This window comes from Terriglobales bacterium (assembly GCA_035691485.1).
GTDB lineage: Bacteria > Acidobacteriota > Terriglobia > Terriglobales > Acidobacteriaceae > JAIQGF01.
Genome location: DASSIZ010000082.1, coordinates 1 through 55,276, shown reverse-complemented (window position 1 = coordinate 55,276; position 55,276 = coordinate 1). Strand labels below are relative to the sequence as shown.

Genomic DNA, 55,276 nt, shown 5'->3' with positions numbered 1-55,276 from the left:
GTGGAGGAGAGTTTCGCGCGTCTGCTGAAGACGTTGGCGGCTCTGCGGAACGGAAAGGAATGGCAAGATCCGGTCGAAGAGCTCAAGAAGGGCATGCGGGCCTATGTGGAGTTCGGACTGCGCAACCCCAATGACTACCGTTTTGCCTTCATGCTGAGGCCGCCTATGGAGAAGCGTCCTTACAAAGTGCATGGGGCGTTTGAGTCGCTCCGCTATATGGTGGGGCGTTGCGTGGGAGAGAAGCGTTTTCGGGCGGTGGATGTGGAAACCACAAGCCAGGCACTATGGGCATCCGTTCACGGGATCACGTCATTGCTGATACAGAGACCGGCATTCCCTTGGGTACCGAAGAAGGAGTTGATCGCCCAAATCATCGACACCGCTGTCGATAGCCTGCTCGCAGGAGTGCGTGCAACGGCGGACGCAGGAGAGCATCATGCACACGTCAGTCGACTATGAAAATCCGCACCTGAAAAAGTTGCCGCGCCAAGGCGGACCGGCCGCTCTGGCGGGGCCACGCTCCTGGCTCTGGTTGGCGACAGCGGCTGCACTGCTGCTGTTTTCCAATGGTGCGAATTCCCTTCCCCTCGCCGCGTGGCTGGCGCCGGTGTTTATGCTGCGATTTGTGCGTGGGCAAATTCTCAAGGTTGGGCTGCCTGTCGCTTACCTCCTGCTGGTCGCCGCGTTTACTTTTCAGTTCCGTGGAATGGTGCCAATCCCGGGAGTTGGGTACTACATCTTCCTCGTTGTGTCGGGCATCCCGCTAGTTTTGCCCTACATCATTGATCGGCTGCTGGCGCACAGGCTCCGTGGCCTCACGGCTTCACTTGTGTTTCCGACCGCATGGGCCGCGACCGAGTACGTCTGGTCGCGGGGGCCCTATGGGACGTGGGGATCGGTTGCATATTCGCAGTACGGCAACTTGGCGTTGCTCCAGATCCTCTCTGTAACCGGTTTGTGGGGCATAACATTCCTGATGGGTTGGTTTGCGGCGGTGTGCAACTGGCTATGGGAAGAAGGACTCGATTCCAAGCGAGCGCGTGCAGGTGCATGGCTTTGCGCCGGAGCGATTGCCTCAGTGATGCTGCTGGGCGGCGCCCGCATGGCACTGTTTCCACCGTCTTCTCCGACCGTGCGAGTGGCATCGATTTCCAACAGGAAAATAGAGCCGGAGCTCAGCAATGCAGTTTCAAAGCGATTGTTTGCAGGCCAAGCGACAAGCGACGATATGGACTCGATCCAGCGTTGGGCTACGGCCATGGACAACGACCTACTGTCGCGAGCGGAACGGGAGATGCAAGCGGGTTCCAGGATTGTATTCTGGGGCGAAGCCAACGCGCCGGTATTGAAGGAAGATGAAACGGCCTTTGTCGCACGCGGCAGAGACATGGCAACCAAGTACCATGTTTATTTTGGCATGTCACTCGGCGTTCTGAACCGCGGAAGGGCGCCGTCGCTAGGGAACAAGCTGGTTTTGATCCAGCCCAGCGGGCAGGTGGCTTGGGAGTACAACAAGGCGCGCCCAGTACCGGGCCCGGAGGCTGCACTCCAAGTGCGGGGGGATGGCAAGCTTCGAGCTTTGGATACGCCCTACGGACGGGTGAGTTCGATCATCTGCTTCGACGGGGATTTTCCGCAATTGCTGGCCCAGGCGGGAGCTTTGCGGACCGACGTGATGCTCGATCCCTCGAATGATTGGCGGGCAATTGACCCGTGGCACACACAGATGGCGAGCTTCCGCGCCATCGAACAAGGCTTCAACCTGATTCGGCAGACGAGCCAGGGACTCTCGGCCGCATTCGACTATCAGGGTCGACGGTTAGCCGCGATGGATCACTACCAGACTACAGACTACGCGATGGTTTCACAGGTTCCGACGAGAGGCGTACGGACGATCTACACGCGGCTTGGAGACTGGTTTGCCTGGCTCTGCCTGGTAGGATTGGCTTGCCTGACGGTCCTGTCGTTGCGCAAGAAGCGTGCCTGACCTGAGACGCGAGCGACACCGGCCCTTTTGCCATGTATTTAGCCTACACGGTTGCCCGCAAGTGGACGTGGCCGCCAGGAACTCTGAGATCCAAGAGGAAATCGCTGCGCGGTTAGAAGCTTGATGGCTGTGTACGCACGACCGAAATCGGCCGTATCTAAATGAAAAGAAATGGTCGGCCCTAGCAGACGATTTTCGAACCGTCATGCTGGGCGAGAGCAGTTTCGAACCAGCGATTTCAGCGGTTTAAGACTGAATTAAATCCAATGGTCACACTGGAGTAGACGATTTTCGAACTGGGCAAGATGCTTGACTTCCGGTTTGGCGATTCGGGAGCCAGCCCCAATCCGACGGCCAGGCATGAAGGTGAAGTCGCGCCGATCGCGGCGGAAGCACCGGCTGAGCTCGATTGCCTACGGAGCGCTATGCCCCGTACACTGCAGCACGCCCAGATAGGCGCTCCACGGACCGACTGCGCCACGATACTGGTGGGCCATCACGCGGGAGAGTTGATGCACATGAGTGAGGTCGTGAACGGCCCAGGTCGCCAGAAGTTCCGATAGCGTCACCACTCCCAGCGCTGGATGCCTTCCTCGCCGGGGCAAGTCTTCCTGCTGTAAATTCAGTGCCTGCAGCGCAGCTAGATTCTCCCTTCGCAGGAAGGCGAAATCGTCCAAGAGCTGCTCCAGTGACTTGTCTTGATTCTCTTTCAACTGCGCAAAGCGGTCGAAGGGATCAAATGGCCGCGCTTCGCCGTTCTCCAGAATGATCCGCACGCGCGGCATCCAGTCGGTGCGCTCCCCGAAAATCAGGTGGCCCACGATGTCAAACGCGCTCCAGGTATCTTTTCCTTCGTTGCAGCGCACCCAGATGTTGGGCAGGCCGCGCAACAGCGCATTTAGGGTTGTGGGAGTGCGGCTGAGAACTGCGATGGCCTCGGCCAGGCTGAATTCTGTCAAGCTTGCCATGCCTACGTAGATGCATGCCCGTTTTCATGGCTTCATCCTTTCATCTCTGGGAATGGGTGTGCTCGTAGGCTGCTGAAGCTGAAGGCCAAAAAAGATGGTCGGGGAGAGAGGATTTGAACCTCCGACCCCCTGGTCCCGAACCAGGTGCTCTACCAGGCTGAGCCACTCCCCGACGTGCGCGATCGCTGCGGTGTCCAATCGGCGCGGGCGCGCTATCACCGCAGTCGCATTATAGCAAACGATGACATCAAATCGGTCGGGGGATTTGGCGGGTCGAACCTGCACCGCGCGCCCTGTGCCGAGTCATTGCGGACCTTATATCGCTCGAACCGCTGGCGCCGCGCCACCTCGCGCAACCCGATTCGATTCTCCTCGCGCTGTGCTCTTCGTGAATCTCGGTTTGCATGAACCTGCCAGGTCAATTCCGGACGCCGTCGGCCTTTCCTTGCCGGTCGCGCCGCATCCAGTGCAGCACGTTCTCGGCTGACTTGTCAGGCGGAAAAACCGGGTAGAACACCTTTACGATCTTCCCGTGGTCGAGCACCATCACCAGCCGCTTCAGTAAAACCTGGTTTGCAACTTCGAACATGGGCAGGCCGAGCGCGTACGCCAGCCGCAGTTCGGAATCGCTGAGCACCGGAAACAGCACGCCCAGCCGGCGCGTCATTTCTTTCTGATACTCCGTCGTCTGCGTGCTCAAGCCATAGATACGGCAATGCAGCGCCGCGAATTCCGCGTGCAGGTCGCGAAATCCGCAGGTTTGCGGCGTACACCCGCGCGCCCCAGGAATGTTGTCCCAGTCCTCCACCAGCGGAGCTTCGCCCGGACGCCCGGTGCGCGGATACACAAACACGACCGCGCGTCCCGGCACTCTCGATAAATCCACGTTACCGCCCGTCGTTGCCGGCAGCGCAATCGATGGAAACGCCATGCCCACCAGGTGATCGCATGCGCCGTCGTCTTCCGGCTTCGGCAACCCGTCCGGCAAGCCCATGAAATCCTGCTCTCCCACTACTTGATCACTCCGCGTTCCGACGCTTCGATGAACCGGAGCAGCATCTCGACATCTTCTCCCACATCACCTTCGCCGCGCAGCCGCTCGATCGCCTGCGACGTGTTCAGCTTTGACGCCAGCAGCACTTTGTATGCGTGATGCAGTTTGCGCAAGCGATCGTCGCTGAAGCCTCGCCGTTTCAGTCCGACGGAATTGAGCCCATACGCCCGGTTGTCTCGCGCCGCGCTGGTCTTGGAAAACGGCAGCACGTCCTGCGTGATGGTGGTTCCGCCGCCGATGTAGCTGTGCGCCCCTATCCTCACGAACTGATGCACCGGGCAGAGCGCTCCCACCACCGCCCACGGCTCCACGATCACGTGGCCCGCCAGCGTCGCCGCGTTCACCAGCATGGCATGATCGCCGATCACGCAATCGTGGCCGATATGCGTGTACGCCATAATAAGGATGCCGTTGCCGATTCGCGTCACCCCGCCGCCTTTTGCGGTCCCCCGGTTGATGGTCACGCACTCGCGAATGGTGTTGTCGTCGCCCATCTCCAGCCAGGTCGGCTCGCCTTTGTACGTCAGGTCCTGCGGATCGATGCCGACCGCCGCGAACGGAAAAATACGATTGTTGCGTCCCATGCGCGTCGGCCCATGCAGCACCACGTGCGCGATCAACTCGCAGCTCTCTCCCATCTCCACCTGCGGCCCGACAATGCAATAAGGACCGATGCGGCAGGATTCGGGAATCCTCGCGCTGGAATCGACAATGGCAGTGGAGTGGATCAAGGAAGTTAGGTTCGAGCTTTCAATTGATGCCGCGCGCGATTCGCGATCACGCGGGATCCTCGCCCTCCGCCGGCTCGATGCTGCCGGCTCGCGGTACCAGCCGGCAGCTCACGATGGCCTCGCAGACACGCTTGTCGCCCACGAAGATGTTCCCTTCCATGCGCACCGCATTGCGCCGCCACGCCAGCACGGTTACCTCGATCCGCAACTGGTCTCCCGGCACCACCGGACGCCGGAAGCGCGCCCGCTCGATCCCGGAAAACACCATCAGGCTCTGCTCCCGGTCCGCGATCTCGGTCAGCAGCAGCGCGCCGCCCGCCTGCGCGATTGCCTCCACCATCAGCACTCCCGGCATAATTGGATAGCCGGGGAAATGTCCCTGGAAGAAGGGCTCGTTGATGGTTACGTTCTTGAGCGCGACAATGCGCTCCTTGCGCGTCAAATCCACTACCCGATCGATCAGCAGAAACGGGTAGCGATGCGGCAAAATGCGCTGGATTTCTTCGATGCCCAGCGTCGTTTTTGGTTCCCTCGTTGCTTCTGTGTCCATGATTGCACGGTGAATCAGGCATTATAGCGAAAGCATGACTGCCGCCAAGAAACTTCCACTGCTTGCAGCGCTCGAACGCCGTCGTGGCGAAATGGTGCGGACCATCCGCCACCTGGTCGAGCAGGAATCTCCCAGCTTCAACAAACCCGCGGTGGACCTGTTTGCGCAATCTCTGGCAAAGACATTTGCCGGCATTGGCGCGCGTGTCCGACTCCACCCCACGCGGGAATTTGGAGAACACCTGCAGGCCGACTTTGCCGCCGACAGCCGTGCCCAGCCCGTCCTTCTCCTCGGGCACATGGACACCGTCTGGGACGTCGGCACGCTCAAGATGATGCCGGCGCGCGAACGCAATGGCCGCCTCTACGGTCCCGGCGTTTACGACATGAAGGCCGGCATCGCGCAAATGATCTTCGCCGTGGACGCCCTCCAGCAGCTTCTCGGCGCCCTTCCCCGTCCCGTGACTGTCCTCCTGGTCAGCGACGAAGAAGTGAAGTCCGCCTCATCGCGCGCTCTGCTTACCAGGCTGGCCAAGCAATCGGCCGCCGTTTTCGTGCTTGAGCCGTCTGCGGGAGTGAAAGGCTCGCTCAAGACCGCGCGCAAGGGCGTCGGCGAATACCAGGTCAAGGTGACTGGAATCTCGTCGCACGCCGGCCTCGACCCCCAGAACGGCCACAGCGCGATCATCGAGCTTGCGCGTCAGATCGAGCGCATCGCCGCCTTCACCGACATGAAACGTGGAATCACCGTGAATCCCGGCATCATCCGCGGTGGCACGCGCACCAACGTGGTCGCCGCCCAAGCCGAGGTTGAAGTGGACGCGCGCATTGCCCGCCTGGCAGACGCGCAGCGCCTCGAGCGCAAGTTCCGCGGCTTGCGCCCATTCGACAAGGCCTGTCGCTTGCAAGTCACTGGCGGCATCAACCGGCCGCCGCTGGAACGCACGCCGAAGGTGGTCGCTCTGTTTCGCCACGCACAGGCTGCCGCCCGCGAACTCGGCTTTGAAGTTGGCGAAGCTTCCGTAGGCGGCGGTTCCGACGGCAATTTCACCGCCGCGCTCGGCATCCCCACGCTCGATGGACTCGGCGCGGTCGGCGAAGGCGCCCACGCCATCAATGAGTCCATCGTGATCTCCGAACTTCCGCGCCGGACCGCGCTGCTGGCGCGGCTCATCGAGATTGTGTGAGGCCTGGGATTTCGGAACGCGGAATTTATTCCGCCGGCCGCGGCCCGGTTCGCCGCATCTTCCACAGCATCTGTCGCAGCATCCCCAGCCACACCTCGGCATCGTCTGCTTCAATCCGCAAACGGCGAACCAGGCGCCGTATTTTTTCTTCCGTCGCCAAAGACGCTCGTGGTTTCAGGTAGCCGCTGGCACGCAGCGACTCCAGCAGCAATTCCGTGATCCGCTCCACCTCACCTGCGGCCGCAGTTTCCGGCTTGCTGGTGTCCCGCGCGGTCGTCTTTTCGCGCGCAAGTTCGTAGAGACAGACGGCGACCGCCTGTCCCAGGTTCATCGAGGGCTGCCTCTCGCCTGTCGGAATCCGCAGCATCCAGTGGCAGTGGCTGAGGTCCGATGTTGAGAGTCCAACCTTCTCCGAGCCAAACAGGATCGCCACCGGGCCTGATGAGAGTTGCTTTTTGATCAGGCGCGCTCCGGCGTCCAGGCGCCTGAGGGGGTGCTGTGCTTCGCGGCTGCGCATCGCGCTCGTGCCCACTACCAACGCACAATCGGCCACCGCGTCCGCCACGCTCTCAAATCGTTCCGCCTTCGCCAGGATCTCGCCGGCGCCCACCGCCGAGCGCGCTTCGCGAAAGGACGGCTCGTAGGGATTCACCACTCTCAGTCGATGAAAGCCAAAATTAGCCATGGCCCGCGCCGCCGCCCCAATGTTCAGAGGATTGCGAGTTGCGATCAGCACGACGCACACACGCTCGAGTTCTGCGGACCTGGCCAAGGCTGCCATTCTATGACCTGAATGCCGCCGCTGGTGCTCCACATTTGCGCTTGGCAAATGTGGGTCTGCGGAACACTAACGGCGCGCCACTCCAGCCCGGGCGTAGCGGAGCCGGCACAATTCCAGCCCACGGCGTGAGCCGTGGGTCAGCTTCCCCAAAAATTCCCCAGACCCTTCCGGCGGCACGCTGTTCCGCGAGGGCGTGAGCCCGAGCTGCGCACCCGCCGAAACCAGCCTCCATGGCTGCTTTCGGCCGATACCTGCAGCAACTCGCGGCGGCTTCTCCGGAATCTAAGCGAGAATGACCGCCTCCCTCGAGCTCGGTCGGACTCTGAAGCGCAAGAACGCCCTCACCGCCATTGCATGCGGCGCGCTTCCCGGATTGATTGCCAGCGCTTTCATTCGTATGTCAACTCGGGGATGGCTGCTGGGCATTCTCATCGGCCTTCTTTGGTCGAATGCCTTCGAGTACTTCTATCATCGCTACCTTTTGCATTGGCCGAACACCTCCTTCGGCAAAGGCCATCTCATGCACCACCTCACTGTCGGCACGCCGCAGGAACCCGAGCACGTCACCTTCGGCAGTTCGCCGCTATTGGTCGCCGCGCTTTTTGCCATCAACGGGGTATTTGCGTTGCTATTCGATTGGCGATGGAAGCTCGGGTTCGCGCCGGGAATACTTGTCGGCTTCAGCCTGTACATGGTCCTGGTCGAGGAGATCCATTGGCGCGTGCACCTGGGCGGGAAGCTGCCGGGATTGTGGTGGGTTCGCGAGTATCACATGGCCCACCACGATATTCCCAGCGGACGCTACAACGTTTTCTTTCCCGTCTTTGATTTCCTTTTCGGCAACATACGTCCGGCGGCGGAGTCCACGCACGCGGCGGCCATGGCGCGATCGATTACACTCGCCGCCGGCCAGTCCGAAAGCAACTTCTTCACCACGACGCAATTTATTCTCTGGCTTTGGCTGCTTGCCATGAGTATCTGCGCGCGCTACTTCTGGACCGGCAGGCTCAAGGCCTGAGACCGCCCGCGCGCGTGCTCAAACGGCGCCGCAACAATGCGAGCGCGCTTGCCCCTAAGCGCGAGCGCTGCGACAACACTAACGCTCGTACACCACGACTTCGTACCCGTCCGCCTCGGAGCGCATCGCCTCACCCCAGCCGCTTACGTCGACATCCCGCGCTGCCGGCGCGCCGAACCCGGCGAGCACCATGACGCGAGCCTTTTCCCGCGGCACCTGCAGAACCAGGCTGCCGTCGCGCCACTGCGCCGCGCAGGTGCGCTCACCCGCAATGATGAGGCGCTTGCGCAACTCGATCAGGCGCCGATACCACTCCAGCATCTCGGCACATTCGCCTCGGCGATCGGAACCGCCATCGACCTTCCACTTCAACTTCGATCGCTCCAGTGTCTGAGGATCCTGCGGATCCGGTACGTCGATCCAATCGAACTCCACGAATTCCTTCCGCCGGCCCTCGCGTACCGCCTGCTGTAGCGCCGGGTCTCCATAGTCACTGAAGAATTGGAACGGCGCATCCTCGTCATATTCCTGGCCCATGAACAGCAGGGGCGTATGCGGCGCAAGCAGAAGCAGTGCGGCGGCGAGCTTGCGCGCGCCGCGCGGCGCCAGCGAAGTCAGGCGTTCGCCACGGGCGCGGTTTCCGATCTGGTCGTGGTTCTGCGTCGCGATCACGTGCCGGTACAACGGCAACCCTTGCGCGCTGGTTCCTCGCGGTCTGCCGCCCCAGAAATTGAACGGCTCGCCCTGGAAACCGAAGCCTTCTTCCAGCGCGCGGGCCAATTGATCACCTCGTCCGAAGTCCTGGTAATATCCCTCGCGCTCAGGAGTGAGCAGTGTGTGCAGCGCGTGATGGAAATCGTCACTCCAGACAGCGTCTACGCCGAATCCCTGCGGCGGAGGCAGCAGGTAGCGCGCGTCATTCTCGTCTGTCTCGCAGATGACGCACACCCGGCGTCCCAACTCGCGTCCGAGCGCATGCACGCTCTCGGCGATTTCCTGCACAATGTGTTTCGCTGATTCGTCGCGAATCGTTTGCGTCGCGTCCAGCCGCAGGCCGTCGAGGTGGTACTCGCGCACCCAATACAGCGCGTTATCGACGAAGTACTGCCGCACCGGCGCCGCGTCTGCGTCGTCATAATTGATGGCGTCGCCCCACGGCGTGTGATGACGCGCGGTGTAGTACGGCCCGAACTGCGCAAGGTAATTTCCCTCCGGACCCAGGTGGTTGTAAACCACGTCGAGCATGACTGCCATCCCGGCGCGGTGCGCCGCATCCACCAGCCGCTTCAGGCCTTCGGGCCCGCCGTAGCTGGCTTGCACGGCGTAGGGCGACGCGCCGTCGTACCCCCAATTGCGCGTGCCCGGAAACGCCGCCACCGGCATGATTTCCAGCACCGAAACGCCCAGCGACGCCAGGTAATCCAGCCGCCCAATGACGCCGTCGAACGTGCCGGATGGAGTGAAAGCGCCGACGTGCAGCTCATAGATGATGGAATCGCGCAGCTCGAGGCCGCGCCAGTGATCGTCGGTCCAGCGAAAAGCATCGGCGTCGACAATTTCAGTGGGGCCGTGCACGCCTTCCGGCAGGAGGCGCGAGACCGGGTCTGGCAGCGGCTTCCCGCCATCCACGATGTAGAAATAGCGGTCGCCGGCGCGTGCCGGGATGGTGGCGTTGAAGACGCCACTGTCTTCGCGCTGCATGGTGTAGTCACCGCCGCCGACCAGCCGCAGCGTGACTTGGCGGGCGCGCGGCGCCCACACGCGGAACTGACAGGCGTCGCCGCGGAGGGTGGCGCCCTGCCTCATTTGTGGTGCGAACACCGGGAGCACGCTCGTTACAGACGTACCGAAACGGATTAAGGATGCATTTCAATGTGAGATGTTGGCGGAGTTTGGCACGGACGTTCTACGTAGAACATTGTGGAAAACGTGTTTATTTGCGAGGCGGCATTCCACAATGGGAAGCAACTCGCGTGGGAGAACAGGGCTTTGCAATTTCGCGAGGGCTCAAGTACAACTCGGCCATGCTTGTGCTGGCGTCATCTTCGCCGCGAAGGCAGCAATTGCTGCGCAATGCCGGCATCGCGTGCACGGTGCAGCCGTCGGATGTGCCGGAGGTGCTGAGGCAGGGCGAGCCGCCGCGGGAGTATTCACAGCGCCTGGCACGCGACAAGGCACGTGCCGTGTGGGAACACACGAGCCACCAGCCGGCGACACCGGGACGATTGGTGTTGGGCGCGGACACTATCGTGGTGGTGGACGAGCAGATCCTGGAAAAACCGGCGGATGCGGCGGATGCGACGCGCATGTTGCGGCTGCTGTCGGGACGTACCCACCAGGTGGTCACGGGAGTGTGCCTGATCGGGGAAGGTTTTGAGGATGTGCGCACAGAGACAACCGACGTGACCTTCTCACAATTGACGGAGGAGGAGATTGCGATGTACGTGGCGCACGGCGAACCGATGGGAAAGGCGGGTGCGTACGCCATCCAGGGGATTTCGTCGCGATGGATCTGCCGGCTGGAGGGATGTTATTTCAACGTGGTGGGGCTGCCGGTGCCGCTGGTGTATCGCATGTTGAAAAGCTGTGGCCAGTGGTCAGAGATCAGCGGCCAGTAGTGCGCGCGCTCCTTCTCCCATCGCTTGCGCGCCGGCATCGGTCGCGCCCGGCGTTCCGCAGATGCCAACCCCGGGCTCACGCCCGGGGCTGCCCATGATGCCGCCGCTGTGCGGCTGAGCGTCGCGCCGTCGGCGTTGGGCCCGACGTGAATGCAAAAATGAAAAGCACAGGCAAACGTGCCTGTGCTGAACCAGCCCTGCGAAAGATCTCAGAGGGTCACTTCTTTTCCGTGGGCTGGTCGCCCTCTTTGACGGAAGACCTAAAGTTGCGAATCCCTTCGCCGAGTCCCTTGCCGAGTTCCGACAGCCGCCCAGGCCCAAAGATAAGCAGGGCGATAGCCAAAATGACGAGGATTTCCGGCAACCCTAATTTGCCGATCATACAAGTGACCTCCTGCGCCGAGGCGGTCGCCCGGGATCACGGTAAGGGCGGCTCCAAGGTACGTGAAACTGACCCGATTCTAGGCCAGTGCGGTGGGATAGTCAAAAATCAACGACAGTCCCGGGGCTGCCCATTATGCCGCCGCGGCGCGGCTGGATCTTGAGTGTTAATAGAAGGGCGGTTCGGGCTGCCGGCCTCACGAACGGCGTGTCGGCCTCGCATTCGCTCGGGCTGCGCTTGCTTTTGGCGATCCTACCCAACGCTAACGCGTTGGGCTGGCAATGCATACCGGGCTCGCTGCGCTCGCGCTGAAGTTTCGCGCAGGGAAGGAAGGAGCACGCATATACGACTTCGGACGAAGTACCTCAGCGGCTAAAGCCGGCTCAAATTACGTTCTAAGATCGCAGGCCTGAAGGCCTGCACCACCCGGTTCTCCGCAGCGAGTCTGCCTTATTTAGTTCGCAGGCCTGAAGGCCTGCGCCACCCGGTTCCCCGCAGCGAGCCTGCCTTATGACGGCAGGAAGTGCCAAGTTTCAGTTCCCGGCACTGACCCTTCGGCTTCGCCGGAGCAGAGAAAAGCCCACATCTGCGAGGATGCGCAGAGGTGGGCCTGGTAGCGGTGCAGAACTAGCGGGCGAAATTTACTTGCACTTCAGCGGTGCTGTTGGTGGGTTGGCCGTTCAGCGTGGCGGGCCGGTAACGCCACTGCCTCACAGCTTCGACGGCGGCTGACCGCAGCTGCATGGGACCGCTGATTACCTTCACCGCGCCGACACGGCCGGTTTCCGATACTTCAACGCTCATAATAACTGCGCCAAAGATGTGCATTTGCCGGGCGACGGAGGGGTAGGTGGGGGCGACGCGGGAGACCACGCTGGCTTGCACCAGTTCGGATTTCGGGCGCTCGGGAATGGCGACCGGCAGTTTGCTGATCGAACTGAGGGTGGAGTCATTCGTCGAAGGAACGGACAGTTTCGGCGCCGGCATATCGGGCACGAACTCTGCTTTCGGCTTGGCGGACGCGATCTCAATGACGTGGACGGGAGCTGGCGTACGTTTCGGCAGCTCGGTAGTCGTGTCCTCTGGGCTGGAAGACTTCGGCGGCTGGCGCTCGGCGGATTTAGTTACCAATTCAATCTTCGCGGAGGATGTAGGAGAGGCGGCAGCGACCGGGGTGTTCACGGCGGCGACTATGGCCGGGGCGGCCGGAATGGCGGCAGCAGCAGGTGGCGCGACTTCCCGGGTGGCGCGAACATACATCCAAAATCCAGCGAAAATGATCAGCGCGGCGACAGCAGCGCCACCTCTGACGAAGAGGCGGCTCGGGATCTTCGATACCGAAGGCACATTCCAAGAGTCGATGGACGGCGAGATAACGAAGGCGGCTTCCGAGGAGGGGTTGGCAACTGGCTGGAACGCGGGAGCGATCGGCACAACCGGCGCCGGCTTCATCACGGCAGCTGGCTTGGGAGCGGGAGCCGGTGGCTTGGTCGCGACCGGCTTGGCCGGTGTCATAGCGGGCTTCGGTACCATGGATTCCGGGACGGTGGTTGCGGGGTTGATGACCGGCACGAGCGGCGTGGTGTTAGCCGACGCCAAGGGCGGCCGCGGCCGGACGGTTGTGCTTACTGCGATCGGGCGTTTGAAGCGGGTCGGGTCCTCGGAGGGACTCAGCAGGCTAGGGTCGGGTTCAGCCTCCCGTGCTGCCTCCGGCAGCGGGATAGCGGCAAGGCGCAAAAGCGCAGCCGGAATGGAGGGCGATTCGTCTCCGGCGGACTCCGGAACTGCAGGAGCCTCGGGAATTTGTGAAAGCGGCGGAGCGGGCCAACTCGGTTCTTGAGCAAAAGCATTGGGCGCCATCCACGGCATCGGCGCCGGGTCAGACTTTAGCGCGGGGGCCGGCGGCGGAGCGGGCTTGGACGCGGCTGAGGCGGCGGGCTTCACGACGGGTGCCGGATTAGGAGTCTCCGGCGCGGGCTCAACTGCCGGCGCGGTAATGTCGAGGTAGGTGTTGGGCATGGCATCCCGCGCCGCCAGCTTGGAGGCGATGATGTCGCTGAGCGTCATCAGAATCGCGGAATGAGTCGGCTGAAAAGCATTGGGCAGTGGAGCAATGACGATCAGTACACCCTTGGCATCGCGATGTTCGCAGATGGGAACCGCGATAAGGGAGCGGATTTTCAAGGCGCGGAACAGGGGGCCGACGCGGCCATCGGATTCGGTGTCGCGACAGCAGAGCGGGCGCCGCGTGCGGAGACAGTCGGCAATGAAGCCATCGGAGGTTGGAATGATGCTGCCGACGTCGGGCGCGCAGCCGGTACTGGTGCGGACCAGGAGGTCTTGCCCGCGACGAAGGGCAAGCGCGATGCCGGCGGCGTTGGTATAGGCTTGGGCGCGCTCGGCGAGGTCGAGCAGTTCCTCGGCCAGCAGGATGCCGTCATAGGACGGACTGTGAAACTCGCTGGCTGGTGTGGTGGCCATAACTGTCCTCCGCGGGGACAAAAAGATTGCGGTTGCGCTAGCGGGGGCTGGCGCGCTGACAATGGTTGTATCCCAGGCAGGTAACCGAGGAAATATCACCACCGGTCAGGAGCAAGGCAGGACTTTGGTAACCTGCGCAAGGCAAGCGTAGGACAGGCGAAAAGATTGGGCACGGGGAAAGCGCATGAGTTGACGGACCGAAGGGCAAATCTGGGTACGCTCCCGATGCGGGAGGACGGGCCCGCTCGGGCTCACGCCCTCGCGGAACGGCGTGTCGCCCCTGAAGGGGCTGGAACAATTTTCGGGGCGCTTACCCACGGCTCGCGCCGTGGGCTGGAATTGTGCCGGCCTCGCTACGCTCGGGCTGGGGGTGGTACGAGCGTTCATGAGCTGAAATGTTTCAACGAAACGCGTTTTGGTGGTGCGAGCGTTCTTGAGCTGAAATGCTTCAACGAAACGCGTTTTGATCGTGCTCGTAGCGCGTGCGAACAAGGGATCCTTCGACTCGGGCGTGCGCGCCCTCGCTCAGGATGACAAGGCTCTTAGAGTTTGGTGAAGGAAAAAGCAAGAAACAGATCCTTCCCCTTCGGCTACGCTCAGGGTCAGGTGCCAGAGGTAAATGGTTCAGTGGAGGCCGACCTTGCCGCGTGTGGATTCGAGCAACTTGGCAGAGTCGTAGCCGACACCGTTCTTGAATACCGTTTCTACATTTTCGATATCAGTGATGTTCCTGGACAGGTCACCCTTGATCACGACGAGGTCAGCATTTTTTCCAACGGCGATGCTGCCGATCTTATCGGCAACGCCGAGCCATTGTGCGCCGTTCAGGGTTGCGATTTTAATGGCCTCAACCGGAGTGAAGCCCGCTTCGACCAGCAGTTCGACTTCGCGCTGGTCGCCGAAGCCGGGCACGACACCGCCGTAGCCGGTGGGATCAAGCCCGGCAAGGAGCAGGCCACCCGCCTTGGCGAAGGCGTACTCAAAATCCATCTCCTTCTTCAACAGCACAGGCCAGGGCGAGTCCTTGCTGCCGGCGATACGCGCGCGCGTAGTGAGGTAGTCGGTGCGGGCCTCGGGCAGCATGCTGTCAAGCACGCGGCGCATGTACGGCGAGGGAAGCGGTGTCGCGGTGGGCGAGGCCGGCGGCAGCGACATGGCGGGGCGGTTGGGAACAAACGTTTCGAACACGGGCAGCGTGGAAGTAACCGCGACGTGGTGAAGGACAAGATCCTTGATGATGGCCTGGACTTCGGGTCCGTTGATGTCGAGCTTGAGCAGGGCGTCGCGGATGGCGGTCTGCTCAGGACACTTGTCGGGCTGCTTGTTGGGCGCGAGCTCACCGTCAACCGCCAAGCCGTGCTCCAGGTCGTCGATGCCGAGTGCGGCGGCCTCGCGCAAACCGATGGAGCAGAGGTGGCCGGTCACTTTCAGGCCGCGCTTGTGGGCCTCGTCAATCACGGCGCCCAGCTCGGCACGAGTGATATGCATATACGCCTTGAAATTGTTCGCGCCCTCGTCGGCCCAGTAGGCAACGGTGCGGCGGGCATCGTCGGCGTCCTTGAGTTCATGCATCTGCCCGGTGTAAGCGCCGGCGCCTTCGAGATAAGGAGCAGTGGGAAAAATGCTGGGACCGGGAGCACGGCCGGCATCGATGTCGCGCTTGAGGCTGAGGTCGGTGTAGCCGTCAATGGAGCCAGTGGTACGGATGGTGGTAACGCCGCCGGCGAGATACATGCGGGGAGCAGAGAAATCGTCTTCGCTGTAGTGGATGGGATTGAGCGCGCCGGGATAGAAGAGATGGTCGTGCATCCCGACAAGGCCGGGGATAACGGTATAGCCGATGAGGTCAATGACCTTGACTTGACCGACGGCCTGTTCCATTGCGAAAGGATGCAGGTCGGCGATCCGGCCATCGCGAATCACGATGGTCTGGTTCTCGCGGGCAGGGGAGCCGGTGCCGTCAATGATACGAACATTGATGAGGACGATGGTGGGTGCGTCAACAATGACGAAAGCTTTCACGGCGGGAGAAAGAGTTTGTGCGGCGACGGATACGGCGAAGAGGAGGAAGAGGAGCAGGCGGTTCATCGTTCACCCCGAAAAGCACATTAGAGTAACACCGGGATGGCAGGAGTTCAGTGTTTTGAGCCGGGGGAAAAAACCCAGATCCTTCGCTGCGCTCAGGTTGACAGCGGTTATGAGATGGCTGGCGACAGCACGGTGACAGGAGCGGCGCAGGGATCGGTCGACTCGGGCGTGCGCCCTCGCTCAGGATGACAGGAGTTTAGTGTCGAGAGGCGCGAACATCGAAACGTGAAGCTCGAGTGCGGATGCTAGAATCAAGGATTAAGCAGCAGAAGCCGCATCATCCATCCTATGGACCGCCAGCACATCCGCAATTTCGCGATCATCGCCCACATCGATCATGGGAAGAGCACGCTTTCCGACCGGCTGCTGGAGCTGACGGGAGCGTTGTCGGCGCGCGAAATGCAGGGCCAGGAGCAGGTGCTGGACGCGATGGACCTGGAACGCGAGCGCGGCATCACGATCAAGGCGCATTGCGTGCGCATGAACTACACTGCGCGCAGCGGCGAAACTTACCAGCTCAATTTGATCGACACGCCGGGACACGTGGACTTTTCCTACGAAGTATCACGCGCGCTGGCCTCGTGCGAGGGCGCGCTGCTGGTGGTGGACGCCACGCAAGGAGTGGAGGCACAGACGCTGGCAAATTCCTACCTGGCGATCAATCACGGGCTGGAAATCATCCCGGTCATCAACAAGATTGATTTGCAGAGCGCAGACGTCGAGCGGACGAAGGAAATGATCGAAGGGGCGGTAGGCCTGGACGCAACCGACGCGCTGCTGATCTCGGCGAAAACCGGGGAAGGCGTGCCGGAGGTACTGGAACAGATCGTAAAGAAAATTCCGCCGCCGAAAGGCTCGCCGGAAGCGCCGCTGCAGGCGCTGATTTTCGATTCGTGGTTCGATTCCTACCGCGGCGTGGGCGTGTTGACGCGTGTTTTCCAGGGCACGCTGCGCAAGAAGCAGAAGATCCGCTTGTGGTCGAACGCCAAGGCATTCGAGGTGGAAGTAGTGGGCGTGCAATCGCCCAAGCCGGTCGAGGTGGAAGAACTGGTGGCGGGCGAAGTGGGCTTCATCTTTGCCAACCTGAAGAACGTGGCCGACACGAAGATCGGCGACACCATCACCGACGATGACCGGCCGGCGATCGAACCCCTGCCCGGTTTCGAAGAGCTGAAGCCGATGGTGTTCGCCGGGATGTACACGGTGGACGCGCACGAGCACACGATGCTGCGCGAAGCGCTGGAGAAGCTGCGACTGAACGACGCGTCGTTTTTCTTTGAACCGGAAAGCTCAGTGGCGCTGGGATTCGGCTTCCGATGCGGGTTTCTGGGCCTGCTGCACATGGACATCATCCAACAGCGGCTGGAGCGGGAATTCAACCTGGACCTGATCACGACCGCGCCGGGAGTGCGATTCCGGGTGACCAAGACGGACGGCGAAGTGATGGAAGTAGATAACCCGTCGAAATGGCCGTCCCAGGGAGAGATCCAAAAGATCGAAGAGCCGATCATCCTGGCGACCATCATCACGCGCGAGGAATATGTGGGCGCGATCTTCAAGCTGGTGGAGGAAAAGCGCGGCAAGCAGAAGAACTTCGAGTACCTAAGCGGCGGGCGGGTGATGCTGAGCTACGAGCTGCCGCTGAACGAAATCGTGCTGGATTTTTATGACAAGCTGAAGAGCGTGTCGCGAGGATACGCGTCGCTGGATTACCACTTCGCCGGCTACTGGGAATCGAACATGGTGAAGCTGGACATCCTGGTGGCGGGCGAGTCGGTAGATGCGCTGTCCATCATCGTGCACAAGGACTTTGCGTACGAGCGAGGACGAGCGTTGGTATCGAAAATGCGGGAGTTGATTCCGCGACAGATGTTCGAGGTGGCGATCCAGGCGGCGATCGGCGCCAAGGTGATCGCGCGGGAAACGGTGGGGGCGATCCGGAAGAACGTGCTGGCCAAGTGTTATGGCGGGGACATCACGCGGAAACGAAAATTGCTGGAAAAACAAAAAGCCGGCAAGCGGCGGATGAAGCGCATCGGAAAAGTGGACATCCCGCAGGAAGCCTTCCTGGCGGTACTGCGGGTAGGCGAAGAATAACCGAATCGCTGTTAACGATGGTGTTAGGCAGGGGCACCGAATCGCTTGCCAAATAAGGAAAACCGGCTGGCCGTGCCAATTGGAGCAAGCGGCCAGTTGCTTTTTCATCTTGTTGTAATGTGCAAAACCGCTGATGGAATGACCACCTGGGTGACCTTGAAGTCCGCCTTGAGCCGGCTCTCCCTTATTCAGCTAAGCTGTTGATTCTTGACTGAATTGTCCGTTGCCACATGAACTAGGCAGAGTGTGTAAGTAGCTGTTTTGTGGCGGGTTGTCAGAAAGGCGAGCCAGAATTGCACAGAGTTTTCCACGCAGTTGCGGAAAAAAACGCGCGCTCGAAAAGAAAGCAGCGAGCCGGGTTGACGACAAAGAAAAAGGCCACCGGATAGGGCGGCCTTGGATCAGCAAAGATTCTCTTACGGTTTCGGCGGCGTGGTTTTTGGGGCCGCCGGTTTGGGAGCGGAAGGGCGTGTTGGGCTTGCAGGCCTGGCAGCCGCGCCGGAACCGGGTGGCGGGGCCGCAACCCCGGACTGGGAGTTGTAGGCGTTAACGATTTCCTGGGTCACGTCGGTTGACTGGGCGGCCCACAGCACTGGGCTCTGCTGGCTGGAAACGTCGAGAACCACCGAGTAGCCGTTCGACTTAGCGTACTTGTCGAGGACATCGAGCAGTTTGCCGCCGATGCGGTTGGCGATCTCGTTCTGCTGTCCCTGGAACTCAGCTTGGGCGTCTTCCACCTGGCGCTGCAGGCTCTTCTGCTTGGTCTCGATGTTCTTGACCATGTCGGAGCGCGACTGCTCGTTGAGCTTTTCGCCTTGTGCCTGCAACTGCTTTTTCAGGTTCTCGACTTCCTGGTTCAGACTGTTCAGCGAGGTCTGCGTAGGTTCGAACTTCTTCTGCAAAGCCTCGAAGTCACGACGGCCCTCGTTGGTCATCAGGATGGCATTCTGAATGTTGATGATGCCAATGCGGGTGATGCCAGAGGGAGTAGCGGGAGCAGCCGAGGCGGGCGCAGGAGCCGCCGAAGCAGGCGCGGGATTGGCGGCGGCGACGGATCCGGTCTGCGCCAGCGCGGTAACGGCCAACAAAGCCGCCGGCAGGATGAAGCGGACAAGCTTACGTGTCATGAGTAGGTTTTGAACTCCTTGGAACGACGCTGCTTTCGGAATTCCTCAGAAACACCCCAGGACGGTTATACCGCGGAAAGTTTCAGGGAAGATAGATTATAGGTCGAGGCCAAGCCAGCGTCAAACCGGGAACTGGCGGCAAAGCGGCCTAAAAGGTGGTGGCCACGGTGAAGCGGAAGGTGGTCTTAGGCTCCTTCAAGTTCCATCCCGGGGCGAAGGTACTGATGGCCTGCTGATAGCTGAAATCGCCCGCTCCGCCGACCGGGAACATACTGCGGGTGATCAGGTTGGGGGTGTCGGTAGAAGTGTTGAGACGCAGGGGGTTGTACGCCCAGTAGATGCGGAAGGGCGCATTGACCACGGGCATAATGACTTGCAGTTCCAGGCCGGTGGAGGTGCGCGGCCTCCAGTTGGAGGCACCAACAATCTTCAGCCCCTTGGAAAAGGACTGGGAGACGCCGCCGACGCAGTTGAAAGCGATGTCGAGGGCGGGGCAACCGAAGGCGGTGGTGTTCAGAGTGGTCAACTGGGTTGAGTTGACCTGCAGAGCCGAGGGGCGAGCAATCCCGTCAAAGCCGAGATCGAAAAACGGGGCCAGCGTGACAGGGCCGATGATCGGGATGCGGTACTCCATGTTGCTGACCACGCTGGTGTCGCCGCCAGGGAAGATGATGCGTTGCACCGGGAGCGGAACCGTGACCGCGCCCTGGCGAGGATTGTTGGGATCCTTGGGTACGGGCGTGCCATCGGGGTTGGAGAGCGGGAAAGTCACGCTCTCTACGAAAAACGCCACGGGCGAGATGGCGCGGATGTCGAAACCTCTGATGTCAGTGTCGCCGCCCATGAAGAAACGCTCGAACGGAGGCGCGACACGCCCGCCGTAGCCGCTGATGAATGAGCCCTGCAACCGAATTCCAAAGCTGTTGCGACCATCGGAGTTCGGTTTCAGCCCTTTCATGGGAGTCCAGCGAGTGTAGGACACGACGGGACGAACGAAGGAAACGTTGCCGCCGATACCGGCGATGTCACCTCCGATGAAGATGTTGCGGCCGCGGTGGGGGTGGACAGGGCTATCGACGGTATTCATGGTGAAACTGGGGATCAGCTTGCTGGTGACAATGCCGCTGAGCGAGTTGGGCCCGGAGATGTTGCGGAAGTTGAGTTCCTGGAAATACAACTGCGAGAAGGTGCTGAAGACGCTGATGGAAGAAACGTCGAACGAGTAACCCAGGCTGACGCGCTTGAACGAGCGGCGGATGGGATAACTCAAGCTGGTACTGAAGCCGGTGCGGGACTGGCTGAAATTCTGCAGCGACTGGAGGACATTGTCGGGAAGAGTCAATTTCTGGCCGGCGACGATGCTGGCTTGCTGGGCCTGGTTGAAGTTGAAGCGCTGGGAGAACACGGTGAAGCCGAACTGCAGTGGGCGATCGAAGAGGTAGGGTTCGGTGAAGCCAAAGGAAAGATTGCGCTGGCGACTGCCGATGCTGGCCTGCACGGTCAGGGTCTCGCCGAGGCCGAGAAAGTTGTTGGTCTCGTAGGTCAGCCCGATGAAGGAGCCGGCCAAGCCGCTGACACCGCCGCTCAGGCCGATGCTGTTCTTGCCCTTCTCCTTGACCTTGAGGGTAATGTCGACGGTGCCTTCCTGGTTGTTCTGCTTGACGTCGGAATCCTGTTCCGGCTTCAAGGCATCGAAGTAGCCCAGCTGATTCAGGCGGAGAATGCTGAGCTCCCAGTACTTGCTGTTGTAGAGCTGGCCTTCCTCGATGGCCAGTTCGCGACGGATGACCTTGTCGCGGGTGGTGGTGTTGCCCTTAAATTCAATACGGCGCACGTAAAACTGCTTACCCTCGTCCAAATCGATGGTCAGGCTGATCAGTTTTTTTTCATCGTCAAACTGCGTGTCGGGGACGGGCGTGAAATTGATGTAGCCGAAGGCGCCATAGGCTTCGCGAAGATTTTTCAGGCCTTTGCGCACCATCTCGATATTGAAAATCTCCCCATCTTTCATGGGGATGAGCTTGCGCAGAGCTGCGGTATTGGTCATGGCCTTATTGCCGGTGAACTTGACTTCCTTGAGGCGGTAACGGTCGCCCTCCTCGACCGGCATCTTGATGTCGATCACCTTGCCGGGGCCGTGCATGATGATAGGAATGTGAAGCCCACTGCCGCCGGTATCGCGAATCTGGGTCTTGGGATCCTGCACCACGGCCTTGAAGTAGCCCTGGCGCTGGTAGGCGTCACGGACCATTTCGGTGTCCTCGCTGAGCTTGGAGGCGTTGTAGGTCTTACTGAAGATGTTTTCCAGAACAATCGAGTGTGGAATGCCGATGGGGCGCATGTTGCGCATGGCATAACGGAGGGTGCGGCTCTTGATGTGATGGTTGTTCTCGAACGTGATCTTGCCGACCTTGACCTTGGGCCCTTCTTTCACGACAAAGGTAATCCCGACGGCGGCTGGGGGAATGGGGCGAACCTCGGTGCGAATGGTGGAAAACTGGCGTCCGTGCTCGGCCAGTAATTCCTTGATCACCACCTCGGCGCGTTTGACGCGGGTGGGATCATACTGGCTTTCCTGGGTGAGGGAGACCTTCCGCTCCTTGAAACGGTCGAGGACATCGCTCTGGGAGACAGAATTCAGGCCCAGGTACTTGATTTCACGAATGGTGGGTTTCTCTTTGACGTAGATATGGATAACCCAGCCCTTGGCGGTCTGCTCGCGCTCAAAACGGATGTCGTCGAAGTAGCCGGTGTTCCACAGCGAATTGAAATCCCGCTCCAAGGCTGCCTGGTCGTAAACGTCACCGGGCTTGGTAAAGATGCGAGCGCGAATGGTTTCGACGGGAATGCGGCGATTGCCATGAGGAACGACGTCAGCAATGAGGTCCTGCTGTGCCAGGGCAACGACGGGAGCGAGAAAAATTGCGGCAAAAACAAGGACCAGCAGCACCGGAAACCGTCGCACCCACACCCGGCGATTCCGGGTAAGTCGAGTCTTTGCATCGCGCACGACGGCCACTACATGATCCGTAGGATAAAGAATAGTCCGACCTCAAACATCAAGCGGTTGCGGAATTGGCAATTATACAAGGCAACGCGAGTTTCACGTCAAAGTGGGCACAATGTGTTCGGGTGATTTCCACGCAAGCCAAAATCGGGCTTGAGCGGGACACCCACGAAGGCGCACGCGATTGGTTGAACCCGCGGGAGGTGGGAATCTCTCGCGCGGAGCTTCGCCATGGGGATGGACCGTGACAGACAGCGGCACGATGTGATCGGGTGATTCCTACGCAAGCGGGGTTGGGCACCGACAGCGTCAGCCGTCAGCACGGACCACGTCGACCAGAGTTGAATAAAAGGTTGCGCCGCCCCCCATGTCGGTAAGCCGCTCCGAGGTCAGGACATTAATATTGCGGGCCTGACCGGTGAGCTTGGCCCAGTTTAACCGGGCGGCAACAACGCCGGCGCTGGTTGCGCCGTTCACCCGAGCGGTAAGCAAAATTTCGCCGCGCGCATTAAAAACGCGAACGGAGTCGCCGTCGTGAATGCCGCGAGGGGCGGCGTCCGCGGCGTTGATTTCCAGCAGGTCAGGATTTTCCATGCCCTGGTGCGCCGGAAGATTGGAGAAAGTGCTGTTCAGGTAGTTGTCGCACTTGCGAGCCAGCAATTCAAGCGGATAGCGAGCGTCGCCGCGGTGACGCGATTCCTGGGGCGGAGTGAAAGTGGCCACCGGGTCGAGGCCCTGGGCAACGAGCGATTCGTTGTAAAGAAGGGCTTTGCCGTTGTGCGTGGGGAAGCCGTTGGCGAAGGGGAGATAGGGTGAAAACGCCAGGTCCCTGGACTGCGCTCCCTCACTGATCTCGGTCGCTTCGCTGGGGATGACACGTGTTGAAGTCTGGTTCGGACTCGGGTCGGAGACCTTCGCCACACCATTCACCGGAAGGTTGAGGCGAACGAAATGGTCGCGCTCGAGGCGGGCGCGATCAATGCCCTGCAGATGCGGGTGCGGTGAGGCGAGGGCGAGATCGATCATATCGTCGTCGGATTCGCGGAAGCAGGGATCTTCGAAGCCCATGCGCTGCGCCAGAGCGCGAAACAGTTCGACGTTGGAGCGGCATTCACCCAGCGGCTCGATGGCGGGGTTGGAAATCTGGATGAAGTAATGGCCGTACCCGGTCTGCAGGTCCTTGTGCTCGAAAAATGTGGTGGCGGGCAGGATAATGTCGGCGTAATCGGTGGTGTCGGTGAAGAACTGCTCGTGCACGACAGTAAACAGGTCAGGGCGGGACAAGCCACGCACCACGGCGTTGTGATTGGGGGCAACCGCGGCCGGATTGGAGTTGTAAACGAATAGCCCCTTCACGGGCGGGTCCTGGAGGTCGTTGAGAGCACGGCCGAGCTCGACCATATTGATGACGCGGGCAGGATGCGACATGAGTTCGGCGCCGCGCAGCGCGTCCTTGTTGAGATTGTGGGACTCGCTGGTGGAGAGCTGCAGCCCGCCGCCGACTTGCTTCCAGGAGCCGATCAGGCACGGCAGCATGCAGACGGCGCGCACCGCCATACCACCGTTCTCGCTGCGCTGGATACCATAGTTGAGGCGGATAGCGGCGGGGCGCGTGGTGGCGTACTCGCGCGCGAGTTGAACGATGTCGTCCGATGAAATGCCGGTCCAGCGCGCCACTCGCTCCGGCGGATACTCCTGGACGCGGGCGCGGAGCTGGTCAAAGCCAAAGGTGTGCCGCGCGATGTAGCCGGCGTCGAAGAGGCCTTGGTTGATGATGACGTGCATCATGCCGAGGGCAAGGGCGACATCGGTGCCGGGATTAATGGGCAAGTACCAATCGGCACACGCCGCAGTCCGGGTGCGGTAAGGATCGATCACCACCAGCTTGGCGCCATGGTGGCGGGCTTGCTCGATGAATGGCCAGAGGTGAACGTTGTTGCCGTGAATGTTGGCGCCCCAGGCGATGATGTAGCGCGAGCGCGCGAACTGCTCCGGCTCGGTGCCCAGCTTGAGGCCGTACACGGACTTGATGCCGAGTTCTCCGGTAATGGAGCAGATGGTGCGGTCCAGCTGCGACGCGCTCAAGCGATGGAAAAAGCGGCGGTCCATGGAGGCGCCATTGAGAACGCCGAGGGTGCCACCGTAGGAGTACGGGAGAATGGCCTCGGCGCCGTGGCAGCGCACGATGTCCTGAAAGCGAGTGACAATCTCGTCGAGAGCTTCGTCCCAGGAAATCCGGCGGAAATCATCCTGGTTGCAGGCGCGCGAACCTTTGGGGCCGACGCGGCGATAGGGATGCAGAACGCGATCGGGGGAATAGACGCGGTCGAGGTACTTGGCGACCTTGGCGCAGAGAAACCCGCGCGTCACCGGATGGTCGGGATCGCCATGAATGCGGGTGGCGCGCCCGTCTTCCACAGTGATGAGGACGCCGCAGGCATCGGGACAATCGTGCGGGCAAGCGGCGTGGACGATTTTCGCTGCCATCGCCCACCAGCATAGCGCGGAGGGAGGAAATTAGGAATCCTGCGTGAGCCTCCCAGCGGCTAATCAGGTTTCAGGTCCCGGAGCATTCGCGTCTCATCCCACATTAGCTCGCCGCGGCTCGCGAATGTGGGGCACCCTCGCAGCCGCTAGCGATAGCGTTGGTCGCAAACCGGGCAATGGAGCGCGAAGGGGTCGGCATCGAACTCGACCAACTGCGTACCGCAGGCTGGACAAACTTCCTGGTCCTCGTCGGCGAGCAAATCGAGTTCGCCGTCCACAGCGACGTCGCTGGATTTGTCGATGGCGTAGTAGGCGAGCGCGGAGTCAACGTCGTGCCGCATGGCGCACCCCCGTGATCGAATTATTCTCCGCTGTAGATGGGGGCCACGCTGTGATTTGCGGCAGGAAAAAATTGCCTTAGGAGTTTTATTTCGGGAAAACCAGTGCTTATACCGTCATCACTTCTTTTTCCTTCGATTTGCTGAGCTCTTCCATCTTCTTGATTTCGTCGTCGGTGAGGCGCTGGATTTCATCGAGGGCGCGGCGCTCGTCGTCTTCCGTGATTTTCTTGTCTTTCAGCGTCTTCTTAGTAGCGTCGTTGCCGTCGCGACGGATGTTGCGGATGGCGGTGCGGTGCTCCTCGAGGATTTTGTGCAGGTGCTTGACCATGTCGCGGCGGCGCTCCTCGGTGAGCGCGGGCACAGGGACACGGATAAGCTTACCGTCATTCATCGGGTTCAGACCGAGGTCGGCGGAACGAATGGCTTTCTCAATGCCGCCCAAGGAGCTGGGGTCGAAGGGCTGAACGGTAATGAGCTGCGCTTCGGGAGCATGCACTTGCGCGATCTGGTTGAGCGGCATCATGGAGCCGTAGTAATCCACCTGAACGCCGTCGAGCATATGGACAGAGGCGCGTCCGGTGCGGACGGCGGCCATTTCCTTGCGAAAGTCCTCAACCGCCTTGTCCATGCGGGTTCTGAGCTGGGCAAAGAGTTCTTTGAGTGCGGGATTCGCTGCCATGCTCGGGGTCGGCATAGGTGCTCCAGTGAAAGCAGGACTGGGAATTATAAACGAAGACAAAAACTGGCCATTGATTTTCGCGGAATGAGCGCGGATACCGTCTATGCGCTGACTAATGAGCCGATCTTTTCGCCGGTGACGACGCGGCGGATGTTGCCATGGCGATTGAGGTTAAAAATGATGATGGGCAGGTTGTTGTCCTTGCAGAGGCTGATGGCGGTGGCGTCCATCACCTTCAGACCTTTCTTGAGCACTTCCATGTAGCTAATCTGGTCGAACATTTTTGCGTCTTTGACAATGACAGGATCGGCGTCGTAGATGCCATCGACCTTGGTGGCCTTGAGAATGACGTCGGCCTTAATTTCCATGGCGCGGAGAGAGGCAGCGGTGTCGGTGGAGAAATAAGGGTTGCCGGTGCCGGCGCCGAAGATGACGACGCGATCCTTTTCCATGTGACGGATGGCGCGGCGGCGGATGAAGGGTTCGGCGACCTCATGCATTTCGATGGCCGACATGACGCGGCTGTAAACACCGCGCTTTTCCAGCGCGTCCTGCAGGGCGAGGGCATTGATCATGGTAGCGAGCATGCCCATGTGGTCGGCGGTGACGCGGTCCATCTCACGCGCCTGCTCGGCAACGCCGCGAAAGAAATTGCCGCCGCCGATGACGATGGCGATCTGCACGCCGAGGGAGTGGACGTCCTGGATCTCCGCCGCGATTTCGTGAACGCGAATCGGATCAACGCCGAAGCCTTGTCCAGCGGCAAGGGCTTCGCCTGAGAGTTTCAGAAGTACGCGCTTGAACACAGGTTCGGGCATCGGCAGCTCGCTTCTTAAGGGGCTGAAATAGTCTAACATCGGGTTGGCTTCGGCGGTCCCCTTCCCTGGCTCGGGCGCGGTTCCGAGTTGCTATGCGGCAAACTGCAGTGCACTATCGTTCTACTCTATGCACTTGACCACCGCGCCGGCGGCGGCCACGAAGTCGCCGACACCAGCGTTGATTGAGCCTCGGGAAGACAGGAATTGGTGGATTTTCCTGGCCGTTTGCCTGCTGCTGGGAGCGACCCTGCGCCTGGTTTTTCCAACCGACATCGAGTACAAGGCCGACGAGCGCTACTCGATGTCGGCTGTCGAGCAGTTCCGGCAGAGCGGCGCGATACCCGCCGTGGGCATGCCTTCCAGCACCGGAGTGGTAAACGCGGGACCGTCGGTATGGATTTTCCTGCTGCTGGGCAGCATGTCAGGCGCCAGCAATCCCGCAGAATTGGCGCGCAGCGTGGCGGTGCTGAACATCCTGGCGCTCGCGATCCTGGCAGCGATAGCGATTCGCGTGCTACCGCCGGAGCAGCGAGCGATCTGGGGTTGGACCGCAGCGCTGTTCTGCGTGAACGTATTCGCCGTGCTGTTCGCGAGAAAGATCTGGCCGCAATGCGTGGAGCCATTTTTCACCGCTCTGCTGATCCTGGCGTGGTTCCACCGGTCGCGACGCGCGGCGGCGTTCTGCTGGGGCGTGTTGGAGGCATTGCTCGGGCAGTTCCACATGGCTGGATTTTTCTTCGCCGCTGCCTTGCTGCTTTGGACGCTTGCGTTTGACCGTCGCCGGGAACGAGGCCTGGGAATGCAGTGGAAATACGCGGTGACCGGGATGTGCTTGGGCGCGGTTCCAATGATCCCGTGGCTGGCACACGGTTTGCACAGCAGCGCGCGCCAAGCATGGACCCAACTGCTCGGGTTGCCGTTCTGGTTTGCCTGGCTCCGCACGCCTCTGGGACTGGGGTTGGATTACAACCTGGGATGGCAATACAAAGAATTTCTTAGCTGGCCGAAGATCGGCAGCCATGCGACCTACGCCGTGTTCGCCTGCATGGCAATCACGGTAGGAACCGTCGCGGTAATGGGGGCAGTCCTGCTGCGGAGACGGAAAAACGACAAGATTTCATGGGCAGACTTGGTGGGATTGGGCTCGGAAACAACCTTCCTGGAAGCGGCGGGACTATGGGGCGCGGGATTGCTGCTCAGCGCGGCGGCGGTGCGGATTTACCCCCACTACCTGATTGCCATGTTTCCACTACCGTGGATCTGGGTGGCGCGGCTGGGAACGGCGACGGGACGCGGCGGGCGCCTGGGGCTGGCAGCGATCTGGCTGTGCCAACTGCTGCTGTCGGCGTGCTTCCTGTACTACATCCACGTTCATCACGGGGCCTGGTGGGGAGATTTCGGCGTCAGCTACGGCTATCAAATAAACAATGGATTGCCGCGCTAGCAAGAACATCAACGCAGAGACCAAAAGAGGCAGCAGTCAGGGCTGAAGCCCTGACCTACCGAGCCGCGCGGCACGACCGAAGTCGTGCCCTGATACAACTACTTCTGCTCGCCTTCGGCGGGCTCAGCCGGCTTGGTGAAGGCGATGGTCACGCCGGGATCGCCGACCTTAAAGCGGGCAAAGCGGCGGACGGCGATGTTCTCGCCGAGTTTGCCGATCTTGCCGGCGATCAGCTGCGAGACGCTGACGGTCTGGTCCTTGATGAAGGGCTGCTCGTAAAGGCAGACCTCCTCGTAGAACTTCGCCATCTTGCCCTGGACAATCTTTTCGGCCACGTGGTCTGGCTTCCCGGTAGCCTTCGCCTGGGCAAGAAAGATCTCCTTCTCCTTAGCGAATGCCTCCGGAGTGACGTCTTCCTTGCGGACGAACTTGGGATCGCTGGCGGCGATGTGCATGGCAATGTCGTGCACCAGTTCCTTGAAGTCGTCGGTACGAGCGACGAAATCGCTCTCACAGTTGACTTCGACCAGGACACCGATCTTACCGCCGGCGTGAATGTAACTGGCAACGGCGCCTTCGCTGGTGGCGCGGGCGGCTTTCTTGGCGGCTACGGCCATGCCGCGTTTGCGCAGCACGACAATGGCCTGCTCCATGTCACCCTTGGCTTCAACGAGGGCGTTCTTGCAGTCCATCATGGGAGCGCCGGTCTTGTCGCGAAGATCACGAACCTGGGCAGCGGATATATTTGCGGTAGTAGTGCTCATTTCTTCTCCTGACTTACATGGCCCTTCATGGCCGGCCGGCAGTGCGCAATTCGCAGTCTTCCTGCAGGGATCGCGGGGATCTTCGGACATGGTAGCCACGACAGCCATAGAACATTTTGACCCGCGCCAAGCGAGCGCGCGGGTCGCTAAGATCAGTTTCGAGTTTCTGTGGCAGCGAAAATCAAAATCCTGGATTCCTCGGGGCTGAAGCCCCCTCGGAATGACAACTTTTTTAGTTCATCGCGGCACGACTGCGGTCGTGTTCGGCAAACATCCGGCGGAATGAATTCCGCCCCTACACGAACTACTTCGTCTGCGCTTCGACGTGGCGCGCTTCGGCAGGTTCGGCGTCCATATCGGCCGGCGCGGGCTGCTTGCGCACACCGCCTCCGAGGACCTCCTCCATGCTGACTTCTTCGACCGGCTCAGTTGACACCGCGCCGGCATCGGAGCCCGCCCCCGCGGCGGCTTCGGCAGCGCGAGCGGCGGCAACTTCGGCAACCTGCTTGTCGGTAGCAGCCTGTGAACCTTCGACCACGGATTCGGCGATCTTGGAAGCAAACAGGCGAATGGCGCGCAGCGCGTCGTCGTTGCCGGGTATGACGTAATCGACTTCGCTGGGATCGCAGTTGGTATCCACGACAGCAACCACGGGAATCCCCAGCTTGCGCGCCTCGCGCACGGCGATCTGCTCCTTGTTGGAGTCGATCACGAAGATGGCGTCAGGAAGGCGAGACAGATTCTTGATTCCGGCGAGATTGGCCTGCAGGTGCTTGCGTTCGCGCTCGAGCTTGATCACTTCTTTCTTGGGCAGGAGCTCGTAACGGCCGTCGGTGGCCATCTCGTCGAGTTCCTTCAGCCGCTTCACCGATTTCTGGACGGTGACCCAGTTGGTGAGGAGGCCGCCCAGCCAGCGCTGGTTCACGTAGAACATGCTGCAGCGCTGCGCCTCTTCGGCGATGGCATCCTGGGCCTGGCGCTTGGTGCCGACGAACATCAGGATCTTGCCCTCAGCCGCCATGTCCTGCACGAACTTGGACGCTTCCTTGAACATCTTCAGCGTCTTCTGCAGGTCGATAATGTAAATTCCGTTGCGCTCTCCGAAGATGTACTCCTTCATCTTGGGATTCCAGCGCTTGGTCTGGTGCCCGAAGTGGACGCCCGCTTCGAGCAATTCCTTCATGGTGATGGTAGCCAATCAACCTCCTTATTGGATTGCATCGTGACGCGAGGCCACGATTACTCCCGTCCCGCCCCGAAAGACAGGCGGGAAATTTAGTTGCTCAAACCTTAGCCGACAGCCAACTACCGCTTGCTGAACTGGAACCGTTTGCGGGCGCCCTTCTGCCCATATTTCTTGCGTTCCTTGGAACGCGAATCGCGGGTGAGAAAGCCCTCGGCTTTCAGGCGGCCGCGCAATTCGGGATTGAACTGCAGCAGCGCCCGCGCGATACCCATCTTGACTGCGCCGGCTTGTCCGTTCACCCCGCCGCCGTTGACCGTGGCGACGATATTGAAACTGCCCGCCGTCTCGGTGGTGACCAAAGGCTGGCGGGCAAGAATGCGCTGCGTCTCGGTAACGAAGTAGCGGTCAAACGGCATATCGTTGACGCGGAACTCGCCGCTTCCGGGACGGACAAACACGCGGGCGATGCTCGATTTGCGCCGCCCTGTACCGTAATATTCGACTCTGTCGGCCATGATAGCTCTTCGCTTTAGTCATTAGCTTTTGGCTAATGACTGCCAGCGTTGAAATCCCTTCTGAACTCTAGCGCCGTGGCGCTTTGAAATCCACGGGTCGGAGACCCGTGCCACACGTTGGTTATGCCTGCTTCGCCAGCGACAGACCCTCAGGCTTCTGGGCCTGATGCGGGTGCTTGTCGCCGCGGTACACCTTCAGCTTGCGCGCCATGGCGCGGCCCATCTTCGTCTTGGGCAGCATGCCTTCGATGGCTTCCTGGACCACCAACTCGGGCTTGCGAGTAAAGCGCTTGCGGAAGTCCTCTTCGCGCAAACCGCCGGGATAGCCAGTGTAGTGGCGATAAACCTTGGACTCGGTCTTCATGCCGGTGAGGCGAATTTTTTCGGCGTTGACGACCACCACGTGGTCACCGGTATCAATGAAAGGCGTATAGCGCGGATTGTCCTTGCCGGCCAGGATGCTGGCGACACGGCTGGCAAGACGGCCAAGGGTCTGACCCGCGGCATCGACGACGAACCACTTGCGCGCAATTTCCCCCTCTTTGGGGAAATAGGTAGACATCGAAATCTCCCAGAAATAAAAAACGCAAAGAAGACCGCAGGACCATCCTCACGGCGGAGGATTCCCCAGGCGGGCAACTGCAGAACTGCAAAACATAGACTATAGCGAAATTAGAGAGGAACGTCAACGAAGCGGGCGCGAAAACCAGGTGAAAAGAGGGATCCCATCAAGGTCCGCCACCAGATCGGGAAGAACAGAGCGGAAGAAAGCGTTGGCAGAAAGGAAAATTCGGTTGATCGGCGGGCAAGCGAGAGTAAGTTATGTGCGTCCCGTCATGACTACTTTGTAATTCGGCGGGAAACAGCACTAACGGGATCGTGGGGCCGGAGCGCCGTGACGGCAAAGCTGGAGACTTTGCCACAGCCTATTTCGGCAAAGCCCGGCCCCCACGTATTTTCAGCATCCATTGAAGAACATCGGAAGCACGTCAACGCAGAGGCCACAGAGGAGCAGCGGGCTGCAAGAGTTTACCTGGCGCAGAATTCTAATTTCCATCTTCCGTCTCCAGCAGCATCAGCCAAAACAGGCCAGGCGCATGGCCTGAAGAAGGCATCCGATACAATCGAACGGGGACTCGACAGTGAACCGACTTGTCTTAGCCAACCTGGTGCACCGGCCGATCCGGACGTTAATCAGCGTGATCGCGATCGCGGTGGAGGTCACCCTGATCCTGGTGATCGTAGGGTTGTCGATCGGAATGCTGAACGACGCCAAGGAACGGCAGGCGGGGATCGGGGCGGATGTGATCGTGCAGCCGCCCGGTTCGTCGTTCCTGGCTGGAATTACGGGCGCGCCGGTCTCGGCAAAGGTCGCGGACGTGATTCACAAATTGGCGCACGTCAAGGCGGTGAGCCCGGTAGTGATGCAGATGAACACCGCGGGGGCGGTGGAAGTCATCTATGGCATCGACTTGCCCAGTTTCGAGGCGCTCGGCGGGCCATTTCATTATCTTGCGGGCGGTCCGTTCACCGGGCCCGACACGGTGCTGGTGGACAACTATTTTGCCGATGCCAACCACATCAGCGTCGGATCCACGATTACGATCCTGAATCACGACGTGAAAGTGGCGGGGATCGTGGAGCAGGGCCGGGGGGCGCGGAAATTTCTGCCTCTGGCAACCCTGCAGGACTGGATCGGCGCGCAAGGAAAAGCGTCGGTGTTCTATATCAAGCTCGATGACCCCACGAACGCTGCGCTGGTGGTGAGCGAGATCAAGAGCGTCCCGGGCATGCAGACGTACAAAGCGCTGACCATGAGCGACTACCTGTCGTTGTTCACGGCCGGAAACCTGCCGGGACTAAAGATATTCATCGAGGTGGTGATTGGGGTGGCGGTGGTGATTGGATTCATCGTGATCTTCCAATCGATGTACACGGCGATCATGGAGCGGACGAGGGAAATTGGGATCCTGAAGTCGTTGGGCGCCTCGAAGCTGTACATCGTGAACACAGTGCTGCGGGAGACGATTGTTCTGGCAGTGGCCGGAACGCTGGTTGGGATCGTGGTCAGCTACGGAGTAAGTCACGCCATCCTGGCGAAGTTCCCCACGCTGCGGGTCATCATTCAGAGCAGTTGGGTCGGTTACGCGGCCATCATCGCACTGGTCGGCGCCATCTTCGGATCGCTTTATCCGGCCTACAAAGCAGCACAAAAAGACCCCATCGACGCGCTGGCATATGAATAGGGATTTGGCGGAGAGGGAATAAAAACCGAGATTCCTCGCTGCGCGCGGAATGACCCCAAACACACTCTTATTGTGGCTGCGGCGTGGCGTTGCCGTTCGACGCGGCGGTCGGCGGCGATTTGTCGAGTTCGACGAGCTGGGAGCCGGGGGGCTGAGAGAGAGCGAACTGCTCGTCGGTAAGCGGCTGGTTGATGGTGAGCTTCTCAATGCTCAGGGTCACTGAGTACTCTTCCTGCGGCCGCCAGATGCGAGTGGTAGATGGAAACGTCAGCCCGCTGTAATCCCTGAAATCAAAATAGGTGGCATCGGTCGCGAGATAGCCGTTGCGGTCGTAGACGCGCTGGCGGATGGGCATCAGATCGACGCGGCTGAAGGTGATCCTGCGGGAAAGATACCAGAAGTGGTCCACGCGGGTAACGACGTCGACGATGTAGTCGGGTTGAAGAACCGGCTTGTGGGTTTTGGGGTCCTGAATGGTCTGGTTTCCCTGCTCGAGGACGGCGATGTCGTGAGCCGGGTCGATGGCGTGCAGGAGGAGTGCGTCGTAGATGTGCTGCGGACGCAGGTTTTCGAGGGGATGCGGCGAGGGGCGAATGACAGTGTTGGTTCCGACAACGAACTTATTCTGAGGCGGTATCCACAGCTTGAAGGCCTTGCCGTCGCTCACCATGTCGAAGGCGCGGTTGCGAACGATTGGCATCAAGCCAATCATGCGCAGCATGTTGGGCTGGCGCACCAGAATGTAACCTTTGATTTCCTTGTACTCGGTAATTTTGCCTTTTTTCGAGCCGCCGGAAGAGGCAGCCAGATTCACGGTCGCATTGAGGGTGTTAACTCTAGCGGCTTCATCGTTGATCTTAGCGACGAGCTGGTCGAGGGTGGCGGTCTTTAAAGGAGCGGTGCTGAGCAGGACCTGAGGGCGGTGGGAACGGAACAGACATCCGCCGAGCGGAAGGGCCAGCAGGACTGCCATCAATACGCGTAAGGGCCAACGAACATTCATGCGCGGTATCCGGTTTAGATGAAGCCATCAGTATACGGGAAGCAGCGTTGTCGCTCACTTCGCCAGGACCGCGGATTGTCAACGAGAGGATGCGGCCACGGTGCGGCGATAGGCAGCGACGTTGCGGCTGTGCTCGTCGAGAGTACGGGCAAAGCGGTGATGTCCGTTGCCGTCACTGACAAAATATAAGAAGTCGGTTTGGGCGGGGTGGAGAGCGGCTTGGAGCGAAGCGCGACCGGGATTCGCGATCGGGCCGGGCGGCATTCCGGCATGACGATAGGTGTTGTAAGGCGAGTCGAACTGCAAATCGGACTGGTGAATGGCGCCGGTGTAGCGGCCGGACACGAGCGCGGCGTAGATGACGGTGGGGTCGGCAGCCAGGGCAATGCCGTGCTGCAACCGGTTGTAGTACACGCCCGCTACCGTCGGCCTTTCGTCCGGGGCAGCAGTTTCTTTTTCGACGATTGAGGCCATGGTGACGACGGTATGCACGTCGGGGCAACCGGCCGCTCCGGCTTTGTTAGCGGCAGCTGGGTCCAGGGCCGCGGCGCACACCAGCCCGGTTTGCTCAGCCTCGCGACGGAAGCGATGCACCATGACAGCAATGATGTCGTGAATGGACTGGGTGCGGGTGAAGCCGTAGGTGTCAGGGAAAAGATAGCCTTCCAGGGTTGTGGCCTTGGGGTCGAGATCACGAATGAAAGCGACGTCGCCCTGAACTGCCTTCAGGAAATCCTGCGCCGAGCCCAGGCCGGCAAGCTGCACGACGGCGGCGATGTCATAAACGTTGTAGCCCTCGGGGATGGTGACGGTGTGAACGAAAATGTCGCCGCGAGCAAGGCGGTCGTGAACCTGACGGGCGGTGGCGGACTGATCGAACTTGTACTCCCCGGCTTTCAGGCTGCGGCCGAGAACGTAATGCATCAGCAGGAAAGCGTGAGCGCTGTGGATGACGCCGGCGGCGTGGAGGTCAGCGGCGATGCGACGACTGGAAGAGCCGGGACGCAGAAGAACATATTGCGTGCCGCGGGGCTGAACCGGCAGGTACAGCGCCCAGGCCAGCCATAGGGCCGCGACAAGAACAAGGACCAGGATGAGAGTGAAAAATGCGCGCATTTCGACCTGTAGTTTAGATGATTGTGAGCAGGAAGAAGGTAGTCGTCAGACGTAAGACTTCGGAGTTGCCGGCAAACCTAGTGGGTTGCCCGATCGGTGGAACATCAACGCAGAGGCTGGCAGAGGAGCAGAGGGCAGTAGTCAATCGCGCACCGAACGCGCGTCCAAGTAAGATTGAAGAATAAGCACGGCGGCCATGCGATCGACGGCGGCGGCGCGCTTGGCAATACTGAGTTCGGCTTCGCGAAGCAAGCGATTCGCCTGAACCGATGTAAGGCGCTCGTCCCAGAGATGCACCGGCAGGGAAAAGCGCTTGCGAAGTTCGTCAGCAAAAAAGGCCATCCGTTCCGATTGCCGGCCTTCGGCGCCGCTCATCCGCAAAGGATAGCCGAGGACAATTTCTCGAATATCGTAATCGCGAATGACGCGCTCGAGAAGTTCGAAGTCGGTGCGCTTGTTCTTGCGGCGAATGGTTTCCAGTCCCTGGGCGGTGATGCAGAGAGGATCGGAAACGGCCATGCCGATCGTCCTGGAGCCGACGTCGAGTCCGAGAATGCGTGGATGCCGGGAGTGCGCAGATTGGTCCGGAGCGGAAGAGGCGGGATGCTCTGGGGCGGACACCGCTATATTATAGGCTGCATAATTCTGCCGATTGGAACGGTAATGACGACCAAGCGCAAGGAGGCGGGTTCGGAGGCGCTGCACGAAGGCGTCGCAGAGCAGACGCGGCCACAGCATATCGTCGGGCTTCCGCAGACGCAGGAGGAAGCGGACGAACTGCACCGGCAGATGCGCGCCAGTGCGTCGGCCACCATGGTGCTGGCAATCCTGGCGGTACTGGTTACTCTTTACTTTGCCAAGCTGCCCTTTATCGTCCTGCTGATCTCGATCCTGCTGGCGTTCATCCTGGCGCCGCTGGCTGACCTGTTTCAGCGCCTACGGCTGCCGCGGTCGCTGGCGGCGTTGATCGCGGTGCTGCTGTTCCTGGTGGTCTGCTACGGCATCGCGCAAATCTCCTATAACAAGGCGCTCGCATTCAGCCACGATCTCCCGAAATATTCAGGAAACATCCGGAGCTTCCTCGGACGCTTGCGGAAGCAGGCGCAGGAACTCCAGCAGAGCACGTCATCGGTTTTACCGGAGGAGGAAAAAGAAGCGGCCAACGCTCCCCGAGTCACCCTGCAGCAACAGTCGAGCTGGACGACGTACCTGAGCGGCGGGCTGGGTCCGACGATTGAGATTGCGTTCTTAGCGTCCTTCATTCCTTTCCTCACCTACTTCATGCTGAGTTGGCAGGACCACGTGCGCTCGGCGACGGTGATGCTGTTTCGCATGAAGAACCGGAATACGGCTTACGTGACGCTGGGGCTGATCTCGGGGATGATACGAAGTTTTATCGTCGGAAACGTGCTGGTGGGACTATTTATCGGGGCGGCCAGCACCGTGATATTCGGGGTTTTGCATCTTCCGTACTTTTATTTTATCGGGTTCATCAGCGGATTTCTGAGCCTGGTGCCTTACCTGGGCGTACTGCTGGCAGCATTGCCGCCATTGATTTCGGGACTGGGACAGGTGGGAGGCGGAGGCATCGTCGCCATTCTGCTCACCGTGCTCGGGCTGCACCTGTTTGCGCTGAACGTTCTGTACCCGAAATTCCTGGGCAGCCGGCTGCAGCTGAATCCGCTGGCGGTGACATTGTCGCTGCTGTTCTGGGGCTGGTTATGGGGAGCGACGGGCCTGGTGCTTGCGATCCCGATGACAGCAGCGATCAAGATCGTATTCGACCACATCGAAACCATGCGGGGGTACGGATCATGGCTGGGAGAATGAGCCTAGTAGTCGCCCGGTAACTGCTCCAGACCCATGGCGGGCGCCTCGGATTCCTTGATTTCGACATCAGCAATGGTTACGTTGCCGGCGCGAACCAGTTGATCGATGGCACCGCTGACGACGTCGGGTGGAAGGGCGGCGTTGCTGCGCAGGAACTCGGAAAGCGAGGCTTCGCTGTCGAAGACCCGCACCCAAACTTTTCCGCCCTCGCTGTAGGTGAACTGGTACTCGCCAAAAATTTTGCCGTAGGTCCCTTCCCTGGCCCCAAGACGGATGACGTGCGCAAATCCGGGCATGAGGATGTGATGAAAATGGCAGGCCAGAAGAGGTCTTTTAGCCGGCAAAGTAAAAGCGCGGCCCGCAAGCCGCGCTTCAGGAGCCAAGAGAATTCTAAGCTTCAGCGATGGTCTCCGGGAAGCGGAGCTTAGACTTGGACAAGGCCTTGGAAAGGAGTTGCTCGATCTGAGGTTCGTCGCAGTTTTTGGCCATGGCTAATTCGCTGACGAGCAGGTAGCGGGCGCGCTCCAACATTTTCTTCTCGCGGAACGAAAGCGGCTTGCTCTGCGCCAGCAGCAGCAAGCCCTTCAGCACGGCCGCCACTTCCAAAAGCGAGCCGGTGCGCATTTTCTCCGAGTTCTCCTTGAACCGGTACTTCCAATCCGCATGATTGCAACACTTGCCGTCGGTGAGAAAATCAATCACCTTCTGCACATCACCATTACGAATGACGCGGCGCAGCCCGACGCTGGCAACGTTGTTGAACGGGACCATGACTTTCAGGCTGCTGGACTTGATTTTCAGGAGGTAAAAACGCTCGACACAGGCGCCAATGGTGCGGCTACTAATCTGCTCGATTATTCCTACGCCATGGTTGGGATAGACAACTTTGTCACCAATGTCGAAGTTCAAATTCGTGTTGCTGCTCATTCAGGGCACCTGCGAGATGTGGGAGCGGCTCGGCTGAGGAAGAACAATTGTTAATATATCGTAAATGGCGAAAAAGGTCAATGGACGTAGCACTTACCGTGGTTGGGTGGAGCGATGGTTTAAAAGTGAGAAAGGCAGAGCGGACGGCGTAATTTGACGCCAACGGCATCCGCGAAACGGCTTATCGAGATCGCTCGTTCTATAATCAAAGCAAGTCAGCTGTATCTCTCCAACCGATGCAGGCTGATTGTCATGCCGCTGAGCGGGGCCGCGGAGACCGCCGAGTCCAAATGCCAGAACATATTAAGAAGAAATTGTCGGAAGAGATCCACGCCCTGGAGCACGAATTAAACCACGAGCTCCCGAAAGAGTTAAAGAAGGCCGTGGCCATGGGCGACCTGAGTGAAAACGCCGAGTACCACATGGCCAAGCAACGGCAGGAGTTCGTTCGGGCGCGGCTGGGACAACTGAAAAAGAGGATGGCCGACCTGTCGCTGGTGAACATGAACAATATTCCGCGCGACAAGGCGGCGCTGGGATCGACGTTGAAGGTATATGACTCGACTAAGGACGAAGAGATCCAATACAAGCTGGTGACGAGCGAAGAGACGGACGTGACCAAGGGCCTGATTTCTACGACGTCGCCGATCGGGCGGGCACTGATGGGCAAGAAGGTCGGGGACACGGCCATGGTGGTGACCCCCAACGGGAACCGGGAACTGGAAGTGCTTTCGCTGATGACGATTCATGATGACGAGGAGCAGGAAGCGGAATGAGCTGGACGAGCGCAGTCGGGCGCGGGTCGAAATGGATCCTGCACAAGATCGTGCATGGGCTGGCGCTCACCAAGATCAATCCGAATTACCTGACATTTCTGGGACTGGTGATCAACCTGGGGGCGGGCGTGCTGTTCGGATACGCCGCCGGCGAAAACCAGGGACGATTATTCCGCTATGCGGCGCTGGTGATCATCGGCGCCGGTATTTTCGACATGGTGGACGGCCGAGTGGCGCGAGCTACCGGGCAGGTGACCGACTTCGGCGGCTTCTTCGATTCGGTCATCGATCGCTACAGCGACGTGGCGCTCTATTTCGGACTGCTGGTCTATTACGCCCGCGCCAACCGTTTCTTCTACGTGGTGCTGACCGCGATCGTCATGGTCACTTCGGTCATGATCAGCTACACCCGGGCGCGGGCCGAGACGCTGATCAGCAAGTGCAAGGTCGGCTTCATGGAACGCCCGGAGCGGATCGTACTGGTGATCATCGGCGCCTGGTTCAACCGCATGGCCCCAGTGCTTTGGGTGATTGCAGTGATTGGCAATATCACAGTGATTCACCGCATCCTGCATACCTACCGTGAAACCCGGGAACGCGATTTGTCCCGTCCGCACGAGCCTGAGCCCATCGAGCAAGAGTGGGCGCCGAAGTAAGACAAGCTATTACAGACGTTTCGCCCCGGCGGGGCTGGGATGGTTTGCTCTGCTGACCCACGGCTTACGCCGTGGGCTGCACACTCTGGCGCCGCCTCCGGCGGCTATGCCCCCGCGGCTTGCGCCGTGGGCTACACATTCTGCGCTATCATGCCAAGTTCCGCGTGAAAACAACGGGCACGGCGGAGGAGTTTGTTTGTCAGAACAACCGATTCTGTTGATCCACGGCGGCGCGTGGGCAATTCCCGAAGACATGGTCGAAGCCCATCGGAAGGGCGTCCGCAAAGCCGCGGATACCGGGTGGCATGTGCTGGAGCGCGGCGGGTCGGCACTGGATGCGGTGGAGGCGGCCATCGTCGTCATGGAAGACGATGAGACGTTTGATGCGGGAAGGGGAAGCTTCCTCACTCGCGACGGTCGCGTGCAACTCGATGCCCTAATGATGGACGGACGGACGCTGCGCGCCGGCGGGGTGGGCTGCGTCGAGCACATTCGGAATGCCATCCATGCCGCCCGCAAGGTGCTGGAAGAGAGCGTGCACGTTTACCTGGTGGCGCAGGGAGCGGAAGAATTTGCGCAGGCACATGGCATCGAGCTTTGCGCGAACGAGGAGTTGGTGATTCCGCGGGAAGTCGAGCGTCTGAAACAATCTCAGAAGAAGGAGGTGGCGGGCGAGAAGCACGAGATTTTTGCTTCGCCGACCACCTCGCACGACACCGTGGGGGCAGTCGCGCTGGATGCCGGCGGCAACATTGCCGCGGGGACCTCCACCGGAGGCACGCTGAACAAGACGCCGGGGCGTGTCGGCGATTCGTCCCTGATCGGCTGCGGGTGCTTCGCCGACAATGAAAGTGCCGCGTGCTCGACCACCGGCTGGGGCGAGCCGATGATGAAACTGGTGCTGGCGAAGTGGGCGGCGGACCAGGTCATGGCAGGCGGGCACCCAAAAAAGGTCGCAGCGGCGGCAATTCACTACTTGCACAGCCGCTTGCACGGGCACGGCGGCCTGATCCTGCTGGATGCGAAGGGATGTTTTGGACTGGCGCACAAAACGCCGCGCATGGCATGGGCGCTGCGCACACCGAGCCGGCAAGAAGACGGAATCAAGTTGGATCCAACGACGTTAGCGTCTTAGACCCAGGATACGCATCGAGTGGTTGCGAATTTCCCGGTCAAGCTAAAAGAGGGGCTTGAGTGAATACCTAGGCTTGCCTTCCGAGTACCTTCTGATGTAAAACCCTGCAACATTGCCTGCACCAGAGTCAATTTCTTACCTATGGCTGGGAGTCGGCCGACCGACGACATGTTCTCCGGTGTGTTCGTTCAGCGTGCGAAAGGCGGGTTGGTGATGACGCAAGCTATGAAGGCATGCCTGGTGATTTTTGTGATGTTGCTGATGGCGGGCGACGCCGCCGCGCAATCAGCTGCGACAGCGCAGCTTCATGTCACCGTGAAAGATCCCAAAGGCGCGGTGGTAAAGAACGCGACCGTTACTGCACGTGACGACGCGAGAAACACGGAGCGTGTCGCCACCAATAACGTCGAAGGCGAGTATCAGATCCTGGCCATCCCCCCGGGGCAGTACACGATCACGGTGCAGGCGCCCGGGTTCGCGAAGACGGTGGCGAGGGACGTTACATTGACCATCGGACAGACGGCCGAGGTGCCGATGACTTTGCGTGTGGCGGCGGTGGAGTCCGTCGTCAACGTGAGCGCCGAAGCGGAGCTGATTGAGACGCAGCGCACCGTCTCCACCACGACCATCGACCAGGAGCGCATCGAGAACCTGCCGATCAACGGGCGCAACTACATCAACTTCGCGCTGACGGATTCCAAGCTGGCGCGCGACACCGCTCCCAGCATCGGAGCCGCGCCAACCTCGGGGCTGAACTTCGGCGGACAGCGCGCGCGCGCCAACCTGGTCAACGTGGATGGCACCGACGCGGTGGACAATTCCACGAACGGCATCCGGTCCACGGTTTCGCAGGAGGCGGTACAGGAATTCCAGATCATGACCAACGGCTACGCGGCCGAGTATGGCCGGGCGTCCGGCGGCGTAGTCAACATCATCACCCGTTCCGGCAGCAACGACTTCCACGGCAGCCTCTACGGCTACCTGCGCAATCGCGATTTTCAGGCGGTGAATCCGTTCAGCAACGTGTCGAACCCGGCCTACACCAGGGTCCAGGCGGGCGCCACGGCGGGCGGCGCGATTCGGAAAGACAAGACGTTTTATTACTTTTCGTTTGAAACCACGCGGCGGCACGAGACTGGCTTCTCGACCATCGGCGCCGACAATTTCGGGCTTTTGCCGATTCCGACGCCGCTGGGAACGCTGCAGTTGACGCCGACCCAAGCCGCTTTCCTGCAGAGTCCGACGCTTGTGGGTTATCTTACCAACCCGAGCGTGCTGGTCCGGACGACAGCCAATACCTTGGTGGGCAACTACCTGGCATTGGCCGGCGGGGGCGCGGGTATCGCGATCAATGGCGTACTTCCAGCGGGAGTAGCCGCCGCCGGGCATTTCCCGGCACTGAATCTTTTCCCCACCTCCGGCGCTCCGCTGCCGGCGTCATTTATGCCGCTGCTCAACCAAGAGGGCAACTATCCCGTATTCGAAGGCACCAGCATTTATTCCTTGCGCCTGGACCAGAAACTCAGCGCCAACAACCAACTCATGTTGCGCGCCAACGTGAGTCCGAGCACGGTCAACGGAATCCAGGTACAGGGGCAAAACCAAAACTTCGGCCAGAACGGGTACTCGCGCACCGCGCTGCAGCAGTTTCGCGATTTTGCCATCACCGCGCAAGAGACGGCGGCGCTGAGCAACAACAAGATCAACGAGTTCCGGTTTCAGTATGCGCGCCGCGGCCTGCTGTTTGACTTCAACACTTTGACTCCAACCGGCCCGAATGCCGCCGTCAACATAGCGGGTTTCGCTTTCATTGGACGCGAGCCGTTTTCCTTCATCCGGCGCACGGAAAAGCGTTACCAGTTCACCGACAGTTTCACCTGGTCGGTGGGCAGCCACGCCATCAAGTTCGGCGGTGACTTCAACCGGCTTCCGGTGGTCGCCGATTTCACAGTCAATTTCGGCGGTGTCTACAATTTTGACGAATTATCGGCGCCGTCAAGTCTGCAGAACGTCCTGCCGGGGCTGGTATTTCCCAGTTTAAGCGCGGTGCAGGCGTACGGCATGGGGATCCCGCAGAATTTCATCCAGGGCATTGGGAATCCGCATGCGGAGTTCGTCAACACGCCACTGGGGTTCTTCATCCAGGACTCATGGCGCGTCAAGCCGAACCTGACATTGAACTACGGCGTCCGCTATGACGTGGAATTGGTTCCGGGATCGCCTGCGTTGAACGCCATCTCGGTACCGGCGTACAAGGCGCTCGGTCTCGCCAACGGCATCCCGCAGGACAACAACAATGTCGCCCCTCGCATAGGTGTCGCGTGGGACCCGTGGAAAGACGGCAAGACGGTGGTCCGCGCATCGTATGGTTTGTTCTACGATCATCCGCTGCTCGGCCTGCAGTTCCTCGCGCAGGCCACCGACGGGGCGGGAACCCCGCAGGTTCTGCTGCTCGGTACCAACCCGTGCGGCGCTCCTGATCCAGCGAATCCCGTCAAGACGATCGTGGGCGGGATGACGGCCACCAGCACGTTCCAAGGAACGGTGAAAAGCTGCCTGGGACCGTTCGGTTCATTCTCGGACGCGTTTGGTTACAACCCCGCCCAGCAGCGCTTCACCGCCGATCTGCCGAATTCACTGTGGATCAACCAAAACTACCTGGCTCCGGCAATTCCAGTGGCACCCAATGTGAGTTTCCCGACGCCGCTGGGCTTCCTGCCTTTCGGGTTCCCGCTGTCGAGCAATTTCCAGTACGCCTATTCCAACCAGGCGAACCTGTCGGTGGAACACGACTTGGGTAACGGCTACGCCGTGAACATCGCCTACAACTTCAACGGCGGCCGCCATCTAAACCGGCCGGTCAATTCCAATACTCCCCACGGCGATCTGGTGTGGGCCAACTACATCAACGACGGCGGCTCACCTCTGAATCCGTTGAATGCCCTGGCGGTCCAGGATTGCGGCATTATCGGCGGCAAGACGGTGGTGCCGGCCACGCTGGCTAATTTCTTCCGGCCTTCGGGCATGAATCCGGCGCTGGTGCCCTGGTTCAGCGTGGTGCCGGCAGTCGGCACGACCACCAACTGCACCGCGTTCACAGCCGCGTTCCTGGCGTCGAAAGGGCTGGGGGTGGATGCCTCCGGCAAGCCGCTGCCTACCATCCCCTTCGCCGACATGGCGGCCCAGCATTCCAGCGGCAGCTCGGTCTATCACGCGCTCACCGTGAACCTGCGCAAGCGCTTCAGCAACCACTATGAGTTCCTGGCGTCCTACACCTGGTCGCACGCCATTGACGATTCCACCGACCTGGAATCGCCGCTGTCGCCCCAGGACGCATACGACCTGCGCGCCGAGCGGTCCAATTCCACCTTCGATCAGCGGCACCGCTTCGTTTTCAGTGGCGTCTACCAGACAGGAAAGCGGAGCGGCAGTGGATTCATCAGCAAGCTCGGCAGCGACTGGACCTTCTCCCCCATCATCGAAGTGGCGTCGGGCCGGCCGTTCACGGTCTTCACCGCAGTTTCCACGCGCAACTTCCAATTCGCACCCAATTCGGCCCGGCCCAACATCGTGGCTCCGAATGCGCCGGTCACTGCGTGCGGCGACCAGGCTTTTACCTCGCCGTTTATAGCCGGGGTGGCGTTCCAGTTGCCCTGTCCGGCCAACGGCAGCTTCGACGGCAACGAGGGGCGGAACCAGTTCAACAAGCCCTACACCCTTTTCAACGATCTGCGGGTGGCGCGTCGCATTGCGATCACCGAGCGAATCGGGTTGGACGCCATTGTGGACATCTTTAACCTGGTCAACAAATTCAACGTCGCCGACGTCAATCCGCTGTACACCGAGGCGGGCCGTCCGACCGCTGCCTTCGATCCGCGCCAGTTTCAGTTCGCACTCAAGCTGACCTGGTAAAGACTAAGTTTTGAGCTGCAGGCTCCGGGCGCGACCACCGGAGCCTTTTTCTCGCCGCGGCATGGTTGTTTGCTTTGTGCTTCCGTCCCGCGCATTTACCATTCCTGCTTATGCCAGAACAAGCCAAGCCCTGCTTCGCAGATGCGACCCACTGCATCCACGCGGGCGAGGAGCGTCACGGAACCAACGAAAGCCTGGTCACCGACATTGCCCAGACCTCCGTTTTCGTGATGCCCAGCCTGGAGGAGCTCCGCCGATACGCCGAGGGGAAATCGAAGGCGTACATGTATTCACGCTACGCGAACCCCACCACGACCGTCGCCGAACAGAAGATCGCGGCGCTGGAACACGCAGAATCATGCGTGGTGACCTCGAGTGGCATGGCGGCGGAGCTGGCTATGTTCATGGCCCTATGCGAAAGCGGCGACGAGATTATCTCCATGCTCGACATCTACGGCGGCACGACCAAGCTCTTTCAGACAGTTTTGCCGCGGTTTGGAATTCGGATCCGGTTGGTATCGTTCCAAGATCTGAACAAAATCGAAAGCTATTTTTCCGAGCGCACGAGGCTGTTGTTCCTGGAGACGCCGACGAATCCGACGCTGCGCTGCGCCGATATCGCCCACTTGTCCGGCTTGGCTCACCGGCGCGGCATCACTGTCGCGGTCGACAGCACCTTCGGCACGCCGATCCTGCAAAAGCCGCTGGAGCTGGGCGCCGACATAACCCTGCACTCAGCGACCAAGTACCTGGCCGGACATAACGACCTGACTGCGGGCGCGGTTGCGGGAAGCAGCAAGTGGCTGGACACCATCCGCGAGATGGTGAAGTACACCGGGGGCTGCCTGGATCCGTTCGGTTCGTTCCTGCTGATTCGGGGTTTGAAAACCCTGCAGATCCGGGTTGACCGCGCCTGCTCCAACGCTCGCGCCATCGCCGAGGCCCTGCGCCATCACCCGAAGGTAGAGCGGGTGTTCTATCCCGGTTTCGACGAGGACCCCGGCCATGAAATCGCACGCCGTCAAATGAATGATTTCGGCATGATGGTTTCCTTCGACGCTAAGGGCGGAGGCCCGGCGGCAGAACGGTTCATCGATTCCCTGAAGCTGTGGTACCTGGCGACCAGCCTGGGCGGGGTGGAATCCACCGTGTCCTATCCCCTGCTCTCGTCCCACGTCGGTTTAACCGACAAGCAATTGGAACTGTTGGGGGTTTCCGCGGCAACGGTGAGACTCTCGGTGGGCATCGAAGAAGCAGCAGATCTGGTGACCGATCTCGAGCAGGCTCTGGGAAGTGCGTAAACCCGGCCGGGCTTGTCCTTTCGGGTGCCGGTAAGATGTTCTCTCGATTGACCCGCCGCTCACGACCACGATACGATTTTGCGGGCTGGATGGCCGCCCCGGAGGGATCGACCCGGAACGCGCTTCTCACGAGGTTGCATGCATAGGTACTGGTCCTTTCCAATCGCCGGCGCGGTTTGCCTGTCGCTGCTCTCCTGCAAGACCGAGGAGACCAAGCAGACGACAGCCGCTCCGCCAGTGCAGGCCATGGCTCCCAGCCTGCCGACCGTGCAACCGGCTCCGCCGCGCAAGATTGAAGAAAAGGTCCAGCCCAAAGTCGATCCCGTCGACGCACTCATTGCCAAGGTTGACAAGGAATACCAGGCGGGTTTGACCAACTACACCGCCGGACACCTTGATGCCGCCAAGGACAATTTTGATCGCGCCTTTGACCTGCTGTTGGCGTCGGGACAGGACATCCACGGCAACGACCGCCTACAGCAGGAATTCGATAAGCTCGTCGAGGGCGTAAATAACCTTGAACTTGTGGCCTTGAAGGCCGGAGACGGCTTTACCGAGCAGAAGTCAGAGCCCGCGCCTATCGACGAAGCGAACGAGGTTACGTTCCCGGTTGATCCGAATGTTCGCGCCCGGGCCGAGAGGGAAATCAAGGACATCCATTCCGACCTGCCGCTGGTGATTAACGACGAGGTCGCCCGCTACATCAGCTATTTTTCCACGCACGGACGCGGCACGCTGGAGCATGCGTTGATCCGCTCCGGCCGCTATCGCGAGATGATTCTGCGCATCCTCAGCCAGGAGGGCGTGCCGCAAGATCTTATCTACCTTGCCGAAGCCGAATCCGGGTTCCACCCGCTGGCATTGTCGCGCGCCGGCGCGCGCGGCATGTGGCAATTCATGGCGAGCCGAGCCTCGGGGTATGGTCTGCAGCGTAACTGGTGGCTGGACGATCGCCAGGACCCGGAGAAGTCTACTCACGCCGCGGCACGGCACTTAAAGGACCTGTATAACCAGTTTGGCGACTGGTACCTGGCCATGGCTGCCTACAACTCCGGGCCGGGAACGGTGCAGTCGGCAGTACAGCGCACCGGATATGCCGACTTCTGGCAGCTCTACCGCCGGGGTGTCCTCCCGAAGGAGACACGCAATTACGTCCCCATCATTCTGGCGGTTGCCATCATGGCCAAGAATCCAACGCAGTACGGGCTCGACCACCTGGAGGCAGAACCGCCGCTTCGCGCCGATCGTGTAGAGATCAACTACCCGGTGGATCTCCGTCTGGTCGCTGAGTGCGTGGACACCAGCGTGGCTACGCTGCAGGAACTCAATCCCAGTCTGTTGCGGATGACCACCCCCAAAGACGGGACCTTCTCCCTAAGGCTGCCGGCCGGCACGGCCAGCAAGTATCAGCAAACCATCGCCGCGATTCCCAAAGACATGCGCGTGGCGTGGCGGTATCACAAGGTGAACAAAGGGGAGACGCTGGCCGACATCGCGCGCCAGTATCACACCACTTCCAATGCCATCGCCCAAGTCAACAATCTTCGGGACGGAGAGGTCGGCGCCGATTCGAAGCTGATCATTCCGGTTGCTCCGGGGCGGCACGCGGCGAGCGGTGGAGGTGATGTCGCGTACGCCAAGCGCCCGACCCTCTACAAAGCCCGCAAGGGGGACACGGTTCTCTCTATCGCGGACGATTTTGGCGTTCCCGCGGAAAAGATCCGCAAATGGAACCGGATCCACGGTAACCAGGTGCGCGCCGGGCAAACCCTGCGTGTCTATCGGCCGATTGCCGGCAGGGCCGAAGCGAAGCGGGAAACAGCCGGAGGCAGGACGCCTAAGTTGAAGAATGTCAGCAGCTTGCAAGCTTCCAACGGGCGGATGCTGCGTCACAAGGTCAAGCCCGGCGAAACCCTTTTCAGCATCGCCAACCGATACAACACCACCGTCGCCGCTCTCCGCCGGGACAACAAGGTATCCAGTCTGAAGGCCGGCGACGTGCTTGTCATCCGCACTCCTTAGTTTCCTCGGCACGCCCTCCCGAAGCCGTTCGCTGTGCATCTCTGCCCTCAAAGTTCCGCATCCATGCAAGCGCTGGTGGTGAAGCGAAAAATTGCTGTGCTATAATCCGCCGCGGTTTTTTGGTCAGCATTCATCGGCTCTGTTGCATTGACCGGGCACAACCGCGAGCTGCCTCGGTGTCAGTAACGCCGCGCTCGCCAATTGGGAGGATACATGTACGACGACGTGATTCTTTACGGACGCGACGACGAGATGGATGAGTTTGGCGAAACCGGCTCTTATGGTGAAAATCTGGAAGAGGATTTCGAGGAAGAAGAAGAGGAAGAAGAAGAGCCGGCAGGCGCCATGACCTCAACGCCCGCCGTTGGCGGCCCGCCCACCGGTGGCGCAGGCACCTCCGGCGGAGGTGGCGGCGAAGGCGGTGGCGGCGGCCGCAAGAAAGCGGCGCGCAAGAAGGGCGGCGCGAAAAAGAAGGGTGGCGCCAAGAAGAAATCCGCCGCGCGCCGGGGCGGAGGCGCGCGCAAGAAGGCCGGCGCCGCTCGCAAGAAAAGCGCGAAAAAGAAAGGTGGGGCGAAGAAGAAGGGCGGCGCGAAAAAGAAGGGCGGCGCCCGGAAAAAAGGCGGGCGCGGCCGCAAGCGCCGTTAACCACTGGTGCCACGTTTCGAGTTTCGCGTTTCACGCTGGACAGCGCGAGTCGTAGAACGTTTTGCGAAGAGAGAAAAGAGCCGCGGTTCTGGCCGCGGCTTTTTATTTTTGAACCTGTCTTCTTCCGGACGCCCAATTCGCAATTCGCTACTTCTTGCCCAGTACCGCGCTCAAACAGCGTCCGTACAAGTCAATCAGATGGTCGGCGTATTCTGCCGGCTTGGCGGGCTGGCCGCCCTGGAATCCGGTGACGCCGGAGCCGGTCTTGCCATAGCTGGTCGTCATGGCGATGAACTTCATCATGTCGAGCGCGATATCTTCGTTGCGCCGCGAACCGACGCTAATGCCAGGCGTATCGTTCATGCAAAATTCCTCCCTGCTGTGGTAGATGAGTGGCTGGTCTGCGCGGCTGCGCGCGAGGTCAGAACTTCACGATGATATCAAAGCGGTAGCGGGTAGTTGGTTGCGGCACGGCCTTCGCCGCGCTCAGGGTGATAACGCGCAACTCAGGTCTCGATGCCCACGTGGCAAACCCGGCCCACGATGTAGTCCGAACTTCTTTTCCCTTCCTCGATCGGCAACACCGCCACCGGGTAGGCCTGGTTGTGCGGGCGCAGCACCAGGTTGCGCTCGGCCAATTCCACGTACTTCACGGTGCAGCCACCGTTCACCCGCACCGCGTACATGTTCTGCTCGCTGCGGCGATACGGCTTGAGGGAGTTGTAATGGCGGTCGATGAGCAGGATGGAGCCGGGCAGCAGGCGCGGGTACATGCTCATGCCATCGCGCGCGTCCACCCGCAGCAGCACGAAACGGCGCCAGTGGTCGCGCGGCGTGGCCGATTCTGGGCGCAAGCGCCGTAGAAAACTTTTCTTGAATTTGAGCATGTCGTGCACCGCTTCGCTGGTAATTTCGGGCTCGCCCGCCGCGATGGCTCCATCCACCAGCAGCACGCCCTCGAACTCGCCTTCGCTGGGGGGGACGATGGTGGCGCGTTTGTTGATCTCCGCCGGGTCGAGCAGGTCGAGCACCGAGAGCTGCAGCGCGCCCAGCACCCGATCCATGGCGGCCAGGCTCAAGGAACGTTTCCGGTTCAGGAAGTTGGAGACGTGCGCCTGCTGGAAACCAGCCATGGCAGCCAGCTTCAGGCCAGTGAGCTCCCCGTTCTGAATGCGCGCCAGCAGCAGCTGCCGCAGCCTCTCCTGTAACGAGCGGAATTTCATGGCCACTTATTGTATATCAACGAGATATACTTGCGCACAAGCAAATAACTTTTAGAAATTTTATTCTTGACATGAAAATTCAACAAGCTATATTGTGCACCTCTTATTATAACTGGTCGGAAAGGAACTTGTTGATATGTCCGCCCCTCCCTCCCGCCTCCCGCAAACCAGTTCCACGCCGGAATACCCGGCAACCGCCGGCGAGACTTCGGATGAAGAAGGAGTCCTGCTCGCCTTGCGCCGCAGGGTGCAGCAATCGGAACTGCTCGCCGCCGCGACCGAACGCCTGCTACGGAAGATGCAATTCAACGGGCGGCTGATCGTCGCGGTCCACAACGGCCGCATCTTCAAATCCGCGTACGAGGAAGGATACTTTCGGCGCAAGAACGATCTCGAATTCGGCTAGTTGCAATTCCCGCGGTCCCAAGAATTCAATAGCCCACCAGGTCTACGGTAACCAACAACCAGCCCTGCGCTCTACGGCCTCAGCCGTTCGGCGGAGGGCTTTTTCATATTTTGTTTTCTTAGGAGAACTCATGCCGTGCCACCCTGTCCTTGTCCACTTCCAGCTCAAGTATTGCGAACGCTGCGGCGGCCTATGGCTGCGCGCCGATGGCGTCACCACTCCGTATTGCCCCGTCTGTGAGGAATTCATGGCGGAGCTGCCGCTGCGCATCCGCGCGCCTCGGCGAAAGAATACTCCCGCCACGCCGGCGGCTCTGCGCGATCTCACCGCGGTCGTGGCCGTCTCGAGGTGTCGCGCATGAGCCGGCACAGGCCTTCCCTCCCCCCTCCGCTGCCTGAATTGTCCATCTATCGCGACCACTGCATCGCATTGCTCCGCCGGTATTTCTGCATATCGGTGGAAGTAGGGCGCCTGCCGGCGATCCTGGGCCGCGAACTGTTCACCGCCCGGTGGCAAGATTTCCACGTGCACTCGTTCGAAGACACGGCGCTGTTCGTGATCGACGTCGAACACTGCCTCGACCGCCTGCCGCCTTTCGATAAGGAATTGATCGCGCACATCGTTTTGCAGGAGTACACAGAAGAAGAAACGGCGCGGCTGCTGCACTGTGGTGCGCGGACCATCCGACGGCGGCTGCCGGATGCGCTCGATTGCCTGACCGAGATGTTCCTCCGAAGAAGGATGTTGAACCTGAGCGAGGAAATCTGCCGCGGCCTGGTCGGTTCCGAATGCGTCCCCGACTGCGCGGAGGACAAGCAAGGAAGCACCACTCACGTCGCAATTCTTCACGCCAGTTGCGACGGTTCTCGTCTTGAGATTGGGCTTGTCAAGCCCCCTTTTTCACTAAAATCCCTTCAACCTGCTCTCATCAAACCAGATAAATTTGTTCAGGATGTGGCCGGTTTACCCCCTGCAATCTGCTATGCTCGATTAGTAAGCTGAATTGAGGCATTCATCCGGGCGCGCCGTCAACCACGACGCGCCTTTTTGCTTTTATGGCTACCAAACACGAATCGTCGATGGCTAATCGAGCAAGACCGACTGATCAAAACGCTTCCGAAGCCGCGCCAACCGCGACATTGCCGGACGCCGTGGTGCAGATCCGCGAGGCGCGCGACCGCATTGTCGCCGCCGTGATCGCGCGCGCCGAGAAGGAAGGCAGCTACCAGCACGCTAAGTGGCTGTTCGAATGGGGCGGCCTTGTCCCATCCGGGCACGGCGCGCCCGAAGACGAACCGTCGTTCATCCGTTTACTTTTGGAGCAATTGCAGATTCCGGAAACCCCGGAGGAACTAGCCGCCGAATTTTCAGCAAACAATCGTGCCGTAGAATGAATCTGTATAGAGACAAACCTGTACAGGAGCGGCGGCGCGAATGGACATGACCTGGGTTACCGACCGCATCGCGGTTGGAGGTGGCATCTGGACTGCAGAGAAGATGACGCAAGTAGCCGAAGCGGGCGTCACCCACATCATCGACATGCAGATCGAGTTCGATGACACGGCGTTGGCGGAGCCGCACGGCATCAAGGTGCATTGGAATCCGACCGACGATGATTTCCAGGTCAAGGGCCGGGAGGTGTTCCAGCCGGCCGTTGATTTCGCAGTGAAGGCCCTGGAGGCGGGCAATGGCAATCGTCTGTTTATCCATTGTGCCGCCGGGGTGCATCGCGCGCCCATGATGACGCTCGCCATCCTGCGGGTCCTCGGCTTTGCGCTGTCGGAGGCCATGGAGTTGATCGAAAGCCGCCGCCCGGTGGTGGACTTCGCCGCGGTTTACGTGCGCAGCGTGGAAAACTTCGTCCGCGACAGCAAGCCGGCTGCCGAAACCAAGAATTAGGCGTTCAGCAGCAAGCAGCGCGTCTGCAGTTCCGACTTTAAAGTTCTGATTTCGAACCACCAACGAAGAATGCTTATGACTTCCAGACATAGCCGCCTTGGGCGGCTTTTTTGTTGCCTGCTGATGTTGGGCATGGCTGCCTTCGCCGCGGACCCGTCAAAGACGACGATATCCGACGTAATCTATCGCGCCGATGGCACACCGGCCTCCGGCACGCTGTTGATTTCCTGGGGAGTTGCCAACAATCGCAACCTTATCGGCCGATTCACCACACCAGTGCTGACGCTGGCTCGGCTTTCACGTGTCCAGGACTTTTACATTCGGGCCTACGACGCCTCGGCGCCGCCGCTCTACTCTCGCGACTCCGCGCTCCTGCATGTGGATTATCCGTTCTAGTTCTCGCTCAGCACCCAATGTTCAGGAATTTGTTTATGCATGAATGTTCAGTAATCGATTTCGAGCGCCAGGTTCTGGAAGACCTGGCCGAAATCAAGACCAACATGAAATGGCTGCTCGGCAACGGCAAGCCCGGCTACCTCCAGGAACTTGCCGAGCGCGTGGACCGCCACGAGCGCATGGTCCAGCGCTTCACCGGCATTGGCGGCTTGCTCGCCGGCGTGCTCACAATCGTCCACCTCGGCCTCGACTACTTCCGGATGCACCGCTGACCATGAACCGCCACGAATTTATCGCCAGCGCTACACGAGCGGCGATCGCCAGTTCCCGGCACTCGGGTTTTCCTCCCGGGATGACGGTGGCGCAAGCCGCGCTGGAGAGCAGCTGGGGGCAATCGCGGCTCGCGCGCGATGCCCACAATTATTTCGGAATCAAGGCGCATGGCGACCATCCCCGGGTGGAGTACCCGACGCGCGAACACGTCGGGGGCCGGGAGGAGCGAATCATCGCCCAGTTCGCCGCCTACGCGTCAATGGAAGATTGTTTCGCCGATCGCGATCGCATCCTCTTGACAGCGCCCTGTTACGCGGAAACACGGGCCTGCAGCGGCAATCCCGATTCCTTCGCGCGGGCGCTGGCAAAGCACTGGGCGACCGACCCGGAATACGCAGAAAAATTGCTTTGCGTATATCGCGACAATCGGCTCGGCGAACTTGATTTCGTTCACCCCACCGCCCAATCACCTGATTCAGCGCCGGGTCATCCTCCATCCGATTCTTAACTTAAGGAGCAACCATGAACTTTCTCTCAGTCCTGCTGCGCGGCATCGCATTTATTCCCGCCATTGTCCAAGGGGTCGAAGGCGTTTTCGGCACCAAGAGTGGCGCGGAAAAGAAAAATGCCGCGTTGAACTTCGTCTCCTCGGCGCTTTCCATGGCCGGAGCGGTCACCAACAAAGAAATCGTGGACGTGGAAAAATTCCGCGGCGGTCTCGGCCAGATCATCGACGGGACCGTGCAGTGCCTGAACGCCTCCGCGTGGGCGAAAGCGAAATAGCCATCTCCAGTCAGCACTCAGCATTCAGTCACTCGGGCTTCTCGCGGCAAGAAGAAGCCGCCAGCACCTGCGACGGCTGAATGCTGGCGGCTGATTGCCGAATGCCGGTCTATCCCAACGGCTCGTTCCAGTTCTCCAGGTACTTGGCGACATCGCGCAGGTACTGGTCGCCGACCGCGCCGTCGACGACGCGGTGATCGTATCCCAGGATAATGTGGCCGACCGAGCGTATGGCGATCGAATCCATGCCGTTCTCGTCGGTGACAACCACCGGCTGCTTCTTGATCGATCCCACGCCCAGAATCGCTACTTGCGGCTGCATGATGATCGGCAGACCGAACATCTGCCCGTAGCTGCCGGGATTGGTGATGGTGAACGTGCCGCCCGCAACCTCGTCCGGCAGCAGCTTCTTGCTGCGCGCCCGGTCGGCAAGATCGATGATGGCGCGCTGCAATCCGAGAAAATTCAACTCCTCGGCGCGCTTGATCACGGGCACGATCAGTCCCCAGTCCAACGCCACCGCGATGCCGAGATTAACGTTGCGGTGATAACGGAGGTTGTCGCCCTCCACCGATGCGTTGATGATCGGCCAGGCACGGATGGCTTCAATGGCTGCGCGGCAGAAGAACGGCATCATCGTCAACCGCGTGCCGGTACGCTGCTCGAAGCCCTTTTTCTCGCGCTGCCGCACCGTCATCACCCGGGTCAAGTCCACTTCGAAGACGCTGTGCACGTGCGCACTGGTGCGCTTCGATTCCACCATGCGCTCGGCAATTTTCTTGCGCATGGGTGACATCGCCACCAGTTCGCCGGGAATCGCCATCGGCTGTGGCTGTGGCATCGACGGCGCCGCCGCTCCCGGCTGATATGGCGGACGCTGGGCCGCGGCTGTCTCCTGCTGTGCCGCACTCGCGGCTGCGGCTGGGCGTTGCCCTGGCGCAGGCCGGTGCTCGACAAACTGCAGGATGTCTTCTTTCGTGATGCGGCCGCCCAGTCCTGTCCCCGGTACCTGGTTCAGGTCCACGCTGTTCTCGCGCGCGATGCGGCGCACCAGCGGCGACGACCGCACCCGCTCGCCCTCATTCTCGGCGGCGTGCGGGAACTCCACAACTTCATGTTTCTGTGCCGCCGCCCCCTGCTGATCGCTTTGCGCCGCAGGCTGCTGTGCCTGCGGTGGCGCCTTCTGCGTTTGCGCCGGGCCTTCGGTTGAAACGGCGCCTCCTGTGGTCTTCGCTGCCGTCTTCGCCGGCTCCGGCGTTGGCGGCGCTGCGGGCGCTCCTTTCTCGGCCTTCGACGCAGGCGCGGCAGGCGCAGTTTTCTCCGTGGCGGAAGCCTGCGTTTGGGGAGCGGGCGCGGACGCGGCAGCCTCGCCTTCGGCGGCGATGGTGCCGACCACGGTGTTCACCTGCACGGTGGTGCCTTCCGGAACCTTGATCTCCTTCAGTACGCCGGCGGTGGGCGAAGGGATCTCGGCGTCCACCTTGTCGGTAGAGATTTCAAATAGCGGCTCGTCGCGGTTGACTTTATCGCCCGGCTTCTTCAGCCACTTGGTAATGGTTCCCTCAAAAATCGATTCCCCCATCTGGGGCATGACCACGTCAGTCGGCATCGTCGGTCCTTCTTTCGTGAAATCAGAGCGGGGTCACACAGCGCAGCGGATACCCCATCCGCAACCGCACATTATAAAGCCGCCAGCAATCAGCCCTCAGCATTGAGCCGAATTGGCGGGGGCGTTCAATTTGTTTGGCTGAATGCTAATGGCTGACTGACCGCTCAGTACGCCATCAGACGTTTGGCCTCGCGCACCACATCGTCCGCCTTGGGAAGGAACCACTCCTCCAGCGGCGGCGAAAACGGCACCGGCGTGTCCTTCGAAGTGATTCGCACAACCGGGGCGTCCAGCCAATCAAACGCCTCTTCATTAATGATGGCGGCTAGCTCGCCCGCGATGCCGCCGGTACGCACATCTTCGTGCAAAATGATGGCGCGGTTGGTCTTCTTCACCGTGGCCGCGATCGCCTCGCGATCCAGCGGCAGCAGCGTGCGCAGGTCGACGACCTCCAGTTCAATGCCGTCTTTCACCAATGTTTCCGCGGCTTCCAGCGCGGCGTGCACCATGGCGGCGTAAGTGATCACGGAAACGTGGCGCCCCTCGCGCGCCACGCGGGCTTTCCCGAGGGGGACGGTGTAGTCGCCCTGGGGCAAATCTTCTTTAATGCGCCGGTACAAGAACTTGTGTTCGAAGAAGACGACGGGGTTGTTGTCGCGGATGGCGGACTTGATGAGCCCCTTGGCATCGTAGGCTGTCGCCGGGCAGACCACCTTCAGACCCGGCGCATGCACGAACCACGCTTCCGGGTTCTGCGAATGGAACGGACCGCCGTGTACGCCGCCGCCTGAGGGACCGCGCAGCACCAG

The 55,276-nt window shown here is 60.5% G+C and carries 53 protein-coding genes and 1 tRNA gene; 25 read left to right on the top strand and 29 right to left on the bottom strand.

All coding sequences use genetic code 11. The features are described from left to right. Both VFI82_11450 and VFI82_11445 read left to right on the top strand, forming a co-directional pair. The coding region (locus VFI82_11450) for a TetR-like C-terminal domain-containing protein (GenBank protein ID HET7185291.1) at positions 1-459 on the top strand (459 nt) is incomplete at its 5' end. Positions 460-478: 19 nt separating this feature from the next. Next, positions 479-1,987, top strand: a complete 1,509-nt coding sequence (locus tag VFI82_11445) for a nitrilase-related carbon-nitrogen hydrolase (protein ID HET7185290.1) — start codon at positions 479-481, stop codon at positions 1,985-1,987. Between the two features lie 413 nt (positions 1,988-2,400). Here the strand turns inward: VFI82_11445 and VFI82_11440 are convergent, their stop codons facing one another. The 5 genes from VFI82_11440 to fabZ all read right to left on the bottom strand — a co-directional run bounded on the left by VFI82_11440 (position 2,401) and on the right by fabZ (position 5,290). Then, positions 2,401-2,955 (bottom strand): DinB family protein, encoded by a 555-nt coding sequence (locus tag VFI82_11440; GenBank protein HET7185289.1) that lies wholly within the window; start codon positions 2,953-2,955, stop codon positions 2,401-2,403. Between the two features lie 95 nt (positions 2,956-3,050). Beyond that, positions 3,051-3,127, bottom strand: a tRNA-Pro gene (locus tag VFI82_11435). 246 nt (positions 3,128-3,373) lie between these two features. Beyond that, positions 3,374-3,949 carry a peroxiredoxin gene (locus VFI82_11430; GenBank protein HET7185288.1) on the bottom strand — a complete coding sequence of 192 codons (576 nt, stop codon included), beginning with the start codon at positions 3,947-3,949 and terminating at the stop codon, positions 3,374-3,376. Between the two features lie 17 nt (positions 3,950-3,966). Next, the gene (gene lpxA, locus VFI82_11425; protein HET7185287.1) at positions 3,967-4,740 is read right to left on the bottom strand and encodes an acyl-ACP--UDP-N-acetylglucosamine O-acyltransferase; all 774 of its coding nucleotides are present in this window, start codon (positions 4,738-4,740) and stop codon (positions 3,967-3,969) included. 46 nt (positions 4,741-4,786) lie between these two features. Continuing rightward, positions 4,787-5,290, bottom strand: coding sequence for a 3-hydroxyacyl-ACP dehydratase FabZ (gene fabZ / locus VFI82_11420; GenBank protein HET7185286.1), 504 nt, complete (start codon positions 5,288-5,290; stop codon positions 4,787-4,789). A 34-nt stretch (positions 5,291-5,324) separates the two neighbouring features. Here fabZ and VFI82_11415 point away from each other — a divergent pair, with 34 nt between their 5' ends. Next, a complete protein-coding gene (locus VFI82_11415; GenBank protein HET7185285.1) occupies positions 5,325-6,476 on the top strand; it encodes a M20 family metallopeptidase in 1,152 nt (383 codons plus the stop codon). A 25-nt stretch (positions 6,477-6,501) separates the two neighbouring features. Here VFI82_11415 and VFI82_11410 read toward each other — a convergent pair whose 3' ends face one another. Then, entirely contained in the window at positions 6,502-7,257 is a 756-nt protein-coding gene (locus VFI82_11410; protein ID HET7185284.1) for an RNA methyltransferase, read from the bottom strand. 292 nt (positions 7,258-7,549) lie between these two features. Here VFI82_11410 and VFI82_11405 point away from each other — a divergent pair, with 292 nt between their 5' ends. Beyond that, positions 7,550-8,275, top strand: coding sequence for a sterol desaturase family protein (locus VFI82_11405; GenBank protein HET7185283.1), 726 nt, complete (start codon positions 7,550-7,552; stop codon positions 8,273-8,275). 78 nt (positions 8,276-8,353) lie between these two features. Here the strand turns inward: VFI82_11405 and treZ are convergent, their stop codons facing one another. After that, the gene (gene treZ, locus VFI82_11400) at positions 8,354-10,081 is read right to left on the bottom strand and encodes a malto-oligosyltrehalose trehalohydrolase (GenBank protein ID HET7185282.1); all 1,728 of its coding nucleotides are present in this window, start codon (positions 10,079-10,081) and stop codon (positions 8,354-8,356) included. 167 nt (positions 10,082-10,248) lie between these two features. Between treZ and VFI82_11395 the strand changes: the two genes are divergently transcribed. Continuing rightward, entirely contained in the window at positions 10,249-10,893 is a 645-nt protein-coding gene (locus VFI82_11395; GenBank protein HET7185281.1) for a Maf family protein, read from the top strand. A 217-nt stretch (positions 10,894-11,110) separates the two neighbouring features. On the opposite strand, the gene tatA is transcribed toward VFI82_11395, so the two are convergent. The 3 genes from tatA to VFI82_11380 all read right to left on the bottom strand — a co-directional run bounded on the left by tatA (position 11,111) and on the right by VFI82_11380 (position 15,844). Beyond that, positions 11,111-11,275: a twin-arginine translocase TatA/TatE family subunit gene (gene tatA / locus VFI82_11390; protein HET7185280.1), complete on the bottom strand. Its 165-nt coding sequence runs from the start codon at positions 11,273-11,275 to the stop codon at positions 11,111-11,113. 627 nt (positions 11,276-11,902) lie between these two features. Further along, the gene (locus VFI82_11385; protein HET7185279.1) at positions 11,903-13,756 is read right to left on the bottom strand and encodes a TonB family protein; all 1,854 of its coding nucleotides are present in this window, start codon (positions 13,754-13,756) and stop codon (positions 11,903-11,905) included. A 624-nt stretch (positions 13,757-14,380) separates the two neighbouring features. Next, the gene (locus VFI82_11380) at positions 14,381-15,844 is read right to left on the bottom strand and encodes an amidohydrolase family protein (GenBank protein HET7185278.1); all 1,464 of its coding nucleotides are present in this window, start codon (positions 15,842-15,844) and stop codon (positions 14,381-14,383) included. 288 nt (positions 15,845-16,132) lie between these two features. Between VFI82_11380 and lepA the strand changes: the two genes are divergently transcribed. Then, entirely contained in the window at positions 16,133-17,941 is a 1,809-nt protein-coding gene (gene lepA, locus VFI82_11375) for a translation elongation factor 4 (protein HET7185277.1), read from the top strand. 416 nt (positions 17,942-18,357) lie between these two features. Here the strand turns inward: lepA and VFI82_11370 are convergent, their stop codons facing one another. The 6 genes from VFI82_11370 to pyrH form a co-directional block, all read right to left on the bottom strand. Beyond that, positions 18,358-19,068 (bottom strand): OmpH family outer membrane protein, encoded by a 711-nt coding sequence (locus VFI82_11370; GenBank protein HET7185276.1) that lies wholly within the window; start codon positions 19,066-19,068, stop codon positions 18,358-18,360. A 148-nt stretch (positions 19,069-19,216) separates the two neighbouring features. After that, positions 19,217-22,033: an outer membrane protein assembly factor BamA gene (gene bamA / locus VFI82_11365; GenBank protein HET7185275.1), complete on the bottom strand. Its 2,817-nt coding sequence runs from the start codon at positions 22,031-22,033 to the stop codon at positions 19,217-19,219. Between the two features lie 351 nt (positions 22,034-22,384). Further along, complete coding sequence (locus tag VFI82_11360; GenBank protein HET7185274.1) at positions 22,385-24,562, bottom strand: molybdopterin-dependent oxidoreductase; 2,178 nt, start codon at positions 24,560-24,562, stop codon at positions 22,385-22,387. Between the two features lie 146 nt (positions 24,563-24,708). Further along, positions 24,709-24,903: a hypothetical protein gene (locus VFI82_11355; GenBank protein HET7185273.1), complete on the bottom strand. Its 195-nt coding sequence runs from the start codon at positions 24,901-24,903 to the stop codon at positions 24,709-24,711. 106 nt (positions 24,904-25,009) lie between these two features. Next, a complete protein-coding gene (frr, locus tag VFI82_11350; protein HET7185272.1) occupies positions 25,010-25,597 on the bottom strand; it encodes a ribosome recycling factor in 588 nt (195 codons plus the stop codon). Between the two features lie 86 nt (positions 25,598-25,683). Continuing rightward, positions 25,684-26,400 carry a UMP kinase gene (gene pyrH, locus VFI82_11345; protein HET7185271.1) on the bottom strand — a complete coding sequence of 239 codons (717 nt, stop codon included), beginning with the start codon at positions 26,398-26,400 and terminating at the stop codon, positions 25,684-25,686. Between the two features lie 127 nt (positions 26,401-26,527). On the opposite strand from pyrH, the gene VFI82_11340 reads away from it, so the two are divergent. After that, positions 26,528-27,844: a hypothetical protein gene (locus VFI82_11340; GenBank protein HET7185270.1), complete on the top strand. Its 1,317-nt coding sequence runs from the start codon at positions 26,528-26,530 to the stop codon at positions 27,842-27,844. 98 nt (positions 27,845-27,942) lie between these two features. Here VFI82_11340 and tsf read toward each other — a convergent pair whose 3' ends face one another. From tsf to rplM, 4 genes are all read right to left on the bottom strand, one after another. Next, complete coding sequence (tsf, locus tag VFI82_11335) at positions 27,943-28,608, bottom strand: translation elongation factor Ts (protein HET7185269.1); 666 nt, start codon at positions 28,606-28,608, stop codon at positions 27,943-27,945. A 304-nt stretch (positions 28,609-28,912) separates the two neighbouring features. Further along, on the bottom strand, positions 28,913-29,806 hold the full coding sequence (gene rpsB / locus VFI82_11330; protein ID HET7185268.1) for a 30S ribosomal protein S2: 894 nt from the start codon (positions 29,804-29,806) through the stop codon (positions 28,913-28,915). A gap of 107 nt (positions 29,807-29,913) precedes the next feature. Then, positions 29,914-30,309: a 30S ribosomal protein S9 gene (gene rpsI / locus VFI82_11325; protein HET7185267.1), complete on the bottom strand. Its 396-nt coding sequence runs from the start codon at positions 30,307-30,309 to the stop codon at positions 29,914-29,916. A 121-nt stretch (positions 30,310-30,430) separates the two neighbouring features. After that, positions 30,431-30,871 (bottom strand): 50S ribosomal protein L13, encoded by a 441-nt coding sequence (rplM, locus tag VFI82_11320; GenBank protein HET7185266.1) that lies wholly within the window; start codon positions 30,869-30,871, stop codon positions 30,431-30,433. A gap of 580 nt (positions 30,872-31,451) precedes the next feature. Here rplM and VFI82_11315 point away from each other — a divergent pair. Continuing rightward, positions 31,452-32,555: an FtsX-like permease family protein gene (locus VFI82_11315; GenBank protein HET7185265.1), complete on the top strand. Its 1,104-nt coding sequence runs from the start codon at positions 31,452-31,454 to the stop codon at positions 32,553-32,555. Positions 32,556-32,622: 67 nt separating this feature from the next. Here the strand turns inward: VFI82_11315 and VFI82_11310 are convergent, their stop codons facing one another. The 3 genes from VFI82_11310 to ruvX form a co-directional block, all read right to left on the bottom strand. Continuing rightward, complete coding sequence (locus VFI82_11310) at positions 32,623-33,558, bottom strand: hypothetical protein (protein HET7185264.1); 936 nt, start codon at positions 33,556-33,558, stop codon at positions 32,623-32,625. 78 nt (positions 33,559-33,636) lie between these two features. Further along, positions 33,637-34,674: an endolytic transglycosylase MltG gene (mltG, locus tag VFI82_11305; protein ID HET7185263.1), complete on the bottom strand. Its 1,038-nt coding sequence runs from the start codon at positions 34,672-34,674 to the stop codon at positions 33,637-33,639. Between the two features lie 141 nt (positions 34,675-34,815). After that, positions 34,816-35,295 carry a Holliday junction resolvase RuvX gene (gene ruvX, locus VFI82_11300; GenBank protein HET7185262.1) on the bottom strand — a complete coding sequence of 160 codons (480 nt, stop codon included), beginning with the start codon at positions 35,293-35,295 and terminating at the stop codon, positions 34,816-34,818. A 42-nt stretch (positions 35,296-35,337) separates the two neighbouring features. Here ruvX and VFI82_11295 point away from each other — a divergent pair, with 42 nt between their 5' ends. Continuing rightward, the gene (locus VFI82_11295) at positions 35,338-36,504 is read left to right on the top strand and encodes an AI-2E family transporter (protein ID HET7185261.1); all 1,167 of its coding nucleotides are present in this window, start codon (positions 35,338-35,340) and stop codon (positions 36,502-36,504) included. Positions 36,505-36,506: 2 nt separating this feature from the next. On the opposite strand, the gene VFI82_11290 is transcribed toward VFI82_11295, so the two are convergent. Both VFI82_11290 and VFI82_11285 read right to left on the bottom strand, forming a co-directional pair. Beyond that, a complete protein-coding gene (locus tag VFI82_11290) occupies positions 36,507-36,800 on the bottom strand; it encodes a hypothetical protein (GenBank protein HET7185260.1) in 294 nt (97 codons plus the stop codon). Between the two features lie 94 nt (positions 36,801-36,894). Then, positions 36,895-37,431: a CarD family transcriptional regulator gene (locus tag VFI82_11285; GenBank protein ID HET7185259.1), complete on the bottom strand. Its 537-nt coding sequence runs from the start codon at positions 37,429-37,431 to the stop codon at positions 36,895-36,897. A gap of 290 nt (positions 37,432-37,721) precedes the next feature. Between VFI82_11285 and greA the strand changes: the two genes are divergently transcribed. From greA to VFI82_11250, 7 genes are all read left to right on the top strand, one after another. Continuing rightward, complete coding sequence (gene greA, locus VFI82_11280; GenBank protein ID HET7185258.1) at positions 37,722-38,207, top strand: transcription elongation factor GreA; 486 nt, start codon at positions 37,722-37,724, stop codon at positions 38,205-38,207. Continuing rightward, on the top strand, positions 38,204-38,863 hold the full coding sequence (locus VFI82_11275; GenBank protein ID HET7185257.1) for a CDP-alcohol phosphatidyltransferase family protein: 660 nt from the start codon (positions 38,204-38,206) through the stop codon (positions 38,861-38,863). Before greA ends, VFI82_11275 begins: the two co-directional genes overlap by 4 nt. Before the next feature lie 196 nt (positions 38,864-39,059). Then, positions 39,060-39,998, top strand: a complete 939-nt coding sequence (locus VFI82_11270) for an isoaspartyl peptidase/L-asparaginase (GenBank protein HET7185256.1) — start codon at positions 39,060-39,062, stop codon at positions 39,996-39,998. A 141-nt stretch (positions 39,999-40,139) separates the two neighbouring features. Continuing rightward, positions 40,140-43,910 carry a carboxypeptidase regulatory-like domain-containing protein gene (locus VFI82_11265; protein ID HET7185255.1) on the top strand — a complete coding sequence of 1,257 codons (3,771 nt, stop codon included), beginning with the start codon at positions 40,140-40,142 and terminating at the stop codon, positions 43,908-43,910. Positions 43,911-44,020: 110 nt separating this feature from the next. Continuing rightward, positions 44,021-45,211: an aminotransferase class I/II-fold pyridoxal phosphate-dependent enzyme gene (locus tag VFI82_11260; GenBank protein HET7185254.1), complete on the top strand. Its 1,191-nt coding sequence runs from the start codon at positions 44,021-44,023 to the stop codon at positions 45,209-45,211. Between the two features lie 138 nt (positions 45,212-45,349). Further along, positions 45,350-47,233, top strand: a complete 1,884-nt coding sequence (locus VFI82_11255; GenBank protein ID HET7185253.1) for a LysM peptidoglycan-binding domain-containing protein — start codon at positions 45,350-45,352, stop codon at positions 47,231-47,233. A gap of 213 nt (positions 47,234-47,446) precedes the next feature. After that, a complete protein-coding gene (locus VFI82_11250; GenBank protein ID HET7185252.1) occupies positions 47,447-47,878 on the top strand; it encodes a hypothetical protein in 432 nt (143 codons plus the stop codon). Between the two features lie 147 nt (positions 47,879-48,025). On the opposite strand, the gene VFI82_11245 is transcribed toward VFI82_11250, so the two are convergent. Together VFI82_11245 and VFI82_11240 are read right to left on the bottom strand one after the other, a co-directional pair. Then, positions 48,026-48,241: a hypothetical protein gene (locus VFI82_11245; protein HET7185251.1), complete on the bottom strand. Its 216-nt coding sequence runs from the start codon at positions 48,239-48,241 to the stop codon at positions 48,026-48,028. 143 nt (positions 48,242-48,384) lie between these two features. Continuing rightward, the gene (locus VFI82_11240) at positions 48,385-49,101 is read right to left on the bottom strand and encodes a S24 family peptidase (GenBank protein HET7185250.1); all 717 of its coding nucleotides are present in this window, start codon (positions 49,099-49,101) and stop codon (positions 48,385-48,387) included. A 136-nt stretch (positions 49,102-49,237) separates the two neighbouring features. Between VFI82_11240 and VFI82_11235 the strand changes: the two genes are divergently transcribed. From VFI82_11235 to VFI82_11195, 9 genes are all read left to right on the top strand, one after another. Further along, positions 49,238-49,507, top strand: coding sequence for a hypothetical protein (locus VFI82_11235; GenBank protein ID HET7185249.1), 270 nt, complete (start codon positions 49,238-49,240; stop codon positions 49,505-49,507). Between the two features lie 130 nt (positions 49,508-49,637). Then, the gene (locus VFI82_11230) at positions 49,638-49,868 is read left to right on the top strand and encodes a hypothetical protein (protein HET7185248.1); all 231 of its coding nucleotides are present in this window, start codon (positions 49,638-49,640) and stop codon (positions 49,866-49,868) included. Between the two features lie 38 nt (positions 49,869-49,906). After that, on the top strand, positions 49,907-50,509 hold the full coding sequence (locus VFI82_11225; GenBank protein HET7185247.1) for a sigma factor-like helix-turn-helix DNA-binding protein: 603 nt from the start codon (positions 49,907-49,909) through the stop codon (positions 50,507-50,509). Between the two features lie 77 nt (positions 50,510-50,586). Then, complete coding sequence (locus tag VFI82_11220; GenBank protein HET7185246.1) at positions 50,587-50,901, top strand: hypothetical protein; 315 nt, start codon at positions 50,587-50,589, stop codon at positions 50,899-50,901. A 40-nt stretch (positions 50,902-50,941) separates the two neighbouring features. Continuing rightward, positions 50,942-51,406: a dual specificity protein phosphatase gene (locus VFI82_11215; protein ID HET7185245.1), complete on the top strand. Its 465-nt coding sequence runs from the start codon at positions 50,942-50,944 to the stop codon at positions 51,404-51,406. Between the two features lie 132 nt (positions 51,407-51,538). Then, positions 51,539-51,802: a hypothetical protein gene (locus VFI82_11210; GenBank protein ID HET7185244.1), complete on the top strand. Its 264-nt coding sequence runs from the start codon at positions 51,539-51,541 to the stop codon at positions 51,800-51,802. Positions 51,803-51,837: 35 nt separating this feature from the next. Further along, on the top strand, positions 51,838-52,074 hold the full coding sequence (locus tag VFI82_11205) for a hypothetical protein (GenBank protein HET7185243.1): 237 nt from the start codon (positions 51,838-51,840) through the stop codon (positions 52,072-52,074). Positions 52,075-52,076: 2 nt separating this feature from the next. Next, complete coding sequence (locus tag VFI82_11200) at positions 52,077-52,583, top strand: glucosaminidase domain-containing protein (protein HET7185242.1); 507 nt, start codon at positions 52,077-52,079, stop codon at positions 52,581-52,583. A gap of 14 nt (positions 52,584-52,597) precedes the next feature. After that, positions 52,598-52,858 (top strand): hypothetical protein, encoded by a 261-nt coding sequence (locus tag VFI82_11195; protein HET7185241.1) that lies wholly within the window; start codon positions 52,598-52,600, stop codon positions 52,856-52,858. 109 nt (positions 52,859-52,967) lie between these two features. On the opposite strand, the gene sucB is transcribed toward VFI82_11195, so the two are convergent. Beyond that, positions 52,968-54,467, bottom strand: coding sequence for a 2-oxoglutarate dehydrogenase, E2 component, dihydrolipoamide succinyltransferase (sucB, locus tag VFI82_11190; GenBank protein ID HET7185240.1), 1,500 nt, complete (start codon positions 54,465-54,467; stop codon positions 52,968-52,970). A gap of 164 nt (positions 54,468-54,631) precedes the next feature. Further along, a partial coding sequence (locus VFI82_11185; GenBank protein ID HET7185239.1) for a transketolase C-terminal domain-containing protein occupies positions 54,632-55,276 on the bottom strand: 645 nt, incomplete at its 5' end.

Excerpts from the sequence above, each read along its gene's own strand:
- VFI82_11440 (HET7185289.1), bottom strand. The coding sequence starts at position 2,955 with ATGGCAAGCTTGACAGAATTCAGCCTGGCCGAGGCCATCGCAGTTCTC.
- VFI82_11430 (HET7185288.1), bottom strand. The coding sequence starts at position 3,949 with ATGGGCTTGCCGGACGGGTTGCCGAAGCCGGAAGACGACGGCGCATGC.
- fabZ (HET7185286.1), bottom strand. The coding sequence starts at position 5,290 with ATGGACACAGAAGCAACGAGGGAACCAAAAACGACGCTGGGCATCGAA.
- VFI82_11415 (HET7185285.1), top strand. The coding sequence starts at position 5,325 with ATGACTGCCGCCAAGAAACTTCCACTGCTTGCAGCGCTCGAACGCCGT.
- VFI82_11410 (HET7185284.1), bottom strand. The coding sequence starts at position 7,257 with ATGGCAGCCTTGGCCAGGTCCGCAGAACTCGAGCGTGTGTGCGTCGTG.
- VFI82_11405 (HET7185283.1), top strand. The coding sequence starts at position 7,550 with ATGACCGCCTCCCTCGAGCTCGGTCGGACTCTGAAGCGCAAGAACGCC.
- treZ (HET7185282.1), bottom strand. The coding sequence starts at position 10,081 with ATGAGGCAGGGCGCCACCCTCCGCGGCGACGCCTGTCAGTTCCGCGTG.
- tatA (HET7185280.1), bottom strand. The coding sequence starts at position 11,275 with ATGATCGGCAAATTAGGGTTGCCGGAAATCCTCGTCATTTTGGCTATC.
- VFI82_11385 (HET7185279.1), bottom strand. The coding sequence starts at position 13,756 with ATGGCCACCACACCAGCCAGCGAGTTTCACAGTCCGTCCTATGACGGC.
- VFI82_11380 (HET7185278.1), bottom strand. The coding sequence starts at position 15,844 with ATGAACCGCCTGCTCCTCTTCCTCCTCTTCGCCGTATCCGTCGCCGCA.
- lepA (HET7185277.1), top strand. The coding sequence starts at position 16,133 with ATGGACCGCCAGCACATCCGCAATTTCGCGATCATCGCCCACATCGAT.
- VFI82_11370 (HET7185276.1), bottom strand. The coding sequence starts at position 19,068 with ATGACACGTAAGCTTGTCCGCTTCATCCTGCCGGCGGCTTTGTTGGCC.
- VFI82_11360 (HET7185274.1), bottom strand. The coding sequence starts at position 24,562 with ATGGCAGCGAAAATCGTCCACGCCGCTTGCCCGCACGATTGTCCCGAT.
- VFI82_11355 (HET7185273.1), bottom strand. The coding sequence starts at position 24,903 with ATGCGGCACGACGTTGACTCCGCGCTCGCCTACTACGCCATCGACAAA.
- frr (HET7185272.1), bottom strand. The coding sequence starts at position 25,597 with ATGCCGACCCCGAGCATGGCAGCGAATCCCGCACTCAAAGAACTCTTT.
- pyrH (HET7185271.1), bottom strand. The coding sequence starts at position 26,400 with ATGCCCGAACCTGTGTTCAAGCGCGTACTTCTGAAACTCTCAGGCGAA.
- VFI82_11340 (HET7185270.1), top strand. The coding sequence starts at position 26,528 with ATGCACTTGACCACCGCGCCGGCGGCGGCCACGAAGTCGCCGACACCA.
- tsf (HET7185269.1), bottom strand. The coding sequence starts at position 28,608 with ATGAGCACTACTACCGCAAATATATCCGCTGCCCAGGTTCGTGATCTT.
- rpsI (HET7185267.1), bottom strand. The coding sequence starts at position 30,309 with ATGGCCGACAGAGTCGAATATTACGGTACAGGGCGGCGCAAATCGAGC.
- rplM (HET7185266.1), bottom strand. The coding sequence starts at position 30,871 with ATGTCTACCTATTTCCCCAAAGAGGGGGAAATTGCGCGCAAGTGGTTC.
- VFI82_11310 (HET7185264.1), bottom strand. The coding sequence starts at position 33,558 with ATGAATGTTCGTTGGCCCTTACGCGTATTGATGGCAGTCCTGCTGGCC.
- mltG (HET7185263.1), bottom strand. The coding sequence starts at position 34,674 with ATGCGCGCATTTTTCACTCTCATCCTGGTCCTTGTTCTTGTCGCGGCC.
- VFI82_11295 (HET7185261.1), top strand. The coding sequence starts at position 35,338 with ATGACGACCAAGCGCAAGGAGGCGGGTTCGGAGGCGCTGCACGAAGGC.
- VFI82_11290 (HET7185260.1), bottom strand. The coding sequence starts at position 36,800 with ATGCCCGGATTTGCGCACGTCATCCGTCTTGGGGCCAGGGAAGGGACC.
- VFI82_11285 (HET7185259.1), bottom strand. The coding sequence starts at position 37,431 with ATGAGCAGCAACACGAATTTGAACTTCGACATTGGTGACAAAGTTGTC.
- greA (HET7185258.1), top strand. The coding sequence starts at position 37,722 with ATGCCAGAACATATTAAGAAGAAATTGTCGGAAGAGATCCACGCCCTG.
- VFI82_11275 (HET7185257.1), top strand. The coding sequence starts at position 38,204 with ATGAGCTGGACGAGCGCAGTCGGGCGCGGGTCGAAATGGATCCTGCAC.
- VFI82_11265 (HET7185255.1), top strand. The coding sequence starts at position 40,140 with ATGGCTGGGAGTCGGCCGACCGACGACATGTTCTCCGGTGTGTTCGTT.
- VFI82_11260 (HET7185254.1), top strand. The coding sequence starts at position 44,021 with ATGCCAGAACAAGCCAAGCCCTGCTTCGCAGATGCGACCCACTGCATC.
- VFI82_11255 (HET7185253.1), top strand. The coding sequence starts at position 45,350 with ATGCATAGGTACTGGTCCTTTCCAATCGCCGGCGCGGTTTGCCTGTCG.
- VFI82_11250 (HET7185252.1), top strand. The coding sequence starts at position 47,447 with ATGTACGACGACGTGATTCTTTACGGACGCGACGACGAGATGGATGAG.
- VFI82_11245 (HET7185251.1), bottom strand. The coding sequence starts at position 48,241 with ATGAACGATACGCCTGGCATTAGCGTCGGTTCGCGGCGCAACGAAGAT.
- VFI82_11240 (HET7185250.1), bottom strand. The coding sequence starts at position 49,101 with ATGAAATTCCGCTCGTTACAGGAGAGGCTGCGGCAGCTGCTGCTGGCG.
- VFI82_11235 (HET7185249.1), top strand. The coding sequence starts at position 49,238 with ATGTCCGCCCCTCCCTCCCGCCTCCCGCAAACCAGTTCCACGCCGGAA.
- VFI82_11230 (HET7185248.1), top strand. The coding sequence starts at position 49,638 with ATGCCGTGCCACCCTGTCCTTGTCCACTTCCAGCTCAAGTATTGCGAA.
- VFI82_11220 (HET7185246.1), top strand. The coding sequence starts at position 50,587 with ATGGCTAATCGAGCAAGACCGACTGATCAAAACGCTTCCGAAGCCGCG.
- VFI82_11215 (HET7185245.1), top strand. The coding sequence starts at position 50,942 with ATGGACATGACCTGGGTTACCGACCGCATCGCGGTTGGAGGTGGCATC.
- VFI82_11210 (HET7185244.1), top strand. The coding sequence starts at position 51,539 with ATGGCTGCCTTCGCCGCGGACCCGTCAAAGACGACGATATCCGACGTA.
- VFI82_11205 (HET7185243.1), top strand. The coding sequence starts at position 51,838 with ATGCATGAATGTTCAGTAATCGATTTCGAGCGCCAGGTTCTGGAAGAC.
- VFI82_11200 (HET7185242.1), top strand. The coding sequence starts at position 52,077 with ATGAACCGCCACGAATTTATCGCCAGCGCTACACGAGCGGCGATCGCC.
- VFI82_11195 (HET7185241.1), top strand. The coding sequence starts at position 52,598 with ATGAACTTTCTCTCAGTCCTGCTGCGCGGCATCGCATTTATTCCCGCC.
- sucB (HET7185240.1), bottom strand. The coding sequence starts at position 54,467 with ATGCCGACTGACGTGGTCATGCCCCAGATGGGGGAATCGATTTTTGAG.